At 68.2% G+C, this 55666-nt stretch carries 53 protein-coding genes and 1 riboswitch (2 of these 54 only partly in view); of the genes, 34 read left to right on the forward strand and 19 right to left on the reverse strand.

The window, feature by feature from the left end; all coding sequences use genetic code 11:
• From narH to HIR79_RS02220, 12 genes are all read left to right on the forward strand, one after another.
• A protein-coding gene (gene narH, locus HIR79_RS02165) for a nitrate reductase subunit beta (protein ID WP_169956469.1) crosses the window boundary here: on the forward strand, positions 1 to 845 show its 3' portion. Its footprint begins 736 nt before the window's first position; the window shows 845 of its 1581 coding nt (coding positions 737–1581); its start codon lies off the left edge, out of view; its stop codon occupies positions 843 to 845.
• Positions 838 to 1617 (forward strand): nitrate reductase molybdenum cofactor assembly chaperone, encoded by a 780-nt coding sequence (narJ, locus tag HIR79_RS02170; protein ID WP_119021288.1) that lies wholly within the window; start codon positions 838 to 840, stop codon positions 1615 to 1617. The genes narH and narJ overlap by 8 nt, the downstream gene beginning before the upstream one ends.
• Before the next feature lie 13 nt (positions 1618 to 1630).
• Positions 1631 to 2320 carry a respiratory nitrate reductase subunit gamma gene (gene narI / locus HIR79_RS02175; RefSeq protein WP_169956471.1) on the forward strand — a complete coding sequence of 230 codons (690 nt, stop codon included), beginning with the start codon at positions 1631 to 1633 and terminating at the stop codon, positions 2318 to 2320.
• A 197-nt stretch (positions 2321 to 2517) separates the two neighbouring features.
• A complete protein-coding gene (locus HIR79_RS02180) occupies positions 2518 to 3339 on the forward strand; it encodes a peptidylprolyl isomerase (RefSeq protein WP_169956473.1) in 822 nt (273 codons plus the stop codon).
• A gap of 80 nt (positions 3340 to 3419) precedes the next feature.
• On the forward strand, positions 3420 to 4022 hold the full coding sequence (moaB, locus tag HIR79_RS02185) for a molybdenum cofactor biosynthesis protein B (protein WP_169956475.1): 603 nt from the start codon (positions 3420 to 3422) through the stop codon (positions 4020 to 4022).
• Positions 4019 to 5269, forward strand: coding sequence for a molybdopterin molybdotransferase MoeA (locus HIR79_RS02190; RefSeq protein WP_169956477.1), 1251 nt, complete (start codon positions 4019 to 4021; stop codon positions 5267 to 5269). Before moaB ends, HIR79_RS02190 begins: the two co-directional genes overlap by 4 nt.
• A complete protein-coding gene (locus HIR79_RS02195) occupies positions 5229 to 5972 on the forward strand; it encodes a Crp/Fnr family transcriptional regulator (RefSeq protein WP_169956479.1) in 744 nt (247 codons plus the stop codon). The genes HIR79_RS02190 and HIR79_RS02195 overlap by 41 nt, the downstream gene beginning before the upstream one ends.
• A 44-nt stretch (positions 5973 to 6016) precedes the next feature.
• Entirely contained in the window at positions 6017 to 6427 is a 411-nt protein-coding gene (locus tag HIR79_RS02200) for a putative zinc-binding protein (RefSeq protein WP_169956481.1), read from the forward strand.
• Positions 6424 to 7413, forward strand: a complete 990-nt coding sequence (gene moaA / locus HIR79_RS02205; protein ID WP_169956483.1) for a GTP 3',8-cyclase MoaA — start codon at positions 6424 to 6426, stop codon at positions 7411 to 7413. The genes HIR79_RS02200 and moaA overlap by 4 nt, the downstream gene beginning before the upstream one ends.
• A 354-nt stretch (positions 7414 to 7767) precedes the next feature.
• Positions 7768 to 8976: a M24 family metallopeptidase gene (locus HIR79_RS02210; RefSeq protein WP_169956485.1), complete on the forward strand. Its 1209-nt coding sequence runs from the start codon at positions 7768 to 7770 to the stop codon at positions 8974 to 8976.
• Between the two features lie 155 nt (positions 8977 to 9131).
• A complete protein-coding gene (locus HIR79_RS02215; RefSeq protein ID WP_169956487.1) occupies positions 9132 to 9890 on the forward strand; it encodes a creatininase in 759 nt (252 codons plus the stop codon).
• A gap of 173 nt (positions 9891 to 10063) precedes the next feature.
• The gene (locus HIR79_RS02220) at positions 10064 to 11605 is read left to right on the forward strand and encodes a BCCT family transporter (RefSeq protein WP_502708670.1); all 1542 of its coding nucleotides are present in this window, start codon (positions 10064 to 10066) and stop codon (positions 11603 to 11605) included.
• A 194-nt stretch (positions 11606 to 11799) separates the two neighbouring features.
• On the opposite strand, the gene HIR79_RS02225 is transcribed toward HIR79_RS02220, so the two are convergent.
• Positions 11800 to 12663 carry a LysR family transcriptional regulator gene (locus HIR79_RS02225; RefSeq protein WP_162899923.1) on the reverse strand — a complete coding sequence of 288 codons (864 nt, stop codon included), beginning with the start codon at positions 12661 to 12663 and terminating at the stop codon, positions 11800 to 11802.
• A 268-nt stretch (positions 12664 to 12931) separates the two neighbouring features.
• Between HIR79_RS02225 and HIR79_RS02230 the strand changes: the two genes are divergently transcribed.
• The 20 genes from HIR79_RS02230 (at position 12932) to HIR79_RS02325 (ending at position 39055) form a co-directional block, all read left to right on the forward strand.
• Positions 12932 to 14383, forward strand: a complete 1452-nt coding sequence (locus HIR79_RS02230; RefSeq protein WP_169956491.1) for a sodium:solute symporter family protein — start codon at positions 12932 to 12934, stop codon at positions 14381 to 14383.
• 215 nt (positions 14384 to 14598) lie between these two features.
• Positions 14599 to 15903, forward strand: coding sequence for a serine hydroxymethyltransferase (gene glyA, locus HIR79_RS02235; RefSeq protein WP_169956493.1), 1305 nt, complete (start codon positions 14599 to 14601; stop codon positions 15901 to 15903).
• A 49-nt stretch (positions 15904 to 15952) separates the two neighbouring features.
• Positions 15953 to 17203 carry a sarcosine oxidase subunit beta family protein gene (locus HIR79_RS02240; RefSeq protein WP_169956495.1) on the forward strand — a complete coding sequence of 417 codons (1251 nt, stop codon included), beginning with the start codon at positions 15953 to 15955 and terminating at the stop codon, positions 17201 to 17203.
• A gap of 165 nt (positions 17204 to 17368) precedes the next feature.
• Positions 17369 to 17737 (forward strand): sarcosine oxidase subunit delta, encoded by a 369-nt coding sequence (locus tag HIR79_RS02245; protein WP_169956497.1) that lies wholly within the window; start codon positions 17369 to 17371, stop codon positions 17735 to 17737.
• A complete protein-coding gene (locus tag HIR79_RS02250) occupies positions 17734 to 20784 on the forward strand; it encodes a sarcosine oxidase subunit alpha family protein (RefSeq protein ID WP_169956499.1) in 3051 nt (1016 codons plus the stop codon). Before HIR79_RS02245 ends, HIR79_RS02250 begins: the two co-directional genes overlap by 4 nt.
• Positions 20777 to 21445, forward strand: coding sequence for a sarcosine oxidase subunit gamma (locus tag HIR79_RS02255; RefSeq protein WP_169956501.1), 669 nt, complete (start codon positions 20777 to 20779; stop codon positions 21443 to 21445). The genes HIR79_RS02250 and HIR79_RS02255 overlap by 8 nt, the downstream gene beginning before the upstream one ends.
• Positions 21446 to 21459: 14 nt before the next feature.
• Positions 21460 to 21804, forward strand: coding sequence for a cupin domain-containing protein (locus tag HIR79_RS02260; RefSeq protein WP_119021306.1), 345 nt, complete (start codon positions 21460 to 21462; stop codon positions 21802 to 21804).
• Positions 21805 to 21858: 54 nt separating this feature from the next.
• The gene (gene purU / locus HIR79_RS02265; RefSeq protein ID WP_169956503.1) at positions 21859 to 22725 is read left to right on the forward strand and encodes a formyltetrahydrofolate deformylase; all 867 of its coding nucleotides are present in this window, start codon (positions 21859 to 21861) and stop codon (positions 22723 to 22725) included.
• A 37-nt stretch (positions 22726 to 22762) separates the two neighbouring features.
• Positions 22763 to 24142 (forward strand): L-serine ammonia-lyase, encoded by a 1380-nt coding sequence (locus HIR79_RS02270; protein ID WP_169956505.1) that lies wholly within the window; start codon positions 22763 to 22765, stop codon positions 24140 to 24142.
• Positions 24143 to 24222: 80 nt separating this feature from the next.
• Positions 24223 to 24939, forward strand: coding sequence for a histidine utilization transcriptional repressor HutC (hutC, locus tag HIR79_RS02275; RefSeq protein WP_169956507.1), 717 nt, complete (start codon positions 24223 to 24225; stop codon positions 24937 to 24939).
• 320 nt (positions 24940 to 25259) lie between these two features.
• Positions 25260 to 26474, forward strand: coding sequence for an imidazolonepropionase (gene hutI / locus HIR79_RS02280; protein ID WP_169956509.1), 1215 nt, complete (start codon positions 25260 to 25262; stop codon positions 26472 to 26474).
• Positions 26464 to 27426 (forward strand): formimidoylglutamase, encoded by a 963-nt coding sequence (gene hutG, locus HIR79_RS02285; RefSeq protein WP_169956511.1) that lies wholly within the window; start codon positions 26464 to 26466, stop codon positions 27424 to 27426. Before hutI ends, hutG begins: the two co-directional genes overlap by 11 nt.
• A 53-nt stretch (positions 27427 to 27479) precedes the next feature.
• Positions 27480 to 29159 (forward strand): urocanate hydratase, encoded by a 1680-nt coding sequence (gene hutU / locus HIR79_RS02290; protein ID WP_169956513.1) that lies wholly within the window; start codon positions 27480 to 27482, stop codon positions 29157 to 29159.
• A gap of 14 nt (positions 29160 to 29173) precedes the next feature.
• Positions 29174 to 30709 (forward strand): histidine ammonia-lyase, encoded by a 1536-nt coding sequence (gene hutH / locus HIR79_RS02295; protein WP_169956515.1) that lies wholly within the window; start codon positions 29174 to 29176, stop codon positions 30707 to 30709.
• 97 nt (positions 30710 to 30806) lie between these two features.
• Positions 30807 to 32387 carry an ABC transporter substrate-binding protein gene (locus HIR79_RS02300; protein WP_169956517.1) on the forward strand — a complete coding sequence of 527 codons (1581 nt, stop codon included), beginning with the start codon at positions 30807 to 30809 and terminating at the stop codon, positions 32385 to 32387.
• A gap of 62 nt (positions 32388 to 32449) precedes the next feature.
• Positions 32450 to 33430, forward strand: coding sequence for an ABC transporter permease (locus HIR79_RS02305; protein WP_169956518.1), 981 nt, complete (start codon positions 32450 to 32452; stop codon positions 33428 to 33430).
• The gene (locus HIR79_RS02310; RefSeq protein ID WP_211620910.1) at positions 33427 to 34404 is read left to right on the forward strand and encodes an ABC transporter permease; all 978 of its coding nucleotides are present in this window, start codon (positions 33427 to 33429) and stop codon (positions 34402 to 34404) included. The genes HIR79_RS02305 and HIR79_RS02310 overlap by 4 nt, the downstream gene beginning before the upstream one ends.
• A complete protein-coding gene (locus HIR79_RS18430) occupies positions 34379 to 36544 on the forward strand; it encodes an ABC transporter ATP-binding protein (protein WP_249322227.1) in 2166 nt (721 codons plus the stop codon). Before HIR79_RS02310 ends, HIR79_RS18430 begins: the two co-directional genes overlap by 26 nt.
• Before the next feature lie 144 nt (positions 36545 to 36688).
• Positions 36689 to 38053 carry a D-alanyl-D-alanine carboxypeptidase gene (locus tag HIR79_RS02320; RefSeq protein ID WP_169956520.1) on the forward strand — a complete coding sequence of 455 codons (1365 nt, stop codon included), beginning with the start codon at positions 36689 to 36691 and terminating at the stop codon, positions 38051 to 38053.
• A 126-nt stretch (positions 38054 to 38179) separates the two neighbouring features.
• Positions 38180 to 39055, forward strand: coding sequence for a DMT family transporter (locus HIR79_RS02325; RefSeq protein WP_169956522.1), 876 nt, complete (start codon positions 38180 to 38182; stop codon positions 39053 to 39055).
• Here HIR79_RS02325 and HIR79_RS02330 read toward each other — a convergent pair.
• The 3 genes from HIR79_RS02330 to HIR79_RS02340 are packed head-to-tail and all read right to left on the reverse strand — an operon-like array spanning position 39050 to position 41622.
• Positions 39050 to 39928: a metal ABC transporter permease gene (locus HIR79_RS02330; protein WP_169959438.1), complete on the reverse strand. Its 879-nt coding sequence runs from the start codon at positions 39926 to 39928 to the stop codon at positions 39050 to 39052. The genes HIR79_RS02325 and HIR79_RS02330 overlap by 6 nt on opposite strands.
• A gap of 43 nt (positions 39929 to 39971) precedes the next feature.
• Complete coding sequence (locus HIR79_RS02335; RefSeq protein ID WP_169956524.1) at positions 39972 to 40772, reverse strand: metal ABC transporter ATP-binding protein; 801 nt, start codon at positions 40770 to 40772, stop codon at positions 39972 to 39974.
• Complete coding sequence (locus tag HIR79_RS02340; protein ID WP_249322229.1) at positions 40753 to 41622, reverse strand: metal ABC transporter solute-binding protein, Zn/Mn family; 870 nt, start codon at positions 41620 to 41622, stop codon at positions 40753 to 40755. The genes HIR79_RS02335 and HIR79_RS02340 overlap by 20 nt, the downstream gene beginning before the upstream one ends.
• A 215-nt stretch (positions 41623 to 41837) precedes the next feature.
• Between HIR79_RS02340 and mntR the strand changes: the two genes are divergently transcribed.
• Complete coding sequence (mntR, locus tag HIR79_RS02345) at positions 41838 to 42314, forward strand: manganese-binding transcriptional regulator MntR (protein ID WP_169959439.1); 477 nt, start codon at positions 41838 to 41840, stop codon at positions 42312 to 42314.
• 132 nt (positions 42315 to 42446) lie between these two features.
• On the opposite strand, the gene thiE is transcribed toward mntR, so the two are convergent.
• From thiE to HIR79_RS02365, 4 genes are all read right to left on the reverse strand, one after another.
• Positions 42447 to 43064 (reverse strand): thiamine phosphate synthase, encoded by a 618-nt coding sequence (thiE, locus tag HIR79_RS02350; RefSeq protein WP_169956528.1) that lies wholly within the window; start codon positions 43062 to 43064, stop codon positions 42447 to 42449.
• Positions 43054 to 43875: a hydroxyethylthiazole kinase gene (gene thiM / locus HIR79_RS02355; RefSeq protein WP_169956530.1), complete on the reverse strand. Its 822-nt coding sequence runs from the start codon at positions 43873 to 43875 to the stop codon at positions 43054 to 43056. Before thiM ends, thiE begins: the two co-directional genes overlap by 11 nt.
• A gap of 35 nt (positions 43876 to 43910) precedes the next feature.
• Positions 43911 to 44013: riboswitch (TPP riboswitch) on the reverse strand.
• Between the two features lie 62 nt (positions 44014 to 44075).
• Positions 44076 to 44570 (reverse strand): C40 family peptidase, encoded by a 495-nt coding sequence (locus HIR79_RS02360; protein ID WP_169956531.1) that lies wholly within the window; start codon positions 44568 to 44570, stop codon positions 44076 to 44078.
• A 64-nt stretch (positions 44571 to 44634) separates the two neighbouring features.
• On the reverse strand, positions 44635 to 44979 hold the full coding sequence (locus tag HIR79_RS02365; RefSeq protein WP_169956533.1) for a DUF6482 family protein: 345 nt from the start codon (positions 44977 to 44979) through the stop codon (positions 44635 to 44637).
• A 206-nt stretch (positions 44980 to 45185) separates the two neighbouring features.
• Between HIR79_RS02365 and gloA the strand changes: the two genes are divergently transcribed.
• Positions 45186 to 45719, forward strand: a complete 534-nt coding sequence (gloA, locus tag HIR79_RS02370; RefSeq protein WP_169956535.1) for a lactoylglutathione lyase — start codon at positions 45186 to 45188, stop codon at positions 45717 to 45719.
• Between the two features lie 75 nt (positions 45720 to 45794).
• On the opposite strand, the gene HIR79_RS02375 is transcribed toward gloA, so the two are convergent.
• The 11 genes from HIR79_RS02375 to HIR79_RS02425 form a co-directional block, all read right to left on the reverse strand.
• Positions 45795 to 46532, reverse strand: coding sequence for a dioxygenase family protein (locus HIR79_RS02375; protein WP_169956537.1), 738 nt, complete (start codon positions 46530 to 46532; stop codon positions 45795 to 45797).
• 98 nt (positions 46533 to 46630) lie between these two features.
• Complete coding sequence (locus HIR79_RS02380) at positions 46631 to 47797, reverse strand: lipocalin-like domain-containing protein (RefSeq protein WP_169956539.1); 1167 nt, start codon at positions 47795 to 47797, stop codon at positions 46631 to 46633.
• Positions 47797 to 50307 (reverse strand): FtsX-like permease family protein, encoded by a 2511-nt coding sequence (locus HIR79_RS02385; RefSeq protein ID WP_169956540.1) that lies wholly within the window; start codon positions 50305 to 50307, stop codon positions 47797 to 47799. The genes HIR79_RS02380 and HIR79_RS02385 overlap by 1 nt, the downstream gene beginning before the upstream one ends.
• The gene (locus tag HIR79_RS02390; RefSeq protein ID WP_169956541.1) at positions 50307 to 50975 is read right to left on the reverse strand and encodes an ABC transporter ATP-binding protein; all 669 of its coding nucleotides are present in this window, start codon (positions 50973 to 50975) and stop codon (positions 50307 to 50309) included. Before HIR79_RS02390 ends, HIR79_RS02385 begins: the two co-directional genes overlap by 1 nt.
• 50 nt (positions 50976 to 51025) lie before the next feature.
• Positions 51026 to 51553 carry a hypothetical protein gene (locus HIR79_RS02395; protein ID WP_169956542.1) on the reverse strand — a complete coding sequence of 176 codons (528 nt, stop codon included), beginning with the start codon at positions 51551 to 51553 and terminating at the stop codon, positions 51026 to 51028.
• Positions 51550 to 51858, reverse strand: coding sequence for a nucleotidyltransferase domain-containing protein (locus HIR79_RS02400; RefSeq protein ID WP_169956543.1), 309 nt, complete (start codon positions 51856 to 51858; stop codon positions 51550 to 51552). The genes HIR79_RS02395 and HIR79_RS02400 overlap by 4 nt, the downstream gene beginning before the upstream one ends.
• A 138-nt stretch (positions 51859 to 51996) precedes the next feature.
• Positions 51997 to 53109 carry a metal ABC transporter solute-binding protein, Zn/Mn family gene (locus HIR79_RS02405; protein WP_169956544.1) on the reverse strand — a complete coding sequence of 371 codons (1113 nt, stop codon included), beginning with the start codon at positions 53107 to 53109 and terminating at the stop codon, positions 51997 to 51999.
• Between the two features lie 38 nt (positions 53110 to 53147).
• Positions 53148 to 54038: a metal ABC transporter permease gene (locus HIR79_RS02410; RefSeq protein ID WP_169956545.1), complete on the reverse strand. Its 891-nt coding sequence runs from the start codon at positions 54036 to 54038 to the stop codon at positions 53148 to 53150.
• Positions 54022 to 54756: a metal ABC transporter ATP-binding protein gene (locus HIR79_RS02415; RefSeq protein WP_169956546.1), complete on the reverse strand. Its 735-nt coding sequence runs from the start codon at positions 54754 to 54756 to the stop codon at positions 54022 to 54024. Before HIR79_RS02415 ends, HIR79_RS02410 begins: the two co-directional genes overlap by 17 nt.
• On the reverse strand, positions 54756 to 54905 hold the full coding sequence (locus HIR79_RS02420; protein WP_169956547.1) for a hypothetical protein: 150 nt from the start codon (positions 54903 to 54905) through the stop codon (positions 54756 to 54758). The genes HIR79_RS02415 and HIR79_RS02420 overlap by 1 nt, the downstream gene beginning before the upstream one ends.
• A 94-nt stretch (positions 54906 to 54999) precedes the next feature.
• Positions 55000 to 55666 carry the 3' portion of a hypothetical protein gene (locus HIR79_RS02425; RefSeq protein ID WP_249322230.1) on the reverse strand. It continues 20 nt past the right edge of the window, so the window shows 667 of its 687 coding nt (coding positions 21–687); its start codon lies beyond the right edge, outside the window; its stop codon occupies positions 55000 to 55002.

Below are 55666 nucleotides of genomic sequence, written 5' to 3' on the forward strand. Positions count from 1 at the left end.
GCTACCCGCGCATCGAGGCCGGTCAGCCGACCATCTGCTCCGAGACCTGCGTGGGCCGCATTCGCTACCTCGGCGTGCTGCTGTATGACGCCGACCGCATCGAGGAAGTGGCCAGCTCCCCGGACGAGCGCGACCTCTACCATCGCCAGTGCGAGATCTTCCTGGATCCCAACGATCCGGCGGTGATCGCCCAGGCGAAGAAGGACGGCATCACCGACAACGTGATCAAGGCCGCCCAGGAGAGCCCGGTCTACAAGATGGCCATGGAGTGGGGCCTGGCGCTGCCGCTGCACCCGGAGTACCGCACCCTGCCCATGGTCTGGTACGTGCCGCCGCTCTCGCCGATCCAGTCCGCCGCCGAGGCCGGCAAGATCGAGTTCGACGGCGTGATGCCGAAGATCGAGTCGCTGCGTATCCCGGTGCGCTACCTGGCCAACATGCTCACCGCCGGTGAGGAGGCCCCCGTGGTGCTGGCGCTCAAGCGGCTGATGGCCATGCGCCTCTACATGCGTGGCAAGCACGTGGACGGCCAGGCCAACACCGCGGTGCTGGAGGATGTCGAGCTGACCGAGGCGCAGGTGGAGGAGATGTACCGCTACCTGGCCATCGCCAACTACGAGGATCGCTTCGTGATCCCCACCAGCCACCGCGAGATGGCCACCGAGGCCTTCCCGGAGCGCGGCGGCTGCGGCTTCACCTTCGGCGATGGCTGCCACGGCGAGAGCAAGCCGAGCCTGTTCAACGGCCGCTCCCAGACCACCACCCTGGTCAAGCCAGTGGAATCCTTCGACCCGCAGAGCGATGGGCGGCGCGACGAGAAAGCCGAGGAGGCCCGTCATGGCTGATGCTGCCCTGAAGATGGCCGCGCCGGCGGTTGGCATGCGCAGCCTGCGCGTGCTGGCCCGCCTGCTCGACTATCCCACCGAGGAGCTCCAGGCCGCGGCCGGCGAGCTCATCGAGATCATCGACCAGGAGCGCCGCCTGCCGGCGGCGCTGCGCACCGCCCTGATGGACTGGTGCCAGCGCATTGCCGACGGCGACCTGCTCGAGCTGCAGTCCGAGTACGTGGCCCGCTTCGACAAGGGGCGCGCCACCTCGCTGCTGCTCTTCGAGCATGTCCACGGCGAGTCCCGCGACCGCGGCCAGGCCATGGTCGACCTGATGGCGGAGTATCAGGCCGCCGGCTTCGAGCTGGATGCCCGGGAGCTGCCCGACTACCTGCCGATCTTCCTGGAGTACCTCTCCACCCGAGAGGAAGCCGAGATCGGCCGCTGGCTGGGCGAGATCCGCCACATCCTCGGCCTGATCACCGCGCGCCTCGAGGAGCGCGGTGCCGATCATGCCCTGGTGCCGCGCGCGCTGCTGGCGCTGATCGGCGCCGAAGCCGAGGCCGACGCCCACCGCGAGGAGGTCCAGGGCGAGTCCCGCGATGACACCCCCGAGGCGCTGGATGCGGTCTGGGAAGAGGAGGCGGTGCGTTTCTCCGCCGAGTCCGACCAGGACTGCGCCCTGCAGTCCGCCGAGGGCCGACGCCTGGCCGAGCGCAAGCAGGGCGTGCAGAGCGAGGCCGTTCGCATTCTCTCACCCGAGGCGATGCCTCCGGTGACGGGTCGTTAACAGGAGAATTACCATGTCCGCATTCGGCACCTATCTCGACCACCTGATCTACGGCTACTACCCCTACCTGGTGGGCACCGTGTTCCTGGTCGGCAGCCTGCTGCGCTATGACCACGGCCAGTTCACCTGGAAGACCGGCTCCAGCCAGATGCTGTCGTCGAAGAACATGCGCCTCGGCAGCAACCTCTTCCATATCGGCATCATCGTGATCTTCTTCGGCCACCTGTTCGGCATGCTGACGCCGCACTGGGTCTACTCGCCCTTCCTGCATGCCAGCACCAAGCAGCTGCTGGCCATCGTGGTAGGCGGCGTGGCCGGCCTGATGTGCCTGGTGGGCGGCGCCATGCTGCTGCATCGCCGCATCTTCAACCCGCGGGTGCGCGCCTCCTCCAGCACCATGGACACCCTGATCCTCGGGCTGATCGTCTTCCAGGCCTTCCTGGGCATGATCACCATCTTCTTCTCGCTGGGCCACATGGACGGCGAGATGATGCTGACCCTCTCCAGCTGGGCCCAGTCCATCGTCTTCTTCGGCGGCGGCGCGGCGGCCTACATGGAGAACGTCTCCTGGATCTACAAGCTGCACATCTTCCTGGGCCTGACCATCATCCTGCTCTTCCCCTTCTCGCGCCTGGTGCACGTGTGGAGCATTCCGCTCGGCTATATCACCCGTCGTTACCAGCTCGTGCGCAAGCGGGGTTGATCGGTCGAGCCATAGCGTTTCGGCAGGGGCGCCGGGGGCAGGCCGAAGAGGAGGTCCTATGCCAGGGATGGCATCGGTAGCGCCCAGGGATGGGTTCACAGCGCCTCCTCGTCGGTCCGGCGCTCCGGGGCCTGCCGCCGGATCAGCCCCTCTCGCCGGCGCTGGGGACATGAATTGAGCTGTAAGGATTTATCACCATGCAGAAGATCGATATCGAGATGATCCCGGGGGGCGCGAGCCCCCCTCCCATCCGGGTCGGCGAGGCCACCATCCCCGAGGCCGAGATCGCCCAGGAGATGCAGTACCACCCGGCGGACAGCGCCGGCAGCGCCCAGCTCAAGGCCGCCCGCGCCCTGGTGGTTCGCGAACTGCTGCACCAGCGCGCTGCCGCCCTGGGCCTGGCCGATGCCGACGGCACCGATCTCGACGAGAACGATGCCGCCATCGCTGCCCTGCTTGAGCAGGAGCTGGACGTGCCCGAGCCCTCCGAGGAGGACTGTCGGCGCTTCCATGCCACCCACGCCGAGCGCTTCAGCGAGCCCACCCTCCTGAGGGTGCGCCATATCCTGCTGGCCGCGGCACCGGACGACGCCGAGGCCCGTGATGCCGGTTACCGCCAGGGCGAGAAGCTGCTCAAGGAGCTCTCGGCCATTCCCGAGCGCTTCACCGAGTTCGCCATGCGCCATTCCGCCTGCCCCTCCAAGGAGCAGGGCGGCGAGCTGGGCTGGCTGGCGCCGGGGCAGACCGTCGCCGAGCTGGACCGCGCCCTGCAGCATCTCCCCGAGGGGCTGCACGACCGCCCGCTGGCCTCCCGCTACGGCTGGCACCTGGTCAGCATCGACGAGCGTCGCGAGGGCCGCGAGCTGCCCTTCGATCAGGTCGCCGAGCGCGTGCGCCACAGCCTGCGCGAGCAGTCTACCCGTCGCGCGCTGCGCCACTACCTGCTGGTGCTGGAGTCGGAGATCGGCGTCGAGGGGGTGGCCCTGGATGATGATGCCGCCGGCAGCCTGATGCAGTAAGCGGAGGGCCGAGCCCGGCCCTTCCTGTTCCCCCCATTTCCCATGCCGCCGCCCGCGTCGCGGGCGGTCAGGAGGACCCCATGGCCCACGTCCACGCCAACACCCCCTTCGCCCCGCTGGGCATCGCCGTGCTGACCGTCTCCGACACCCGCGGGTTCGACGAGGATGGCAGCGGCGACCTGCTCTCCGAACGGCTCACCGAGGCGGGCCACGCCCTGGTGGAGCGGCGCATCGTGCCCGATGACGTCTATCGCATCCGCGCGGTGGTCTCGAAGTGGGTGGTGCGTGGCGACATCCAGGTGGTGCTGGTCAATGGCGGGACGGGTTTCACCCCCCGCGATACCACCCCCGAGGCGCTCTCGCCGCTGTTCGACAAGGCCATTGATGGCTACGGCGAGCTGTTTCGCCAGCTGTCGCTCGAGAGCATCGGTACCTCCACCATCCAGTCCCGCGCGGTGGGCGGGCTGATCGACCGCACCCTGGTGTTCGCCATGCCCGGCTCGCCGAAGGCGTGCGCCACCGCCTGGGACGGCATTCTCGAGGCGCAGCTCGATGCCCGCACCCGGCCCTGCAACTTCGTGGCCATGGTGCTGCCGGAGACCAGGCGCTGCGGCAGCCGCCGGGCGGTCCCGGCGCCCCGCCAGGACGATGACGAGACCCGCCGCCAGGAGGCCAGCGCATGAACTGCGGATGCGCCGAGATCGCCACCCCGGGGCTGCTCGACCTCTTCGACGCCCGGGCGCGGATGATCGCCGCGGCCCGGCCCGTGGACGGAAGCGAGCGGGTCTCGCTGGCCCGGGCTGCCGGCCGGGTGCTGGCCGAGGATGTTCTCGCGACCCTGGACATGCCGGGGGTCGATAACAGCGCCATGGACGGCTACGCGCTGCGCCTGACCGAGCGCTCCCCAGAGGGCCTGCCGGTGGCCCTGCGGGTGCCCGCCGGGGCCGGCGTGATGCACCTGCCGGCGGGTGGCTGCGCGCGGATCTTCACCGGCGCGCCGGTGCCGCTGGGCGCCGACGCCGTGGTGCCCCAGGAGCGGGTGAGCCTGGATGCCGAGGGGCGCATTCACATCGAGGGCGAGCTCGCCGAGGGGGCCAATATCCGCCGCCGCGGCGAGGAGACCCGGGCGGGCGAGCTGCTGCTGCCCGCCGGGGCGCGCCTCGACGCGGCGGCCATCGCCCTGCTCGCCAGCCATGGCATCGCCGAGGTGGCGGTGGTGCGCCGCCTGACCGTCGCCCTGATCTCCACCGGTGACGAGCTGATCGAGCCCGGTGCCGTTCGGGTGCCCGGCCAGGTCTACGACAGCAACCGCGTCATGCTGGCGGCCCTGTTGGCCCAGGCCGGCTGTGAACTGCTTGATTTCGGCGTCATTCCGGACGCTCCCCTTGACCTGCATCACGCCTTTGCCGAGGCCCGTGATACGGCCGATCTGGTAATGTGTACTGGTGGTGTGTCGGTGGGAGAAGAGGACCATGTGCGACCGGTCATCGAGCAACTGGGCGGGATCGCCTTTCACGGCGTGGCCATGAAGCCCGGCAAGCCCTTCGCCCTCGGCTACCTGGGCGAGTCGCTCCAGGCCGGCACGCCGCTGATTGCCCTGCCGGGCAATCCGGTGGCCTCGCTGGTGGGCTGGCAGCTGCTGGCACTGCCCTTCGTGCAGGTCCGCCAGGGCCGCGAGGCGGCGCCGCTGCAGCGTTTCCCGGTGACTGCCGGCTTCTCCCGGGGCGGCCCCAGGGGGCGTCGCGAGCTGCTGCGCGTGGTGCTGGACTGGGCGGCGGGGACGCCGGTGGCGCGCCTGGCCGGCGGCCAGGGGTCGCACATGCTCAGCGCGGCAAGCCAGGCCCATGGCTACCTGGTGATCGATGCCAACAACGATGTGGAGAACGGCCATGCCTACGAATACTGTCCCGCCGCCCAGTTCCTCGACTGAGCTGCTGTTCAACCCGCGTCAGCTGCGCGAGCTGGTGCTGGGGGTGCCCTGGCTCGCCGGCCTGGAGGAGGCCGAGCTCGAGGCGCTGCTTCAGGCGTCCGATCTGCGCACCCTCAAGCCCCGCGAGTGGCTGTTCCGCCAGGAGACCCCGGCCCAGTGGTTGCACGTGGTGATCAGCGGCACCGTGCGCCTGGTGCGTGCCGCCGGTGACGGCCGCATGGCCACCATCCGCTGCGTGGAGCGCGGCGGCACCCTCGGCGAGCTGAGCATGGTCTCCAGCGCCGGGGTCTACCTCTACTCCTCGGAGGCGCTGCGCCGTACCCATGTGCTGTCGATACCCGCGGCCCGCTGCCGGGAGATCCTCGATCGCCAGCCGGCGTGTCGCGCCGAGTTCATGAGCCGCCTGGCCCTGGAGCTCACCGACCGGCTCGAGGACCTGGCGCTGCTGACCCAGGGGGATGCCATGTCGCGGCTGGTCAGCTACGTGCTGCGCCAGCTGCCCTCGGGGCGCAGCCGCAGCCCGCGGGTGATTCGCCTGACCATTCCCAAGCGCTGGCTGGCGGCCCAGCTCGCCATGACCCCCGAGACCCTGTCGCGGCTGCTGGCCAAGCTGCGCGACAGCGGCGCCATCAACATCGATCGCCAGCGGCTCACCGTGCTTGATGAGCAGAAGCTGCGCGACTTCATGATGACCGACGACTGAGCCCGCCCCTGGCAGGGCCGTCGTCCCGTCCCCCGGAGGCCGACATGTCCCGACCCGCGAGCAAGCCCCGCACCCTGGTCTACTCCTGCTCCGGCTGTTCCGACGTGGCCCAGCTGGCCAACGACGTGGCGCTGCGCCTGGATCACGGCGGCGTGGCCGAGATGTCCTGCATCGCCGGCGTCGGCGGCGGGGTGCCCGGCCTGGTGCGCACCGCCCGCTCGGGGCGCCCCATCGTGGCCATCGACGGCTGCCAGATGCACTGCGCCAGCCACTGCCTGGCCAATGCCGGCGTCACCCCCACCGAGCATGTGAGGCTCTACGAGCGCGGCCTGCGCAAGCGCCGCGGCCAGTTCTATGACGAGGCCACCGTCGCCGAGGTGGCAAGCGACGTGGGCGAGCTGATCGCCCGGCTGCCCATGGACGCCGAAGCCCGGGTATCGGAGCAGACGACATGAGCGCGCTCGTCGACGGCTTCGGCCGCACCGTCCGCTACCTGCGCCTCTCGGTCACCGACCGCTGCGACTTCCGCTGCGTCTACTGCATGGCCGAGGAGATGACCTTCCTGCCCCGCGCCCAGGTGCTCACCCTGGAGGAGATGGCGACCCTTTGCCGCGCCTTCGTGGAGCTGGGCGTGGAGAAGATCCGCCTCACCGGCGGCGAGCCGCTGGTCAAGCGCGGCATCGAGACCCTGGTGGAGGAGGTCGGCGCCCTGCCGGGGCTGCGCGATTTCGCCATGACCACCAACGGCGCCGGCCTCGCCAGGCACGCCCGGACCCTGCGCGACGGGGGGCTCAAGCGCCTCAATATCAGCCTCGACACCCTGGACCCGGCGCGTTTTCGCGCTCTGACCCGCACCGGTGACCTGGCGAAGGTGATCGACGGCATTCGCGCCGCCCGGGAGGCCGGTTTCGAACGCATCAAGCTCAACGCCGTGATCCTCAAGGGGCGCAACGACGACGAGGTGCTCGACCTGGTCGAGTTCGCCCGCGCCGAGGGCGTCGATATCAGCTTTATCGAGGAGATGCCGCTGGGCCTGGCGATCGGCCACGACCGCGCCACCACTTTCTGTTCGAGCGACGAGGTGCGCGGGATCATCGAGTCCCGCCACACCCTGGTGCCTACCACCGAGACGACGCTTGGCCCCTCGCGGTACTACCGCATGGCGGACTCCGAGAGCCGGATCGGCTTCATCTCGCCCCACAGCCACAACTTCTGCGACGCCTGCAACCGGGTGCGCGTCACCGCCGAGGGGCGCCTGCTGCTGTGTCTGGGCAACGAGCACTCGGTGGACCTGCGCGCCGTGCTGCGCCGCCATCCCGGCGACACCGAGCGCCTCAAGGCCGCCATCGTCGCCGCCATGGCGAGAAAGCCCGAGCGCCACCACTTCACCACCGACGGCGAGGTCCAGGTGGTGCGCTTCATGAACATGACCGGCGGCTAGCCGGTCGCACGGGCCCGACGCCTTCGTCGGGCCCCGTCACGCCTCTTTTCTCCACTCTTCTCCTCTCTCCCCCGATCGCGCTTCCGGCCTGCCGGGGCGCGGCGCGCCCTGCGTCTCCACCCTGGAAGGCATTGCGTAAGTAAGGCCAACGCATTGTTCAGGCTCGGTATTTCGTCCACCAATGCGGCCATTTGCACTTGTCATTGGTCGCGCGGAGAGCGCCTGGCCATAGTCGTTCTCACCAGCAGGACTCTGCGGGATATGACAAGCGAAGGGCACAGCGGCCGACGTCAAGAAGCCGGATACGCCCGGGCTGGTCAAGGCGATACCCTTGAACAATGAGGAGACAACAAGATGAAACTGCCGTCACTGATCGAGATCCCCAATGGCGACAAGGTGGTGCCGACCTTCTCGGATGCCGAGATGCAGGGGCGCCTCTCGCGCCTGCGCCAGACCATGGCCGCGCATGACATCGATGCCGTGGTGCTGACCTCCTACCACAACATCAACTACTTCAGCGATTTCGTTTACTGCAAGTTCGGGCGCGACTACGGCCTGGTGGTCACCCAGGATCGCTTCACCACGGTGACGGCCAACATCGACGGCGGCCAGCCCTATCGCCGCAATCGCCTCGGCGACAACATCGTCTACACCGACTGGCAGAAGGACAACTTCTTCAAGGCCGTGAAGCAGCTCTGCGAAGGCAAGCGGCGAGTGGGCGTCGAGTTCGACCACCTGACCCTGCAGAACCAGCAGAAGCTGATGGCTGCCCTGGGCGACGTGGAGCTGGTGGATATCGGCGTGCCCACCATGAAGCTGCGCATGGTCAAGTCCGCCGAGGAGATCGCGCTGATTCGCCAGGGCGCGCGTATCGCCGACGTGGGCGGTGTCGCCGTGCGCGATGCCATCCATGCCGGGGTGCCGGAGTATGAGGTGTCGCTGGCCGGCCAGGCGGCGATGGTGCGCGAGATCGCCAAGACCTACCCCAACAGCGAGCTGATGGATACCTGGGTCTGGTTCCAGTCCGGCATCAACACCGACGGCGCCCACAACCCGGTGACCAGCCGCCGCGTGCAGCCCGGTGACATCCTCAGCCTGAATACCTTCCCGATGATCTCGGGCTACTACACCGCCCTGGAGCGCACCCTGTTCCTCGGCCATGCCTCCGACGAGCACCTGCGCCTGTGGGAGGTGAACTGCGAGGTCCATCGCCGAGGACAGGAGCTGATCAAGCCCGGCGTGCGCTGCTGCGACATCGCCAACGAGCTCAACGAGATCTTCGCCAAGCACGACCTGCTGCAGTACCGCACCTTCGGCTACGGCCACTCCTTCGGCACCCTGAGCCACTACTACGGCCGCGAGGCGGGCCTCGAGCTGCGCGAGGACATCGAGACGGTGCTCGAACCCAACATGGTCGTCTCCATGGAGCCGATGATCATGGTGCCGGAAGGCCGCCCGGGAGCCGGTGGCTACCGCGAGCACGACATCCTGGTGGTCAACGAGCACGGGGCCGAGAACATCACCGGCTTCCCGTACGGTCCGGAGCATAATATCATCAAGTAATTTCCATCCAGGGGGGGCTCATGCTCCCCCTTTTTTGGTGTACCGGACCTCGCTTCTTGCTGCCATATTTCATGATTTATTTATGCGCTTATGTTCTATGGCGGCGCGAAGATATCGAGATTGGCTAAGGCAGTACGGCGGTGGCAGGAGTCGAAATGAAGAGCGTAAAGATCGAAAACCTGGACTGGGTGACCTACAAGGAGCTGACCGAGAGCGGAAAAAGCAGGATCATTCTTCCGATCGGGGCCATCGAACAGCATGGCCCTCATATGTCGCTGAATCCCGATGTGCTGATTCCCAGCCATATCGGCGAGCAGGTGGCGGCGCGCGGCGACAACATGCTGGTGGCACCGCCGATCAGCTACGGCTACAAGTCACAGATCAAGTCCGGTGGCGGCAACTTCTTCCCGGGAACGACCTGCGTTTCCGCCAGCTCCCTGGAACACTATGTCTTCGATGTGCTCCAGGCCTATGTGAATCATGGCAATCGGGAATTCATCCTGATCAATGGGCATTTCGAGAACTCCATGTGCCTGTGTGAGGCGGCCGACAAGCTGGTGAATAAGTGCAAATCCGAGGGTATCGGCGTCAAGGTCTACCTGCTCTCCTACTGGGATTTCATCAGCGAAGCGACGATTGCGAAGGTCTTCCCCGATGGCTTTACCGGCTGGGCGGTCGAGCATGGCGGGGTGCTGGAAACCTCGATCATGCTGAAGATTCATCCGGAGCTGGTCGACATGTCCAAGGCCGTCGATGTGGAACCAGCGACCTTCCCCCCCTACGATGTCTTCCCGCCCGATCCCTCCTGGGTGGCGCCCTCCGGCACCCTCTCGTCACCGCTGAAAGCCACGGCGGAAAAGGGGGAATTGATCCTGGATGAGTGCATATCGGGAATCCTGTCGCACTTGAACTGATTCACTGGCCATATGCCTCGAGCACTCCTCGGGGCCTTGATGTCAGGGACGATGCCCAATACAAGAATAGTGAGGTATCAAGATGCCCAAGAAAGAACCGGTAACGATCCCGCGATTCACGGGACGCGACCTGCCCCCCCATCGGCAGGCTGGTCATTCAATTCACTCCTCCCATCGCCATCATTGCGCTCATCGTGATGGTGCTGAGCAAGCCGGACGGCGTCGCCTCGGTCATCTTCGACATGCGAACGTATGTCACTGGCGGCTTCACCTGGCTGTTCATCCTCTATTCGCTGTTTGCCGTGGCGGTATGTGCCTGGCTGGCGTTCAGCAAGCTCGGCAGGCAGGTCAGGCTTGGCGGTCCCGGTGCGAAGCCGGAGTACAGCAACTTCGCCTGGTACTCCATGCTGTTCGCCTGCGGGCAGGGCATCGGCCTGATCTTCTGGTCCGTGGCCCAGCCGATCATGCTGCGCGACGCAAGTCCGGTCATCCAGTCGATGGAGGGTAACGTGGCGGGGGGCGGCCTGGTCTGGGCCTACTTCCACTGGGGCTTCACCGCCTGGGCCATGTATTGCGTCGTGGCGGTATGCCTGGCCTACTCCCATCACAACTTGGGCAAGACCCTGACGTTCCGCGAGGCGACCGTCGACCTCCTGCCGCGCTGGGCCCGGGGCGGTGCCGGCGTGGTTATCGAGCTGCTGGCGATCATGGCCACCATCCTCGGCCTCTCCACCTCCTTCGCCTTTGCGGCGATGCAGTTCACCGCGGGGCTGACGTCCTTCACCGGCCTGGCTTCCAGTCCCTCCATCTGGCTGTTCGTCATCGTGGGGCTGGGGACCGCCGCCGCCATCTCGGCCTTCTTCGGCATCAGTCGAGGGATGCGCCTGATCAGCGAAACGAACTCGATCCTGAGTGTCGTGCTGGTGGTGGCCGCCTTCATCTTCGGGCCGACGCTGTTCATCATCTCCAATATCACGCAGACCTTCGGCTCCTATTTCGCCAACTTCGTTCCGATGAGCTTCTGGACCGATGCACCGAGCACGGCGGAGCCGCTGACCTCCTGGCAGCAGAGCTGGAATGGCTGGTGGACCGTGTTCATCTGGTGCTGGGTGATCGCCTTCTCGCCCTTCGTTGCCGGCTTCATCGCGCGTATCTCCCGGGGGCGCACGCTGCGTGAATTCGTGATCGGTGTGACCGTGATCCCCTCCCTGATCGTCATGGTATGGATCGGCGTGCTGGGGTCTGCGGCCATCTACTACGATGATCGCTCTGGCCGTGGAATATCGGCGGCGGTGAACGAGAACGTCGCCAGCGGACTGTTCGCAATGCTGGAGTCGATTCCGGTTGTCGGCAGCCTGCTGCTGGTGGTCGCGACGGTGCTGGTGGCGACCTACTACGTGACCTCCCTGGATGCCGGTACCTACGCGCTCGCCGACTTTGTCTCGGCCCCGAAGCGCGCGGGCGCCTGGTTCCGGGTCGTCCTGGTGCTCAGCATCGGCGCGGTGGCGACGGTCTTGCTGACCCTGGGCGGCAGCGGCGTCGTCGACACGGTGCAGACCGGCACTATCATCGGCGCCTTCCCCTTCTCGATCGTGATCCTGCTGATGATCATCAACACGATTCGGCGGCTGCTCAACCGAGACCGCTCGACCAAGGAGCTGGAGAAGGCGGTGAACAACCCCGACCCCAACCTGGTGCTGAAGGTCGATGACTAAGGCGAGATGCAGACCGTGAGCGACGGCGGCCTGCAGCCGAGTGGGGCCGGCTTGCGATAGCGCTTCGGCCCGATGGATAGCGGCGTCGCGCGAGAAGGAGGCGGCGCCTCCTGAAGAGGGGCCCGGCAGCCGACAAGGCTGCCGGGCCCCTTGCGTGATGGCGCCTGGGGGCTCAGCGAGCCGGTGCGGCCGGGCTAGATATTGGCCAGCCCCGAACGCAGGAAGTCGAGCACATGGCGAGAGGCGACGTTGAGCTCGCGCTCCTTGTAGTAGAGGCCGATGCAGACCCGCTCGAGTTCCGGCAGGTCCCGGGTGCTGCTGGCGTGCTTCAGGTTCTCGGGAATCACCGACCGGGCCATCGCCGTGATCCCCAGGCCCTCCTCGACGGCGGAGAAGATCCCCAGCAGGCTGGTGCTCGTGTACATGAAGCGGAAGGGGTGCTTCTGCCCCTGCAGGGCCTCCTCCATGATGGAGCGATAGACGCACCCCTGGGGGTAGGCGATCAACGGGATGGGGTCATCATCGCCATTGACGAGCCGGCTGTCCTTGTAGACCCACTCCAGGCTTTCCAGCCGATAGTCGCGCGCATCCCTGTCCTCATTCGGCTTGGCGCGCTCCATTGCCAGGGCGATATCATAGTGCCCCTTCTGGTAGCGCTGCAGTATCACCTTGCTGATCTCGCAGTCGACCTCGATGATGATATTGGGGTAGACCCGCGACAGATTTCTCAGCGCCTTGGGCAAGAAGGCCAGCTCGAAATCGTTGGGAATTCCGAGCCTGACTTTCCCCGAAACATGGTCGCCACGGACCTTGGCGATGATCTGGTCATTGATCTCCAGGATCTGGCGTGCGGCCTCGTAGAGATACTCCCCATCTTCGGTGAGTTCGAGGCTGGAACCCCGCAGGAATATCTTGGTGTTGAGAATCTCTTCGAGCTTCTTGATCTGCAGGCTGATGGCCGGCTGTGAGCGGCCGAGAAGCTCGCCCGCGCTGGTAAAGCCGCCCAGATCCTTGATGGTGACGAAGGTTCTCAGCAGGTCGGTGGGGATATTTGTCATGGTTATGCCATTTTGATCTTTTATGAGGCCATTGAGCATACAAATTGGCGGGTTATCAGGGCGTAAAATACCTTGATGATGCCGCAAGCGGCAACCCACTAGCCCCGCATCGAGGGCCGGATCAAGAACAAGAGGGTGTGCAGATGAATTCCTGGGTATTGAGCACTTTTCTGGTGCTTACCTGCTATATGTTGATCCATGCTGGTGCAGCCTACCTCCGCAGGGAGCTGAAGCGTAAATCCGCTGAAAGCTCATTGAGGAGGTGATCATGGATGCCTACAAGCTGTTCAACTGGGGGCTGTTGATCCTCACCTTCGGTCTGCTGATCTATCTCGGCTTCCTCTCGTCGAAATACATGAACAAGAGTGACGAGGGTGGCTTCCTGGTGGCCGGACGATCGCTGGGGGCCTTCGTGGCGGCCGGCACCATCGTGGCCACCGGCTTCAGCGGCTGGGGCTTCATGGGCTCGCCCGGCGTCACCTACCAGTTCGGTGCCATCGAGGTGCTGGGCAACTTCTTCTTCGCCCCCGCCATGATGATCGCCGTGCTCTATTTCGCCCGCTTCCTGCAGCGTCGGGCCCTCGAGATGGGCAGCAACACCATTCCCGAGTATATCGCCCAGAGCCATGGCGGCGGTGCCATGGGGCGGGTGCTCCAGGGTGTGGCCGGGTTCATCACCATCCTGCTGCTGATGGTGTTCCTGACCAGCCAGATAAAGGCGGTGGGGCTGCTCGGTGCCAGCTGGCTGGGAATCGAGCTCAACCAGAGCGCCTTCCTGATGGTCTCGGTCATCATCATCTACACCATGCTCGGTGGCCTGGCCGCCGTCGCCTGGACCGATACGGTCATGGTTTGCGGCATGGCCCTGGCCGCGATCATCATTGTGGTACAGATGCTCACCTCGATGGATTTGGGAACCTGGGAGTCGTCGTTGAATGCCATCGATCCGGAATTACTCAATCCCACGACTGGCGCCCACTATGGAGACTCCATCGGTACCGTCTTTCTGGTACTGCCCTACGCTTTCCTGTTCGCCGCTGTGCTGCCCTACATGGCGGTACGATTTCTGGCGATGAAGCCGGACGTCAAGCTGCACAAGGTGGGCATCTATGTGGCCATCCTCGGTGCACTGCTCAGCCTTGTACCGCTTGTTGGCCTTTATGTCAGAGTGCATGTGCCGGATCTGGCCGATCCTGATATGGCGATGCCGGTCTACCTTGAGCAGTTCATGCACCCGGCGATCCAGGGGGTGATTACGCTGTTCATCATCTTCGCCATGAAGTCCACCGCCAACTCGCTGCTGCATACGGTGGCCTCGGCGACCTCCCATGACCTGCGCCTGTCGCTGTTCGGTACGGTCTCCAGCGAACGCCTGGCGTTGACGATCAACCGGGCGGCGGTGGTGGTACTGGGCCTGGTCGCCTTGTTGATGATGCTCTATGCCCCGCCCTTCATGCTCTCCTGGCTGGGAATCCTCGGCTCCGGCACCCTGCTGGCCAGCATGATCGGCCCGGTGTTCATCTCCACCTTCTGGCAGGGCAGCGCCTGGGGGGCACTCAGTGCCATGCTGGTGGGCTTCTTCACCAGCGGCTACATGATGCTGTTCGCCGATGTGGGCTGGCTGATCGGTCCGCTGACCGGATGTGCCGTCTCCTCGGCCTGCTATGTGGGCATCTCCCTGCTGACCAGGCGACCCGGCTATCACCGGCAAGTCGCGTGAGATAGCTGCGAGGTTGATCGGAGGCATGGCCACGCCCGCACGCTGCTGCGGGCGTGGCCTTGTTGTGTCTGGCGCTGGGTTTCCCTTGGACTGAGGAGGGGAGAATCTCCCCCCTTATCCCGACATTTGCCCTTCAAATTGGTTCTTGGACGCCTTGGAAAATAGATTGCTGGCATGGGGCATTTACCGTGATCCAACAATTAAAGGAGTCCTCCATGAACCACGCCACGCTTTCCGCCTTCGATTCCCAGGTCGCCGCCGCCATCGCCGATGAGGTGGTGCGCCAGGAGGCGCACGTCGAGCTGATCGCTTCCGAGAACTACGCCAGCCGGGCGGTGATGGAGGCCCAGGGCACCCAGCTGACCAACAAGTACGCCGAGGGCTACCCGGGCAAGCGCTACTACGGCGGCTGCGAGCACGTCGACGTGGTCGAGCAGCTGGCCATCGATCGCGCCTGCGACCTGTTCGGCGCCGACTACGCCAACGTCCAGCCCCACTCCGGTGCCCAGGCCAACGCCGCGGCCTTCATGGCCCTGGTCAAGCCGGGCGACACCATCCTCGGCATGAGCCTGGCCCATGGCGGCCACCTGACCCACGGCGCGGCGCCGAACTTCTCCGGCAAGCACTACCACGCGGTGCAGTACGGCCTGAACCCCGAGACCGGCGAGATCGACTACGAAGAGGTCGAGCGCCTGGCGCGCAGCCACAAGCCCAAGCTGATCATCGCCGGTTTCTCCGCCTATGCGCGGGTGGTGGACTGGCGGCGCTTCCGCGCCATCGCCGACGAGGTGGGCGCCTGGTTCATGGTCGACATGGCCCACGTGGCGGGCCTGGTCGCTGCCGGCCTCTACCCGAGCCCGCTGCCCCACGCCCACGTGGTCACCACCACCACCCACAAGACCCTGCGCGGCCCCCGCGGCGGCCTGATCCTCTCCGCCCACGGCGATGCGGACCTCTACAAGAAGCTCAATGGCGCGGTCTTCCCGGGCCAGCAGGGCGGTCCGCTGATGCACGTCATCGCCGCCAAGGCGGTGGCCTTCAAGGAGGCCATGAGCCAGGCGTTCGTGCAGTACCAGCAGCGGGTGATCGACAACGCCCGGGCCATGGCCGGGGTGTTCGTGGAGCGCGGCTATGACGTCGTCTCCGGCGGCACCGACGACCACCTCTTCCTGGTTTCGCTGATCAAGCAGGGTGTGACCGGCAAGGACGCCGACGCGGCGCTGGGCCGCGCCCATATCACCGTCAACAAGAACGCCGTGCCCAACGACCCCCAGAGCCCCTTCGTCACCTCCGGCCTGCGCATCGGCACCCCGGCGGTGACCACCCGCGGCTTCGACGCGGCCGAGTGCACCGAGCTGGCCGGCTGGATCTGCGACATCCTCGATGTGCTGGCCGAGCAGCGCAACAGCGATGCCGTGGAGGCCGAGGTGCGCGAGAAGGTAGCCGCGCTCTGCGAGCGCCATCCAGTCTACGCCGCCGCCTCCAGCGCCGCCCCGGAACGCGAAACCGCCACCGCCTGAACCCCGTGGAATCGGCCCCGTTCGGCGGGGCCGGTCGAGGAGAGACGAGATGCAACGCTATTCAGGATTCGGGCTGGCCAAGCACGCGCTCAGCCACCATGAGAACTGGGAGCGCCAGTGGCGCAATCCCACGCCGAAGAAGCAGTACGACGTGATCATCGTCGGCGGCGGCGGCCACGGCCTGGCCACCGCCTACTACCTGGCCAAGGAGCACGGCATCACCAACGTGGCGGTGGTCGAGAAGGGCTGGCTGGGCGGCGGCAACACCGCCCGCAATACCACCATCGTGCGCTCGAACTACCTGTGGGACGAGTCGGCGGCCCTCTACGAGCACGCCATGAAGCTGTGGGAGGGGCTCTCCCAGGACCTCAACTACAACGTCATGTTCTCCCAGCGCGGCGTGATGAACCTGGGCCACACCCTGCAGGACATGCGTGACATCCAGCGCCGGGTCAACGCCAACCGCCTGAACGGCATCGACGGCGAGGTGCTCACCCCGGCGCAGATCCAGGAGATCGTGCCGATCATGGACTGCTCGAAGAATGCCCGCTACCCGATCCTCGGCGCCTCCTGGCAGCCGCGGGCCGGCGTGGCGCGCCACGACGCCGTGGCCTGGGGCTATGCCCGGGCCGCCGACGCCCTCGGCGTCGACCTGCTGCAGAACACCGAGGTCACCGGCTTCAAGATCCGCGACGGCCGCGTCTACGGGGTGCACACCAACCGCGGCGACATCGAGGCGAAGACCGTGGGCTGCGTGGCGGCGGGCAACTCCGGCGTGCTCGCCGGGATGGCCGGCTTCCGACTGCCGCTCGAGTCCCACCCGCTGCAGGCTCTGGTCTCCGAGCCGCTCAAGCCGATTCTCGATACGGTGGTGATGTCCAACCACGTGCACGGCTACATCAGCCAGACCGACAAGGGCGACCTGGTGATCGGCGCCGGCATCGACGGCTACAACGGCTACGGCCAGCGCGGCAGCTACCCCACCGTGGAACACACCCTGCAGGCCATCGTCGAGATGTTCCCGATCTTCTCCCGGGTGCGCATGAACCGCCAGTGGGGCGGCATCGTCGACACCTGCCCGGACGCCTGCCCGATCCTCTCCGCCACGCCGGTGAAGGGGCTCTTCTTCAACTGCGGCTGGGGCACCGGCGGCTTCAAGGCCACCCCCGGCTCCGGCCACGTGTTCGCCTGGACCCTGGCCAAGAACCAGGCTCATCCCCTCGCGGCGCCGTTCTCCATCGACCGTTTCCACACCGGTGCCTTGGTCGACGAGCACGGCGCAGCCGGCGTGGCCCACTAACTTCTGCGAGCTGCGCCACGCGATGGCAGCGTTGTTCGACTCATCGGAGTCCTCATGTACCCACCCCGTACACTGCGGCTCCTCTTTCGTCGAACGCCTTGCCCTCACGCGGCTCGCTGACGCAGAAGCTCACAGCTTCTATCCCGATTACGGGGGGAATAAAAAATGTTTCTCATCTACTGCCCCTACTGCGAAGAGCACCGCGAGGAAGAGGAGTTTCGTCCCAAGGGCCAGGCGCACATCGCGCGCCCCGCGGAGCCCGAGGCCTGCTCCGACAAGGAGTGGGGTGACTACCTCTTCTTCCGTGACAATCCGCGCGGCATTCACCACGAGCTGTGGGTGCACGCCGTCGGCTGTCGCAAGTTCTTCAACATCACGCGTAATACCGTGAGCTACGAGATCCTCGAGAGCTACAAGGTCGGCGAGCGGCCGCGCTTCACCGCCGAGCATCCCGATGGCCGGCCGACCGAGGCCGCCGAGAGCGTCGCCCCCAGGGCGGAAGTGGTCGAGCGCAAGGAAGGAGTCAAGGCATGAGCCAGTCGTCCAATCAGCCGAATCGCCTCAACGAGGGCGGGCGCATCGATCGCTCCCGCCGGCTTACCTTCACCTTCAACGGCAAGCGCTATCAGGGCTATGCCGGTGACACCCTGGCCTCGGCGCTGCTTGCCAACGGGGTAGATATCGTCAACCGCAGCTTCAAGTATTCACGCGCCCGGGGCATCGTCGCCGCCGGCGCCGAGGAGCCCAATGCGCTGGTCCAGCTGGGCAGCAGCGAGGCGGCCCAGGTGCCCAACGTGCGCGCCACCCAGCAGGCGCTGTTCGACGGCCTGGTGGCGCGCAGCACCAACGGCTGGCCCAACGTCCAGCGCGACGCCATGAGCCTGGTGGGCAAGCTGGGCGGTCGCTTCATGCCGCCGGGCTTCTACTACAAGACCTTCATGGCCCCGGCCTCCATGTGGATGACCTATGAGAAGTTCATCCGCAAGGGCGCGGGCCTGGGCCGCAGCCCCATGGAGTCCGACCCGGATACCTATGACCACCTCAACCAGCACTGCGACCTGCTGGTGATCGGCGCCGGCCCCGCTGGCCTTGCCGCGGCGCTGACCGCCGCGCGCGGCGGCGCCCTGGTGATCCTCTGTGACGAACAGGAGGAGCTGGGCGGCTCGCTGCTGGACAGCCGCGAGCTGCTCGACCATCAGCCCGCCGCCCAGTGGGTGCAGCGCGTGGTAGAGGAGCTCGCCGGGCTCGACAACGTCACCCTGCTGCCGCGCACCACCGCCAACGGCTACCACGACCATCATTTTGTGACCCTGCACGAGCGGCGCACCGAGCACCTCGGCGAGACCGCGCCGCTGGTCGACGGCGTCCGGCCCTCTCGGTCGCGGATGCATCGCGTGCGCGCCGGCCAGGTGCTGCTGGCCACCGGTGCCCACGAGCGGCCGCTGGTCTACGCCGGCAACGACGTGCCGGGCAACCTGCTGGCCGGCGCCGTCTCCACCTATATCCGCCGCTACGGCGTGGTGCCGGGCAACAAGCTGGTGCTCTCCACCAGCAACGATCATGCCTATCGCGCCGCCCTGGACTGGGATGACGCCGGCCGCGAGGTGGTGGCCATCGTCGACGCCCGACAGGCACCGGACGGCGAGCTGGTGGAGCAGGCCCGCGCCCGCGGCATTCGCATCATCGAAGGCGCCGCGGTGATCGAGGCCAAGGGTGGCAGCCGCGTCAGCGGTGCCCGGGTGGCCACCATCGATGCCCAGGCCTTCAAGGTCACCGGCCAGGCCGAGACCCTGGCCTGCGACACCATCGCCAGCTCCGGCGGCTACAGCCCGGTGATCCACCTGGCCTCCCACACCGGTGCCCGGCCGACCTGGAACGACGAGATCCTCGGCTTCGTGCCCAGCCTGGTGAAGGGCGTGCACGCCGCCGGCAGCGCCCGGGGGATCCACGACCTGGCCGAGGGGCTGGCCGACGGCGTGGCCAGGGCGTGCGAGGCGCTGGCCGCGCTGGGCCGCACGGCCCAGGCCATCGCGCTGCCCCAGGTCGACGCCCGCCGCGAGGGCAAGGCCTGTGCGCTCTACCAGGTGCCCCACGAGAAGCCCACCCTGCGTGCGCCCAAGCAGTTCGTCGACCTGCAGAACGATGTCACCGCGGCGGCCATCGAACTGGCCACCCGCGAGGGCTTCGAGTCCATCGAGCACGTCAAGCGCTACACCGCCATGGGCTTCGGCACCGACCAGGGCAAGCTCGGCAACATCAACGGCATGGCCATCGCCGCGCGCTGCCTGAACAGGTCGATCCCCGAGGTGGGCACCACGGTGTTCCGGCCCAACTACACCCCGGTGACCTTCGGCGCCATCGCCGGCCGCCACTGCCGTGACCTCTTCGACCCCGAGCGCTACACCGCCCTGCACCAGTGGCACGTGGAGAACGGCGCCGAGTTCGAGGACGTGGGCCAGTGGAAGCGCCCCTGGTACTTCCCGAAGAGCGTGAACGGCAAGCAGGAGACCATGCATGAGGCGGTGGCCCGCGAGTGCCTGGCAGTACGCGAGAAGGTCGGCATCCTCGACGCCTCGACGCTTGGCAAGATCGACATCCAGGGGCCGGACGCCCGCGAGTTCCTGAGCCGCATCTATACCAACAAGTGGGAGAAGCTGGCCGTCGGCAAGTGCCGCTACGGGCTGATGTGTCGCGACGACGGCATGCTGATGGACGACGGCACCACCAGCTGCCTGGGCGAGAACCACTTCCTGATGACCACCACCACCGGCGGCGCCGCGGGCGTGATGGAGTGGCTGGAGCTGTGGCACCAGACCGAGTGGCCCGAGCTTGACGTCACCTTCACCTCGGTGACCGACCACTGGGCGACCATGACGGTGACCGGGCCCGAGGCGCGCAAGCTCCTTGCCGAGATCACCGACATCGATCTCGATCGCGACAGCTTCAAGTTCATGGACTGGCGCGAGGGCAGGGTGGCCGACGTGCCGGCGCGGGTCTTCCGCATCTCCTTCACCGGCGAGCTCGCCTACGAGATCAACGTTCAGGCCAACTACGCCCTGCACGTCTGGAAGACGCTGTTCAAGCACGGCGAGAAGTACGGCCTGACCCCCTATGGCACCGAGACCATGCATGTCCTGCGCGCCGAAAAGGGCTTCATCATCGCCGGCCAGGAGAGCGACGGCTCGGTGACCCCGGAGGATCTCGGCATGCAGTGGGCCGTCGGCTACGACAAGCCCTATTCCTGGGTGGGCAAGCGGGCGCTGTCGCGCTCGGATACCCGGCGAGCCGACCGCAAGCAGCTGGTGGGCCTCAAGCCGAAGGACCCGGCGGTGGTGCTGGAGGAGGGCGCCCAGATCGTCTTCGACCCGGATCACGCCATCCCCATGCCCATGGTGGGCCACGTGACCTCGAGCTACTACAGCCCGACCCTGAAGAGCGGCTTTGCACTGGCCGTGGTCAAGGGCGGCCACTCGCGGATGGGCGAGACCGTCTACCTGCCCATGGCCGACGGCAAGACCCACGCCGCCGAAATCGTCAGCCCGATCTTTGTCGATCCCAAGGGAGAGCGCCAGCATGTCTGAGCAAACTGCCACCTGGTTCAACCTCTACGACGCGCGCCCCGAGACCGAGGTGCCGGCGGAGTCCCCGCTGGCCTGGTCCTACCACAGGACCGGCCGCCCGGCGGTCAGCCAGAAGAGCCGCGTGGTGCTGCGCGAGCGCGCCATGCTGGGTCACCTGATCCTGCGCGGCGGGGCCATCGTCATCGACGAGGCCGTCCGCCAGGTGCTCGGCTTCGGCCTGCCGGGGCGCCCCAATACCCTGGCCCATGACGACGGCGGCGAGCGCTCGATCCAGTGGCTCTCCCCCGACGAGTGGCTCCTGATCGTGCCCGGCGGCGAGGAGTTTGCTCTGGAGGGAAGGCTGCGCGAGGCCCTGGGCGACGCCCGCGATACCTCTGTCAAAAACTACGCCATCGTCAACGTCAGCGGCGGCCAGACCCTGCTCGAGCTCGAGGGCGAGATGGCCCGGGAGCTTCTGATGAAGTCGACGCCCTACGACGTCCACCCGGATGCCTTCCCGGTGGGTAAGGGCGTCACCACGGTGTTCGCCAAGGCCAACCTGATCCTGCGCCGCCCCAGCGAGGAACGCTGGGAGCTGGTGCTGCGGCGCAGCTTCGCCGACTACTGCTACCGCTGGATCCTGGATGCGGGCAGCGAATACGCCATCGGCGTTGAACGTTGAGAAGAGGAAGGATGATGACCAACAAGATCAAGCTGCTGCGTGACGCCCAGCCGGATGTGCTGCTGGACGCCAGCTCCTGGGAGAAGCTCTCCGGCGACCCCCACACCGTCAACCTCAATGCCTATGCGTCCGAAGACGGCACCAAGACGATGGGCACCTGGATCTGCACGCCGGGTAGGTGGGCGGTCAACTATACCAAGTGGGAGTACTGCGACTTTCGCGAGGGGTACTGCGTGCTCACGCCGGAGGGTGGCGAGCCGATTCACCTGAAGGCCGGTGACATCTTCATCGTCGAGCCCGGCTTCAAGGGCACCTGGGAAGTCGTCGAGACCGTTCGCAAGTATTTCGTGTTCGCCTGAGCCAGTGTCGCGCCGAGCCAGACGCTCGGCGCGACAAACAGAGGAGAGAGGATGATGGGGCCCAAGGAAAGCAACTGGATTCTGGTGGCTCAATGTCCGAGCCGACTCGGCACCGTGGACGTGGTGACCCGCTTCCTCAAGGAGAGCCGCTGCTACATCACCGAGCAGCACTCCTTCGATGACCGCCTGAGCGGCGGCTTCTTCATCCGCACCGAGTTCCGTCCCGAGGCGGAAGGGTTCGATCAGGCGGCCTTCGAGGCCGGCTTCGCCGAGCGCGCCGCCGAGTTCGAGATGCACTTCGAGCTGACCGCCCCGGGCACGCGAATGCCGGTGGTGATCATGGTCTCCAGGGCCGATCACTGCCTGAACGACCTGCTCTATCGCTACCGCATCGGCCAGCTGCCGATCGACATTCGCGCCATCGTCTCCAACCACCCGGACCTGGCTCCCCTGGCGGAGTGGCACGGCCTGGCCTACCACCACTTCCCGATCACCGCCGAGACCAAGGCCGAGCAGGAGGCGAAGGTGTGGGCGGTGGTCGAGGAGACCGGCGCCGAGCTGGTGATCCTCGCCCGCTACATGCAGGTACTCTCCAGCGAGATGTGCGAGAGGCTCAGCGGCCGCGCGATCAATATCCACCACTCGCTGCTGCCGGGCTTCAAGGGCGCCAAGCCCTACCACCAGGCCTACGACAAGGGCGTGAAGCTGGTCGGCGCCACCGCCCACTACATCAACGACGACCTCGACGAGGGGCCGATCATCACCCAGGGGGTCGAGCCGGTCAGCCACACCGACTACCCGGAGGACCTGGTGGCCAAGGGGCGCGACATCGAGTGCCTCACCCTGGCCCGGGCGGTGGCCCTGCACGTGGAGCGGCGGGTCTTCCTGCACGCCGGTCGCACCGTGGTCTTCGACCGCTGATCCTGACAACAACAACCGTTTTCGAGAGTGACAAGCCATGCCAATCAGCGTCTTCGATCTGTTCAAGATCGGTGTCGGGCCGTCGAGCTCGCATACCGTGGGGCCCATGCGGGCGGCCCATGATTTCGTCGGCGAACTCAGGGAGCGTGAGCTGCTCGAGCGCGTCTGTCGCCTCGAGGTCCAGCTGTTCGGCTCGCTCTCCGCCACCGGCATCGGCCACGCCACCGACCGGGCGGTGATCATGGGGCTGATGGGCGAGCGGCCCGACCGCATCGACCCCGCCATCATCGCCCCCTGCATCGAGGAGCTGCAGGAGTGTGGCGCCCTGCGACTGGACGGGCGCCACAGCGTGCCCTTCCTGTGGGCCCGCGACATGCAGCTCCATCCCGACAGCCTGCCGCATCACCCCAACGCCATGCGCCTGATCGCCCACGGCCACGCCGGCGAGCTCTATCAGAACACCTACTACTCGGTGGGCGGCGGCTTCGTCATCGACGAGGCCCAGGCCGAGCGGGGCGAGCTCGACAGCGACGCCACGGCGCTGCCCTACAACTTCCAGACCGCCGACGACCTGATGCGCATGTGCCGGGAGAGTGGCCTGCGCATCAGCGAGCTGATGCTGGAGAACGAGAAGGTTTGGCGCAGCGAGGCCGAGGTGCGCGCCGAGCTGTGTCGGATCTGGCAGGCCATGAAGGCCTGCGTGGCCAGGGGGCTGGAGGCCGAGGGGGTGCTGCCCGGCGGCCTCAACGTGCGCCGGCGCGCCCGTTCGCTGCACCAGCGGCTGCTGGCGGCCGAGGAGAGCCCCTCGCTGATCGCCTCGACGCTGTCGGCCATGGACTGGGTCAACCTCTATGCCCTGGCGGTCAACGAGGAGAACGCCGCCGGCGGGCGCATGGTCACCGCCCCCACCAATGGCGCGGCGGGCATCATTCCCGCGGTGCTGCACTACTACATGCAGTTCCAGCCGGATGCCTCCGAACGCGACGTGGTGGACTTCCTGCTCGCCGCCGGCGCGGTGGGGATCCTGTGCAAGAAGAACGCCTCGATCTCCGGCGCCGAGGTGGGCTGCCAGGGCGAGGTGGGCTCCGCCTGCGCCATGGCCGCCGCCGGCCTCGCCGAGGTGATGGGGGGCAGCGTGGGCCAGGTGGAAAACGCCGCCGAGATCGGCCTGGAGCACAACCTGGGGCTGACCTGCGACCCGGTGGGGGGGCTCGTTCAAGTGCCCTGCATCGAGCGCAACGCCATCGCCTCGGTGAAGGCGATCAATGCCGCCCAGATGGCGCTGCGCGGTGACGGCGAGCACTTCATCTCCCTGGACAAGGTGATCCGTACCATGCGCGACACCGGGGCCGACATGCAGGCAAAGTACAAGGAGACCTCGATGGGGGGGCTGGCGGTCAACGCCATCGAGTGTTGAGGGCGGGGCGGGGTGTGTCGTGAGGCAACAGCGGGTAGACTGTTTTTGTATAGACATTAGTCCTGACCCAAGGATGCCTCATGGCCAGCACCCCGCCCCTCTATCAGCAGATCCAGCAGCACCTGCTGGACAAGATCCACAGCGGCGAATGGCAATCGAACCATCAGATCCCCCCGGAAGAGCAGCTGGCTCGTGATTTCGGGGTCAGTCGCATGACCGCCAACAAGGCGATCCGCGACCTGGTGCAGAAGGGCTACCTGACGCGCCAGCCCGGCCTGGGCACCTTCGTGACCGACCGCAAGGCCGAGTCATCGCTGGTCGAGGTGTACAACATCGCCGAGGAGGTGCGCTCACGTGGCCATCGCCACAGCAGTGAGGTGTTGATTCGTGAGGCGATCGAGGCCGATGACGAGGTGGCGCTGCGCCTGGGCGTCCGGCTCGGCAGCCGGGTCTTCCATACCCTGATCATTCATCTCGAGAACGAGGTGCCGATCCAGCTCGAGAGTCGGTTCGTCAATCCGCGCTGGGTGCCGGACTACCTCGAGACCGACTTCACGCGCCACACGCCCAACGAGGTGCTGGTGGCCGCCTGCCCCATCACCGATGTGGAACACATCGTGGAAGCGGTGCTGCCGGACGCCCAGGCGGCGGAGTGGTTGGCCATCGATACGGAAAGTCCCTGCCTGAGCATGATACGGCGGACCTGGTCCGGTGAGCAGCTGATCAGCTACGCGCGCCTTCTCCATCCAGGGAGCCGTTACAAGCTGCGCTCCTCCCTGCACCTCCAGGCCTCCTGAGCTGCGCCTCCAGGCCTCCTGAGCTGCGCCTCCAGGCCTCCTGAGCTCCCCTCCGGTCTTTTGTATATACATATGGACGCCCTCAGCGGGCTCCTCCGCTCCCGGCTGCGTAAGACTTTGGTCGCGATTTCGGGTGCGGGGCGATGACTTTCATGACCGCGCATTAATCATAGCCTTCTGTTTTTTAATGGTTATCAGGAAGGCTGCGCAGGATGCTTCCTGTCGGCAGAGTCAGTGGAGCCGGAGGCCGGGGTGACGAGGGGGCTTTTCGAGGCTAGCCTATCTGTATATACATTGGGTGCCGAGCTCGAGGAGGGCCCATGTCAAACGCGGAAAGGCGACGCCTGTGGCGCGATATCGGTGTCTTCGATGGCCTGTGCACCCTGCCGGAGCCCATGGCCGTCATCATCGAGGGAGACCGCGTGGCCTCCCTGGTGGCGATGCGTGACTTCGATGAGGCCAGCGCCCAGGGCTGCCAGGAGATGGGCCGAGGCGGCGTGATGACGCCCGGGCTGGTGGATTGCCACACCCATCTGGTGTTCGGCGGTTCACGTGCCGATGAGTTCGAGGCGCGCCTGGAGGGTGTCAGCTACGAGGAGATCGCCCGCCGCGGCGGCGGCATCCTCAGCACCGTGACCGCCACCCGTGAGGCCAGCGAGGAGGCGCTTTTCGCCGCCGCCCGGCCGCGCCTCGAGGCGCTGATCGCCGACGGCGTCACCACCGTCGAGATCAAGTCCGGCTACGGCCTGACGGTCGAGGACGAGCTGAAGATGCTGCGGGTGGCGCGCCGCCTGGGCGAGGCACTGCCGGTGCGGGTGGTCACCACCCTGCTGGGCGCCCATGCGCTGCCACCGGAGTACCGGGACGACAGCGACGGCTACATTCGCCTGGTGTGCGAGGAGATGATCCCGGCGGCCGCCGCCGAGGGGCTGGCCGATGCCGTCGATGTGTTCTGCGAGAAGATCGCCTTCTCGGTGGCGCAGTGCCAACGGGTCTTCGAGGCCGCCATGGCGCATGGTCTGCCGATCAAGGCCCACGCCGAACAGCTCTCCAACCTGGGCGGCACTGCCATGGCGGCGCGTCACGGGGCGCTCTCCGCCGACCACATCGAGTACCTCGACGAGGCGGGCATCGCCGCCCTGCGCGAGGCCGGTAGCGTCGCGGTGATCCTGCCGGGGGCCTTCCACATTCTGCGCGAGACGCAGCTACCGCCCATCGCCGCGCTGCGCGAGGCTGGCGTGTCCATGGCGGTGGCCACCGACGCCAACCCGGGCAGCTCGCCGCTGTACATGCCCACCCTGATGCTCAACCTGGCCTGCACCCTGTTCCGCCTGACGCCGCAGGAAGCATTGGCGGGCATGACGGCTCACGGTGCAGCTGCGCTCGGGTTCAAGGGGGAGGGGCGCATCCGGGAAGGCGCGACCGCCGATCTGTGCGTCTGGGATGTCGATACGCCGGCGGCACTGGCCTATGCGGTCCAGCCCGGGCGGCTGCGTCAGCGCCTGTTCCAGGGGGAGCTGACCCATGTCGTCTGATCGCTCAGTTCATCAGGACTTCGACAGCACCCTGTGGCAGGGACGCACCGATCCCGAGCCCGACAGCGAGCGCTGGCACCAGAAGATCCAGCCGCTGACCGAAAACGCCACTCCTGGCTGTGCGCTCATCGGCTTTGCCTGCGATGCCGGTGTGGCGCGTAACCAGGGGCGTGTGGGCGCTGCCGAAGGACCTGCTGCGCTGCGCCGTGCCCTGGCACCGCTGGCCTGGCACCGCCAGGCGCCCGCCTATGACGCCGGCGACGTGTGCTGTGAAGGCGACGCCATGGAAGAGGCCCAGCAGGCCCTGGCCGACCGCCTTGCCTCGCTGCTGGCTGCCAGGCACTTCCCCGTCGTGCTGGGAGGGGGCCACGAAGTGGCCTACGCCAGCTGGTCGGGGCTTGCCCGGCACCTGGTGGCCCGCGGGGAGTCAGCACCGCGAATCGGCATCATCAACCTGGATGCCCATTTCGACCTGCGCGATCCCCGGCATGTGCGCTCCTCGGGGACGCCCTTCGCCCAGATCGCCGACGAGTGCCGGGCCCGCGGCTGGCCCTTCCGCTACGCCTGCCTGGGCGTGAGCCGGGCCGCCAATACCCGGGCGCTGTTCAACCGCGCCGACGAGCTTGGGGTGATGGTGCGTGAGGATCGCGACTTCCAGCCGGCCCGCCTCGATGAGATCCAGCGTGACCTGGAGCGCTTCCTGGTGAGCTGCGACCACCTCTACCTGACCATCGATCTGGACGTGCTGCCGGCCGCCGAGGCCCCCGGGGTGAGTGCCCCGGCCGCCCGTGGCGTATCGCTCGCCCTGATCGAGCCGCTGATCGAGGCCATTCGATACAGCGGCAAGCTGCGCCTGGCCGACCTGGCGGAGCTCAACCCCGGCCGCGATATCGACGGCCGCACCGGCAGGGCGGCAGCTCGCCTGGTGCATCTGCTGACCCTGAATGACTGAGAGCCGATGGCTCCGACCACGACAATCCACCGAGACTCCAGAGGCATTTCGACATGACCCAGCGCGACCCCCGCCACGACCCCTCCCGCAAGATCGTCGCGCCCACCGGTACTGAGCGCAGCTGCAAGAGCTGGCTCACCGAGGCCCCGCTGCGCATGCTGATGAACAACCTGCACCCCGACGTGGCCGAGCGCTCCGAGGACCTGGTGGTGTATGGCGGCATCGGCCGTGCCGCTCGTGACTGGGAGTGCTACGACAAGATCGTCGAGACCCTGCAGCGCCTGGAGGATACCCAGACCCTGCTGGTGCAGTCCGGCAAGCCGGTGGGCGTCTTCGAGACCCACAAGGACGCGCCGCGTGTGCTGATCGCCAACTCCAATCTAGTACCGGCCTGGGCCAACTGGGAGCACTTCAACGAGCTGGATCGCAAGGGCCTGATGATGTACGGCCAGATGACCGCCGGCTCGTGGATCTACATCGGCTCTCAAGGCATCGTGCAGGGCACCTACGAGACCTTCGTCGAGGCGGGTCGCCAGCACTACGACGGCGAGCTCAAGGGACGCTGGATCCTGACCGCCGGTCTCGGTGGCATGGGCGGTGCACAGCCGCTTGCTGCCACCTTGGCCGGTGCCTGTTCACTCAACATCGAATGCCAGCAGTCGAGCCTCGATTTCCGCCTGCGCACTCGCTACCTGGACGAGCAGGCCGAGGACCTGGATGACGCACTCAAACGTATCGAGCGCTACACCGCCGAGGGCAAGGCGATCTCCATCGGCCTGTGCGCCAACGCGGCCGACGTGCTACCCGAGCTGGTCAAGCGTGGCGTCAAGCCGGACATGGTCACCGACCAGACCAGCGCCCACGACCCCCTGCACGGCTACCTGCCCCAGGGCTGGACCTGGGAGGAGTACGTGGCCCGCGGCAAGTCGCAGCCCGAGGCCACCGTCAAGGCCGCGAAGCAGTCCATGGCGGTGCACGTCCAGGCCATGCTCGACTTCCAGAAGATGGGCGTGCCCACCTTCGATTACGGCAACAACATCCGCCAGATGGCGAAGGAAGAGGGTGTCGAGAATGCCTTCGACTTCCCCGGCTTCGTGCCGGCCTACATCCGTCCGCTGTTCTGCCAGGGCATCGGCCCCTTCCGCTGGGCGGCGCTCTCCGGTGATCCGGAGGACATCTACAAGACCGACCAGAAGGTCAAGGAACTGATCCCGGACGATCCGCACCTGCACAACTGGCTCGACATGGCCCGCGAGCGGATCTCGTTCCAGGGCCTGCCGGCGCGCATCTGCTGGGTGGGCCTCAAGGACCGCGCCCGTCTGGGCCAGGCCTTCAACGAGATGGTTGCCAGCGGCGAGCTCAAGGCGCCCGTGGTGATCGGCCGCGATCACCTGGACTCCGGCTCGGTGGCGAGCCCCAACCGCGAGACCGAGGCGATGCAGGATGGCTCCGATGCCGTCTCCGACTGGCCGCTGCTCAACGCCCTGCTCAATACCGCCGGCGGTGCCACCTGGGTCTCGCTGCACCACGGCGGCGGCGTGGGCATGGGCTACTCCCAGCATTCCGGCGTGGTGATCGTCGCCGACGGCAGCGACGACGCCCATGCCCGCCTGGGCCGCGTACTGCGCAACGACCCGGGCACCGGGGTGATGCGCCACGCCGATGCCGGCTACGAGATCGCCAAGGAGTGCGCCCGTGAAAACGGCCTCGATCTTCCGATGCTGAACAACTGACAGGAGACTTCCCCATGCCCCATCTCGAGATTCAGCCCGGCAAGATGACCCTGGCGCAGGCGCGCCAGGTTCTCCAGGAGCCCGTCAGCGTAGGCTTGCCGAACAGTGCCGATGCCGACATCGGCAAGTCCGTGGAGTGCGTCAATCGCGTTATCGCCGAGAACCGCACCGTCTACGGCATCAACACCGGCTTCGGCCTGCTGGCCCAGACCCGCATCGCCAACGAGGACCTGGAGGCGCTGCAGCGCTCCCTGGTGCTGTCGCATGCCACCGGCGTCGGCGCGGCCCTGGACGACGACCTGGTGCGCCTGATCATGGTGCTCAAGGTCAACAGCCTGGCGCGCGGTTTCTCCGGCATCCGCCGCGAGGTGCTCGATGCCCTGATCGCGCTGGTCAACGCCGAGGTCTACCCTCACATTCCGCTCAAGGGATCCGTCGGGGCCTCGGGAGATCTCGCCCCCCTGGCCCACATGAGCGTGGTGCTGCTGGGCGAGGGCAAGGCACGCCACCAAGGCGAGTGGGTCCCGGCCCAGCGAGCGCTGGAGCTCGCCGGGCTCGCGCCGATGGAGCTGGCGCCCAAGGAGGGGCTGGCGCTGCTCAACGGCACCCAGGTCTCCACCGCCTATGCCCTGCGTGGGCTCTTCGCGGCGGAGGACCTCTTCGCCGCGGCCACGGTGTGCGGGGCGCTCACCGTGGAGGCCGCCCTGGGCTCCCGCACCCCCTTCGATGCCCGCATCCACGCGGCGCGCGGCCAGCGGGGCCAGATCAATGCCGCGGCCGCCTATCGGCACCTGCTGGGGGAGGGCAGCGCCATCGGTGACTCCCACGCCGACTGCGACAAGGTGCAGGACCCCTACTCGCTGCGCTGCCAGCCCCAGGTGATGGGTGCCGTGCTGACCCAGATCCGCCAGGCGGCCGAGGTGCTGGCGGTGGAGGTCAATGCGGTGTCGGACAACCCGCTGGTGTTTGCCGAGGACGACGACATCATCTCCGGCGGCAACTTCCACGCCGAACCGGTGGCCATGGCCGCCGACAACCTGGCGCTGGCCATCGCCGAGACAGGCTCGCTCGCCGAGCGACGCATCTCGCTGATGATGGACAAGCACATGTCCCAGCTGCCGCCCTTCCTGGTGGAGAACGGCGGCGTCAACTCGGGCTTCATGATCGCTCAGGTCACCGCGGCGGCGCTGGCCAGCGAGAACAAGGCGCTGGCTCATCCTCACAGCGTCGACAGCCTGCCCACCTCGGCCAACCAGGAGGATCACGTCTCCATGGCGCCGGCCGCCGGCAAGCGCCTGTGGGAAATGGCCGACAACGTGCGCGGCATTCTGGCCATCGAGTGGCTGGGTGCCTGCCAGGGGCTCGACATGCGCCACGGTCTGAAGAGCACCGACACGCTGGAGCAGGCCAGGCAGCTGCTGCGCGACCGGGTCAGCCACTACGAGCAGGACCGCTTCTTTGCTCCGGATATCGAGGCCGCCAGCGACTTGCTCGCGGCCAGGGCGCTGAGCCCCCTGGCTCGCCCCGGCACACTGCCCAGCCAGCGCTGAAAGCGTTGACGGCCGGTGCCTTCCTTTCTCGTCTACGTTATGGGAGAAACCCTGTCAGGGCCGATGCCCATCAAACGCTTGAACGAGGAACAACAAGATGTTCAGGAAGACACTGCTCGTTTCCGCCATGGCGGCCGCCATGGTCGCCTCCGCTGCCCATGCCGATACCCTGCGCTGGACCCGCTCCGCCGACGGCCTGACCCTCGATCCCCACTCCCAGAACGAGGGGCCGACCCACGCGCTGAACCATCAGATCTTCGACGTGCTGATCTATCAGGACATGGACGTGGAGTACCAGCCGGGCCTGGCCACCGAGTGGCACGTGCACGAGGACGACCCCCACGTCTGGGTCTTCAAGATCCGCGAGGGGGTCACCTTCCACGAGGGCCAGGCGCTGAGCGCCGATGACGTGGTCTTCTCGCTGAACCGGGCGCGTCACGAGAACGCCGACATGCGCGGCCTGCTCACCTCCATCAAGGAGGTGCGCGCCGAGGATGACTACACGGTGCACGTGGAGACCCACGACCCCAACCCGCTGCTGCCCAACAACCTCACCAACCTCTTCATCATGAGCCGCGAGTGGGCCGAGGAACACGGCGTCGAGGAGCCGCAGAACTACGCCGCGGGCGAGGAGACCCATGCGGTGCGCAATGCCAACGGCACCGGCCCCTTCCGGGTGGTGAGCCGCGAGCCCGACGTGCGCACCGTGCTTGCGCGCAACGACGACTACTGGGGCATCGATCACTACCCCATGGAGATCTCCGAGCTGATCTTCACCCCCATCGAGTCGGCGGCCACCCGAGTGGCGGCGCTGCTCTCCGGCGAGGTCGACCTGCTCCAGGAGACCCCGGTGCAGGACATCGAGCGACTGGCCAACGCCCCGGGCCTCAAGAACGAGCAGGGGGCGGAGAACCGCACCATCTTCCTGGGCATGGACCTGGGCTCCGCCGAGCTGCGCACCGCCGACACCGACGACAACCCCTTCGCCGATCGCCGCGTACGCGAGGCGATCGATCTCGCCGTGGACCAGACCACCATCCAGCGGGCGGTGATGCGCGGCAACTCCCAGCCCGCCGGCATGATCGCGCCCCCCTTCGTCAACGGCTACTCCGAGGCGCTCGACGTGGTGGTGCCCGCCGACCTCGACCGGGCCAACGAGCTGATGGCGGAGGCGGGCTACGGCGACGGCTTCCGCGTCACCCTGCAGTGCCCCAACGACCGCTACGTCAACGACGAGCAGATCTGCCAGGCGGTGGTCAGCATGCTGGCGCGCATCGGCATCACCGTGGACCTGGTGGCCCAGACCCGCTCGCTGCACTTCGCCGAGCTGGCCCGGGAGGAGTACGACTTCTACATGCTCGGCTGGGGCGTGCCGACCATGGACTCCGAGTACGTCTTCAACTACCTCTACCACACCAAGGAGGGCGACCGCGGCAGCTGGAACTTCACCGGCTACTCCGACGAGCGGGTCGATGAGCTGACCGTGGCCATGGGCCAGGAGACCGACATCGAGGCGCGCAACGCCATGATCGAGGAGGCGTGGCAGATCGTGCACGACGAGATCGTCTATATCCCGATCCACCACCAGATGCTCACCTGGTCGATGCGTGACGATATCGACTTCAAGGTGCAGAGCGAGAATACCCCGCACTTCAAGTACCTGAAGTTCAACCGCTGATCGTGACTGTGCCCGCTCCCCGGCTGCCATCCGCGGCCGGGGGGCGGTGACGTGGAGACCCCATGCTAGCCTTCCTGATCCAGCGCGTGCTGCAGGCCATCTTCGTGATGTTCGTGGTCGCGCTCATCTCCTTCTCGCTGTTCCACTACGTCGGCGACCCGGTGCTCAACATGCTCGGCCAGGAGGCCACCGAGGCCGACCGCGCCGCGTTGCGTGCCCAGCTCGGGCTCGACCAGCCGGTGGTGGTGCAGTTCTGGCAGTTCATCGTCAATGCCGCCCAGTTCGAGTTCGGCATCTCCTATCGTTCGGCGAGGCCGGTCACCGACCTGATCATGGAGCGCCTGCCGGCGACCCTGGAGCTCGCCATCATCTCGGCGATCTTCGCCGTGGTGATGGGCATCGTGCTCGGCATCTACACCGCCATCCAGCGCGGCAGCTGGCTGTCGAAGTTCATCATGACCGCCTCGCTGATCGGGGTGTCGCTGCCCACCTTCCTGATCGGCATCCTGCTGATCTACGTCTTCGCCGTGGAGCTGGGCTGGCTGCCCGCCTTCGGTCGCGGCCAGACGGTACGCCTGGGCGACTGGTGGACCACCGGCCTACTCACGGCCAGCGGCTTACGCTCGCTGATCCTGCCGGCGATCACCCTCGGGCTCTTCCAGCTGACGCTGATCATGCGCCTGGTGCGCGCCGAGATGCTCGAGGTGCTGCGCACCGACTACATCAAGTTCGCCCGGGCCCGGGGGCTGTCGAAGCGGGTGGTCAACCTGCGCCATGCGCTGAAGAACACCCTGATTCCGGTGATCACCATTATCGGCCTGCAGCTCGGCACCATCATCGCCTTCGCCATCATCACCGAGACGGTGTTCCAGTGGCCCGGCGTGGGGGCGCTGTTCATCACCGCGGTGCGCTTCGTGGACATCCCGGTGATGGCCGCCTACCTGATGATGATTGCCCTGGTGTTCGTGGTCATCAATCTGATCGTCGACCTGCTCTACTACGCCGTCGACCCGCGCCTGCGCGTGCAGGGAGGTGCCAAATGAGCCAGGACATGAAGCCCCGCGAGAGCGCGGCCGTCGCGGCGCCCATCGCGCCCAGGCCGCCGGGCCGACTCAGGACCTTCCTCGATAGCGACATCGTCTACTCCTGGCAGCGCCAGCCGGTGGTGATTCTCGCCACCCTGGTCACCCTGGTGATGTTCGCCGGCGCCCTGTTCGCCCCCTGGATCGCGCCCCAGAACCCCTTCGACCCGCGCCAGCTGGAGCTGATCGACGCCTTCACGCCGCCGCTGACCACCTCGGACTTCACCGGCAACTTCTACCTGCTGGGCAGCGACAGCCAGGGCCGCGACGTCTTCTCGGCGATCCTCTACGGCTCGCGCATCTCGCTGCTGGTGGGGTTCGCCGCCGTGCTCTTCGCCCTGGCGCTGGGCACGGCGCTGGGCCTGCTGGCCGGCTTCCGCGGCGGCTGGCGCGACGCCCTGATCATGCGCATCGCCGACGTCCAGCTCACCTTCCCGTCGATCCTGATGGCGCTCTTGATCTTCGGGGTGATCCGCGGCTTCCTGCCGCGCTCCATGCACGCGGAGGTGGCGATCATCGTGCTGATCATCGCCATCGGCCTCTCCGACTGGGTGCAGTACGCCCGGGCGGTGCGCGGGGCGACCATGGTGGAGAAGGGCAAGGAGTACGTGCAGGCGGCGCGGGTGATCGGCCTGCCGGATCGCCGCATCCTCTTCCAGCACATCCTGCCCAACGTGCTGCGCCCGGTGCTGGTGATCGGCACCATTGGCCTCGCGCTCGCCATCATCGCCGAGGCGACGCTCTCCTTCCTGGGGGTCGGCATGCCGGCCACCCAGCCAAGCCTGGGGACCCTGATCCGGGTCGGCCAGGACTACATGTTCTCGGGAGAGTGGTGGATCCTGCTCTTCCCCGGGGTGGCGCTGCTGCTGCTGGCGCTCTCCGTCAACCTGCTGGGAGACTGGTTGCGTGATGTCCTCAACCCCAAGCTCCGTTGAGCCAAGCACCGTCGAGCCAAGCGCCGCCGAGCAAGTGCCGGGCGACCGCAACGCCGCCGCGATGGGCCGCAAGCCCGACGGCGAGCGGGAGCCGGTGCTCTCCGTGCGCCACCTGCGGGTGGAGTTCCCCACCCGCCACGCCACCCTGGTGGCGCTGGACGACGTCTCCTTCGATATCGCCCCGGGCGAAGTGCTCGGGGTGGTGGGGGAGTCCGGCGCCGGCAAGTCGATGACCGGCAACGCCGTGATCCAGCTGCTCGAGCCGCCGGGCCATATCGCCGGCGGCGAGATCCACCTGGCGGGGCGACGCATCGACGACCTCCCGGAGGAAGACTTCGTGCCCCTGCGCGGGCGCCATATCGGCATGATCTTCCAGGATCCGCTCACCAGCCTGAACCCGCTCTTCTCCATCGGCGACCAGCTGGTGGAGACCATCCGCGCCCACCTGCCGATGAACGAGAAGCAGGCCCGGGCCCGGGCTGTGTCGCTGCTCACCGAGGTGGGCATTCCCGCCCCGGAGACCCGCCTGGACAGCTACCCCCACCAGTTCTCGGGGGGCATGCGCCAGCGGGTGGTGATCGCCCTGGCGCTGGCCGCAGAGCCCGAGCTGATCATCGCCGACGAGCCCACCACGGCGCTGGACGTCTCGGTGCAGGCGCAGATCCTCGCCCTGCTCAAGCGGGTCTGCGCCGAGCGCGGCGCGGCGGTGATGCTGGTCACCCACGACATGGGGGTGATCGCCGAGACCGCGGATCGCGTCGCCGTGATGTATGCCGGGCGGCTGATCGAGATCGGCCCGGTGAACGAGGTGATTCGCCGCCCGCAGCACCCTTACAGCGAGGGGCTGATGGCCTCCATCCCGGGCCTGGCCGAGCGCCGCGAGCGGCTCTACCAGATCGAGGGGGCCATGCCACGCCTGGCGGCGATCCCCACGGGCTGCGCCTTCAACCCGCGCTGCCCCCACGCCGTCGAACGCTGCCGCATCGAGCGCCCGGAGCTGCTGCCCGCCGGCGCCGGTCAGGCGGCCTGCTGGCTACACGACCCGGAGAACCCCGTGGCGCGCCGTGACGCCCCCCCGCGACACCCAGGAGGTGACCCGATGAGCCAGACGCAACCTGTTCCGAGTGCCGAGGGCGGCGAGGTGCTGCTGGAGGCCACCGATCTGGCGCGCCACTTCGATGTCTCCAAGCCTTGGCTCAACCGGGTGCTGGAGCGCGCCGAGAAGCTGACACTCAAGGCCGTGGACGGGGTGAGCTTCACCATCCGCCGCGGCGAGACCCTCGCCCTGGTGGGCGAGTCCGGCTGCGGCAAGTCCACGGTGGCGCGGCTGATCGTCGGGCTCTACGGGCTGACCCGCGGTCGGCTGGTCTTCGACGGCCAGGAGATCAGTGACCTGGCCCGGCGCTCCGGCCGCCAGTCGGCGGCGATCCGCCAGCGCTTCCAGATGATCTTCCAGGACCCCTACGCCAGCCTCAATCCGCTGTGGCGGGTGGGCACCATCATCGGTGAGCCGCTGCGCTTCTTCCGCCCCGAGATGAGCAGCGTCGACCGCCGCCGCCGGGTGGGCGAGCTGCTCGAGCAGGTGGGCATGTCGGCGGCGGACGCCAACCGTTACCCCCACGAGTTCTCCGGCGGCCAGCGCCAGCGCATCTCCATCGCCCGTGCCTTGGCCAACGAGCCGGAGTTCATGGTCTGCGACGAGCCCACCTCGGCGCTGGATGTCTCGGTGCAGGCGCAGATCCTCAACCTGATGAAGGACCTGCAGGCGCAGTACGGGCTCACCTACCTGTTCATCAGCCACGACATGGCGGTGGTCAAGCACATGGCCGACCGCATCGCGGTGATGTACCTGGGGCGCATCGCCGAGATCGCCCCGTCGGATCAGCTGTTCGCCAGCCCGCACCATCCCTACTCGCGGATGCTGCTGGCAGCGGTACCGTCGCTGGAAGGGGAGGGGCGCGAGCGCACCGTGATCGAGGGGGAGGTGCCCAACCCTGTGCATCCGCCCTCGGGCTGCGCCTTCCACCCGCGCTGCCCTCACGCCGAGGCGCGCTGCCGGGCCGAGGTGCCGGCGCTGATCGCCAGAAGCGACGGCAGCGAGGTGGCCTGCCACGCCGTGGAGGAGGGGCGCATCGACTGAACTCGGGGCAGGAGAAATGTGAAAGCGCGAAATAGCGGCGTTTTTCCTGCCCTGGCGCCCTGTACAGCCGAGCATTCCCGTTCATAATGCTTGATGAGGCAGTGCCGTTTTTGACAGCACGCAGGGAACCCAGAGGGAATGCAGATGGTGACCGCAACCATAACCAGAATCCGGCGCCATGGCATCGCCGTGATCGCGCTGCTGGCGTGTCTGGCCATATCCATCACCGCCACGGCCCAGGCCAATCCGCGCTACGCCGCCATCGTGGTGGACGTCGAGAGCGGCGAGGTGCTGCACGCGGCGAATGCCGATGCCACGCGCTATCCGGCCTCGCTGACCAAGATGATGACGCTCTACCTGCTCTTCGAGGAGCTGGAGAAGGGCACCATGCGGCTCAACCAGCCGCTGCCGGTCTCGGCCCAGGCCGAGGCGATGCCGGCCTCCAAGCTGTGGCTCAAGCGGGGCTCCACCATCACCGTGGAGGAGGCGATCCTGGCGCTGGTCGTGCGCTCGGCCAATGACGTGGCCGTGGTGGTGGCCGAGGCGCTGGGCGGCAGCGAGCGCCAGTTCGGTCAGATGATGACCGCCAGGGCGCGGGAGCTCGGGATGCCCAACACCGTGTTCCGCAACGCCTCGGGCCTGCCCGACAACGGCCAGACCACCACGGCCCGGGACATGGCGACCCTCTCCATCCGCCTGATGCAGGACTTCCCGCAGTACTACCACTACTTCTCGCGGCAGAGCTTCACCTACCGTGGCACCACCCACAACAGCCACAACCGCCTGGTGCGCAACTACGCGGGGGCCGACGGCCTGAAGACCGGCTTCATCCGCGCCTCCGGCTTCAACGTGGCCACCTCGGCGGTGCGCGACAACCGCCGCCTGGTCTCGGTGGTGATGGGCGGCTTCACCGCGGCCTCCCGGGATACCCACATGGCCGACCTGCTCGATCGCGGCTTCGTGCGTGCCTCGCTCTTCGGGCGCGGCGACTGGGTGGCCCAGGCGGACTTTTCCGGCGACCGGATGAGTGGCGATGGCCTGCCGGCGGCCGCTCCGGTGACGCCGGCCGGCCCCTCGCCGGAGCTCGAGCGCCAGCTGGCCAGCCTGCAGGCGCCGGAGCCGCTGCCCACGGTCCAGCCCTCGCTGCCGCAGACCGCCCAGGGCTCGGCCAACGACCCCATTCGCGACCTGATCGCCCGCAGCGAGGCGCCCGAGGCGCCGCGCGCCGAGACCCTGCACCGGCTCGAGCCGGTGGGCGCAAGCGCCAGCTGGGGGGTACAGGTCGGGGCCTTCTCCAATCCCGACAACGCCCGCCAGCACGCCAGCCGCGCCGCCGACCGCCTGAGCCAGGAGCTCTTCAATGCCCGGGTGGATATCGACGAGGTGAGCGGCTCCCAGGCCATCTTCCGCGCCCGGCTGGTCAACCTCGACGAGAACCAGGCCTATCGCGCCTGCCGCAACCTGGCGCGCGAGGGCATCGACTGCATGGTGATCAACGCCGGCCTCTGACCCGACCCCGCACGGCCTTGCCGCCTGCCGGCAGAGTCGCTAGCCTCACGGGACCACCACCCCGCCGCCCTCTGGTCGGCGGGGTGGTCGCTTTGGGTCCGCGGTTGCGTCGCGCAGGGAGGGAGCATGTCATCGTCATTCAAGGGAATCGGCTTCATGTGCCTGGGCGTGCTCTGCCTGGCCATCGGTGACGCCATCGCCAAGTGGCTCGGCGAGGTGCACTCGCCGCTGCAGATCATCTTCTTTCGTACCCTGGTCTCGCTGCCCCTGATCGCGCTGCTGGCCCACTTCGGTGGCGGCCTGATCAAGCTGCGCACGCGCCGGCCCAGGGTGCACCTGCTGCGCGGGCTGATCTACACCGGCACCATGGTCTGCTTCGTGCTGGGGCTGACCCTGCTGCCGCTGGCCGAGGCCACCGCCATCGCTTTCGTGGCGCCGCTGTTCGTCACCCTGCTCTCGGTGCCGCTGCTCGGCGAGCGCATCGAGGGGCCGGTACTGGTCGCCTCTCTGGTGGGCTTCGTGGGGGTGCTGATCGTGGTGCGCCCGGGGGGCGGGGCCTTCCATCCCGGCTCGCTGGTGCTGATCGGGGCGGCGCTCTTCTATGCGCTGATGATGATCACCGCGCGCCGCTGGGGTGGGCGCGAGCACCTCTGGGCCATGGTCTTCTACATGACCCTGGTGCCCTTCGTGATCACCGGCCTGGCGCTGCCCTGGGTGTGGCAGACGCCCCATCCCTGGCACTGGCTTGCCTTCCTGGGGTCGGGGCTGTTCGGGGTGGGGGCCACCGCCTTCATCACCCTGGCCTTCCGCCATGCGCCGGCGGCCATCGCCGCGCCCTTCGACTACAGCGCCATGCTCTGGGCGGTGCTGCTGGGGTGGTGGTTCTGGGGCGAGATGCCGGACCTCTGGGTCTTCGTCGGCAGCGCCCTGATCATCGGCAGCGGCCTGGCCATCGCCTACCGCGAGGGACGCACGACCCTCAAGCGGCGTCCGACCTCATGAGGTCGGGCGGTTGAAGCGCCATCGCCGCCAGCGGCGGGCGATCAGCCCGTGACGGGGCGCGGCGAGCAGGGCCACCAGGAAGAGCCCCGAGGCCACCAGCACGATGGCCCCCCCTGAGGCCACGTCTAGCCGCACCGACAGCACCAGGCCGGCGACCGCCGACACGATGCCGACGCCGACGGAGATCGCCAGCATGGTACCGAAGCGGTCGGTCAGAAGGTGGGCCGTGGCGCCTGGGGTGACCAGCATGGCCACCACCAGGATGATGCCCACGGTCTCCAGGCTGGCCACGATGGTCAGGGTCAGCAGCATGATCAGGCCGTAGTGGATGGCGCTGACGTTGAAGCCCAGTGCCTGGGCCTGCTGTGGGTCGAAGGTGTAGAGCAGCAGCGGCCGATAGGCCAGCCAGATCGTCAGCACGGCCACCAGGCTGGCCAGCAGGGTCAGCATCAACGCCTGGGCCTGCACGCCCAGCACGTTGCCGAAGAGGATGTGCATGAGATGCGTGCTGGTGGTGATCTTGCTGATGATCACGATGCCCAGGGCGAAGGCGGCGGTGAACATCAGGCCCATGGCAGCATCCGACTTGATGCGGGTGTGGCGCTCGATGGCGCCGATGCCAAGCGACGTCAGAGCGCCGGTCACGAAGGCGCCGACGAAGAAGGGCCAGCCCAGCAGATAGGCGATCGCGACGCCCGGCAGTACCGCATGGGAAATGGCATCCCCCAGCAGCGACCAGCGCTTGAGCACCACGAAGCAGGAGAGCAGCCCGCAGGTGGCTCCCACCAGCACCGAGGTGAGCAGGGCCCGCTGCATGAAGCGGTACTCGAAGGGGGCGGCCAGGCTGTCGGGCAGCAGGCCCACCGCCAGCATCAGTGCCGCCGTGAGGGCTTCGATAAGGCTCGTGGCGAGGTCGTCAAGCGGCAACGGGGGCCTCTCCGGCAGGCATGCGGGTGGCACCGACCGCCAGCCGGGCGAGCATGCTGTCCTTGAGCATCTCCTCCGGTGCTCCCATGCCTACCACGGTGCGGTTGATCAGCAGCACCTGATCGGCATGGCGACGAGCGCCTGCCAGGTCATGCGTCACCATGATGATGGTGGTGCCGGCGCGGCGCTGGCGCTGGAGGGCGGCCATGATCAGCGCCTCGCTGGGCGGGTCGATCCCGGCCAGGGGCTCATCCAGCAGCAGAATGGGCGCTCGCTGGGCCAGGGCGCGGGCCAGCATCACGCGTTTCTTTTGCCCACCCGACAGTGCGCCGATGGGCCGAGCGGACAGCTCGGTCATGTCGACGGCCTCCAGGGCCTCCTCGACGGCCAGCCGATGCTCGGGATTGGCCCAGTGCCTGGGCAGCAGGCGCCGCCATAGCGGGTCTTGACGCATCAGCCCGAAGCGGCCGGTCATCACGGTGTCGCGCACCGAGATGGGAAAGTCCCACTCCATGCGCTCCTGCTGGGCCATGTAGGCAATGCAGCCGGCCTGGCGCTGGGCCAGCGAGGGTTGGCCCAGGATCCTGAGCTCGCCGCGCAAGGGCGAGAGGCTGCCTACTACCACGCTTAGCAGGCTGGACTTGCCCCCGCCGTTGGGCCCCACGATGGCGGTCCACTGGCCCCGGGGCAGCGACAGCGAGATATTCTCGAGCACCGGCTCCTGGCCGTAGGCGGCGTAGAGCCCCTTGATCTCGAGGGCAGGGATGCCATCAGTGGCCGGACTCACCATTGGACTCTCCCAGCGTTTCGGTAAGCAGGCGGGCGTTGTGGCGCAGCATGCTGGCATAGTCGGGCGCCTCGCCGTCCGGCTCGCTGAGCGAGTCGACGAACAAGGGGCCGGCGATGTCGACCTCGGTCTCGCCGGCCACACTGCGTACATGGCGATCGGATATGGTGCTCTCCCAGAAGATGGCCGCAGGGCGACGTTCCTCGATGAGGTCCACGATACGCATGATCTGACTGGGCGTGCCCTCATCCTCGGAGTTGGTGCCCCAGATGCCGTCGTGCTCGAAGCCAAACGCTTCGGCGAAATAGATGAAGGCGGCCTCGCTGGTGATCAGCAGGCGCCGGTCATCGGGGATGGCCGCCATGCTCTCGAGCAGCTCGGCGTGCAGCTCATGCAGCGACTGGCTCAGGGCATCGCCGCGTGCACTGAAGTCCTCTGCCGCCTCGGGGCGTGCCTCGGCAAGCGTCTCGGCAATGACGCGCACGTATTCGGCGGCGGCGCGCGGGTCCATCCACAGGTGGGGATCGGCGTCGCCGGCATAATCGCCGGTCACGATGGGCCGGGTGGCATAGCCGCTCTCCTCGGCCAGGGCGACGACCGGTACGTCGCTCCCAACCGTGGCACGCACCTGGCCAATCCACTGCTCCAGGCTGTAGCCATTGAAGAACACCAGGTCGGCCTCCTCCAGGGCGATGAAGTTGCTGGGGATCAGTTCCCACTCGTGCACCTCCGCCCCCACGGGGGTCAGAGTGTCTACCCGGGCGTCGCCCCCGGCCACCTGCTGTACCAGGTCGCCGAGGATGGAAAAGGTGGTGACCACCCTGAGCGGGGACTCGTCGGCTTGCGTCGTCATCGAAAGGCTGAGGGCACAGGCTGCGATGAGCATCGGGCGCGGGCGAATCGGCATCGTCTTGGTCTCCGAATCAGGGTGATGTCCCGCTGCTGGTCGGGGCGTTTCAGCGGCGAGCGTAACACCCATATCTTAGCCAAGGCTAACTTGTAGGGTAATTGGAAATTCCTATCGGCGCTCAGTTGCTGCGCCAGGTAGACATTGGCTATATTGGCGCGATGAACGATACCCCAGCCGATGTGATGCCGGATCGCCTGAGCAAGGCGGATGCCCTGCCGCCTTGCGAAGAGCACGCGCGGCAGTATGCGGCCGTACGCAACGCCCACGAAACCGAGCTTCTCGAGGATTATGTGGAGCTCATCGGCGATCTGCTGAAGCATCAGGGGGAGGCCCGCGCCACGGATATCGCGGCGCGCATGGGTGTCAGTCAGGCCACGGTTTCCAAGATGGTGACGCGCCTCAAGGCCCACGGACTGGTCTCTAGCCAGCCCTACCGTTCCCTTTTTCTGACCGAGAGCGGCGAGGCAATGGCGGAAATGTCGCGTCGCCGGCATGCCATCCTGCTGCGCTTTCTACGAGCGCTGGGGGTCAGTGATCAAACGGCGCGGATCGACGCAGAGGGCATGGAGCACCACGTCAGCCAGGAGACTCTGGACATCATGCAGCGCTTTACCGAGGCGCACCGCGACGCCTGATCCGGACGTTTCGCCTGTCCCCTCGTTACGGCCGTCCCCGCTCCCTTCCGGCCGCCCCCCCCCCGCTCCCTTCCGACCGCCCCGGCGCCTCGGCCTCGAGTGCCCTGGGTTACCCCGGCACCGCGCCTGTGGTTATCGGCCGCCGCGGATTGCTCGCGCCGCGGCCTCCGGGTCGGGGCGGCCGCAGATCGCCGAGATCACCGCCAGGCCCTGGGCGCCGGCCTGGCGGACCGCCGCGGCGTGTTCGGCCTTGAGCCCGCCGATGGCCACCGCCGGCAGGGGGCTTGCCGTTGCCAGCCGGGCAAGCCCGTCGAAGCCCAGCGGCTCGGCGTGGTCGTGTTTGCTCGGGGTCGCGAAAACAGGCCCCAGCCCCAGGTAGTCAAGCCGCTCGGCGTCCACCCGTGCCATCTGCTCCAGCGTCTGCACCGAGAGGCCGAGCAGCGCCCGCTCGCCCAGCGCCGCGCGGGCGGCCGCCACCTCGCCGTCGCCCTGGCCGATATGCAGTCCGTCGGCGCCGCTCTCCACGGCCACCGCCAGGCGGTCGTTGATGATCAGCGGCACGCCGCTGCCGGCCAGGGCCGCCTTCAGCCGGCGTGCCTGGTCGATCATCTCGCCGTCGCTGGCGTGCTTGTCGCGCAGCTGGACCACGGTCACGCCGCCGCGCACCGCGGCCACCACGGTCTCCACCAGGCCGCGCTCGGCGCACAGGCCGGGATCGGTGACGAGGTACAGGGATAGGTCAAGTTTCATCGGTCATCTCCAGTCGCAGTCGGTCCCTCAGGGTCTCGCCATCCAGGGCGTGCAGGGCGTCTAGGAAGGCTACGGCGAAGCTGCCCGGCCCCCGGGCACTCTCGCCGGCGAGCTCCCCGGCCGCGGCGTAGCAGGCCAGCGCCGCCACGCTGGCCTCGAAGGGATGCTCGGCGCCGACCAGGAAGGCGGCCACCACCCCGGTGAGCGAGCAGCCCAGGGTGGTGACCCTCGGCATCAGCGGGTGGCCGCCACGCACCCGGGCCAGGCGGCGGCCGTCGGTGACAAGATCCACCTCGCCTGTCACCGCCACCACGCAGCCGATGCGCCGAGCCAGCCGCACGGCGGCCTGTTCGGCGGCCTCGGCCGGGTCGCTGCTGTCCACGCCGCGCCCGCCAGCCCCGCGGGCCTCCAGGGCGATGATCTCCGAGGCGTTGCCGCGGATCACCGTGGGCAGGCGCTCCAGCAGGCGCGCGCCGGTCTCGCGCCGGTAGGCGGTGGCACCCACCGCTACCGGGTCCAGCACCCAGGGCCTGCCGGTCAGACGAGCCGCTTCCGCGGCCTCGTCCATGGCGTCCACCCAGTGGGGCGAGAGGGTGCCGATATTGACCGTCAGGGCGTCGGCGAGGGCGGTGAACTCCGCGGCCTCCTCCCGGGCGTGGACCATGGCCGGCGAGGCGCCGATGGCCAGCAGCACGTTGGCCATGGTGTTCATGGCCACCAGGTTGGTGATGTTGTGGATCAGCGGGGCGCGCTCGCGCACCCTGGCCAGGTGGGCCGCAATATCCAGCGAGGAGGAAAGGGGGGTGCGCATGGGGCCTCCCGGGCGCGGGAGGTGCAGGCAGGCGAGCGCTGGGCTGCACGACTCCCTACGCCGGCATGATCCGGTTCAGGTTCCAAGGGTGCCTCTCAGCCGCGCAGCTGCTGCTGCGCGGCGCCCCTGTCGTGGTGATGATGCTGGTGTTCGATCATACGCGGCTGGAGGGGCCAGGCAAGGGGGCTGAGGTGAGGGGCTCAGGGCGCCACGGCGGCGGCGCCCAGGAAGCGCTCCTGCCAGTAGGCGATCTCCACCGGCGCCGTCTCCACCTGGCGGCCTCGGCCCGGGGCGTGGATCATCTGGCCGTCGCCGCGGTAGATCCCCACGTGGCTCGCCTTGCCGCGCCCGGCGATATCGAAGAAAAGCAGGTCCCCGGGGCGTGCCCTGGGGGCGGCGGGCAGGGCGCGGAACTGGTCGTCGGCGGTGCGCGGCACCGGGATGCCGGCGGCGCGGTAGGCCAGCTCCACCAGCCCCGAGCAGTCGAGCCCCGCGGGGGAGTTGCCGCCGAAGCGATAGGGGGTGCCCAAGGCGTTCTGGGCGGCGGCCAGGATCAGCGCCCGCTCGATGGAGAGCCCCTCTGCGGGAGCCGGGTCATGCACGGCCAGCTCCCGGCCGGCGCAGCCGGCCAGCAGCAGGAGCAGCGCAAGGGTCGCGGAGAGTCGCCAGGCGGCCGGACGGGGCAGGGTGGGCATGCGGGGAGCTCCGCAGAGACGGACATGCCTCTACATTAGCGCCTGCCGCCCGGCTCGGAAAGCTTCAGCGAAAGGCGATGCGGGTACCGTTGGCGAGCATCTCGTCCGGCGTCATCGCATGGCCCGGCACGCCGATCATCTCGTCGCCGCACTGGTCGGACCAGGTCAGTACGCCGTGGGTCAGGCCGAGCTCGCCGAGCTTGTCGCGAATCTCGCCGGTGCCCAGGAAGGTCAGGGTACGCCCGCTGGCATCCGAGAGCTCCGAGACGCCGGTGCCATGGTGAAGGCGCACCGTGTAGATGCCGTCCATGGACTCCACCTCGACGATGGGCGAGAAGCCTTGGGAGAGGGCGCGGGCCAGCTCCTTGAGGGTGATATGGTCACTCAGCTGATAGGCATGGGCAGACATGGGAATCTCCAGGGGTTGCCGGTTGCGGTCTTGTATAATCAATGTAGAGTTATTTGGGGGCTTTTGCTGCGATTGTTTCGCCATCACGGCTTCGTGTTTTAGTAAAGAAAGGTGTTGTACAAGATTGTCGCCGCCGGGGCTGGAAATTTTCTGCTGCTGTCCCCATGCTCAGAGGACGGTTTCCCCATGGCAGACAGGAGTCGCCCATGAGCTTCAAGGGTGAGCAACACCCCGGCGTCCAGACCCCCACCGCCGATAGCGCAGGCTTTCGCCTCAATCACACCATGCTGCGGGTGAAGGATCCCGAGAAGGCACTGGCCTTCTACACTCGGGTGTTCGGCATGCGGGTGCTGCGCCGCCTCGACTTCGAGGAGATGCAGTTCTCGCTCTACTTCCTGGCCCGGCTGGAGGAGGACGAGGCGGTGCCCGAGGCGACCGGCGAACGCACCGTCTGGACCTTCAGCCAGCAGGGGCTGCTGGAGCTGACCCACAACTGGGGCACCGAGAACCAGGCCGACTTCGCCTACCATGACGGCAATGCCGAGCCCCAGGGCTTCGGCCATATCTGCTTCAGCGTGCCGGATCTCGAGGCCGCCGAGGCCTGGTTCGACGCCAACGCCGTGGAGTTCGTGAAGCGCGCAGACCAGGGCAAGATGAAGAACGTGGTGTTCGTGAAGGACGTAGACGGCTACTGGATCGAGGTGGTCCAGGCCGACCGGCTGGCCGCCCTGGGCGACTGACCCGGGCACTGCCTGATGCGAAGGCGCCCCCCCTCAGGGGCGGCGCCTTCGTGCGTTTCAGGGCCGGCGCTTGCCTCAGCCGAAGGCGTAGACGTCCATGGCCAGCACGCCGTGCTCGACGCTGTGGTGCAGGCGCTCGGCCTGGCCCCCGGCGCCCATGGCCACCAGCAGGGGCTGGAAGTGCTCCGGCGTGGGGTGGTTCTCGCGGGCCTTCGGGGCGGACTCCCAGGCCAGCAGGGCCTCGCGATCGTCCTCGGCGAGCCGCGCCTCGACCCAGTCGGCGAACTCGCCCACCCAGGCCGGCATGGCGGCGTCGCGGGCCTGCATCTCGTAAAGGTTGTGGGTCAGGCTGCCGGAGCCGATCACCAGGATGTTCTCGTTCCGCAGCGCGGCGAGCCGCTCGCCCAGGGCCGCCAGCTCGGCGTTGGACCACTGCACCGGCAGCGACAGCGACACCACCGGCACCTCCGCCTGCGGGAACATCAGCGACAGCGGCACCCAGGCGCCGTGGTCAAGGCCGCGCTCGGTGGGGACGGCGTTGAGCTCCCGGGCCAGGCGCAGCGCCAGCTCGGGCTCGCCGGGGGCAGGGTACTGGCACTCGAAGAGCTCCCGGGGGAAGCCGCCGAAGTCGTGGATCGTCTCGGGGTGGGCGCTGGTGCTTACCAGCAGCTGGCGGCTGGCCCAGTGGGCCGAGACCACCACCACCGCCTTCGGCTGCAGCCGCTGGCCGAGCCCGCGCAGGAAGTCATGGGCTGGCGTCCGGGTCAGGGCCAGCATGGGGGAGCCGTGGGAGATGAAGAGGCTGGGCAGCATGGGGCGCTCCAGGAGAGGGATGCCTTCAGGATAGCGGCTCGGGTCGGAAGTATCGATAGCAGGCTTATGAAAGAATCGCCTGTCAATAGCCCGTCATCTCAATAGCCCGTCATCTCGAGGTAGCCGAGGCCGAGAGGCGCCCCCGTGGCATGGTCGCGGGCGACGACCTCTCCCTCCCAGTAGGGCACCGTGGTGGCCATCCAGCGCTCGGCGTGGGGCGCCTCGACGATCAGGTCGAGCCCCGCTGCGGGCACCTCGAGTCGCCAGCGAGTGGGCACCTCGCGGCCGGCCACCGACGAGGTGGCCAGCGGCGTGAGGGCGAGCTCCTCCGGCGCCAGTGCCCGGGGCTCCCCCGCCGGGGTGATCCAGGTGCCGGAGCGGTAGTCGCCGCCGGCCTCGCCGCCGCCGCGCAGCTGGAAGGCCATCAGCCGGTGACCGTCCTCCAGGTGCAGCGAGAACCAGTCCCAGCCCGCCTGCTCGGGGCCCAGCAGCTGGCTGCTCCACTCCCGATCGAGCCAGCCCTGGCCGCTCACCGCATGGGTCTCTCCTGCCAGTACCACCTCGCCTTCCACGCGCCAGAAGGGCTGGCTGACGTACATCGAGCCCTGGCCGTCGGCGGACTTCTGGCTGAAGCCGGCGTCGCCGTGCAGCACCAGCGGGCCCTCGGCGGTGAGCTCGAGGCGGTAGCCGACGCGCTCCTGCCCCTCGCCGTCGAAGGCGGTCAGGGTGAGGCGCTCGAAGGTGTCGGCGTCCGGGTCCTCCACCCGGGTTGCCAGCGTCCAGTCGTCGAGCCAGGCGCGGAAGGGCTGGGCCACGGCGCCGGCCTGGCCGGCGTTGCCCTCGCCCGGGTCGGCGGAGTGGCTGCGGGCGAAGCGCTCGGCCACGGCGTGCCGCTCGCCCCGGGAGACCGCCAGGTGCGCCATCCACAGCTGGTCGGCCACCCACTCCTCCGGCGCCGGGCGCGCCTGCGGCGGGACGAGCGCCTGGCGGAACAGGGTCCACTGCAGGCCCAGCGGCTCGCCGGCCTGGTCCTCGAGGTTGGCGGTGAGGTACCACCACTCGATGCGGTAGTCCGGGTGGGCGCCGTGGTCCTCCGGAAAGCGCAGCGGCGTGCCGGGGCGCGCCTGGGCGTAGCCCTCGGCGCTCTCGCCCAGGCCGGCGAACCCCGCGCCCGAGCCCGTGGGTGGCGCCTCGCCGCAGCCGGCCAGGGCCAGAATGGGGGCCAGCAGCAGGGCGGCGAGGCGCGAGCGCAGGAAAGGGCGCATCAGGCAGCCTCCTCGGCCAGCAGGTCCCGCGGCGGCGTGCGCCACAGGCGCAGCACCGGCAGGGCCGCGGCGAGAAGCGCCACCCCCACCGCCGTGGCCAGGGTCAGCAGGATCTCGCCTGGAAAGAGGTGCAGCGGCAGGCGCCAGCCGAAGGCCGCCACGTTGATCACCGCCACCAGTCCCCAGGCGATGGCGATGCCCAGCGGAATCGCTGCCAGGCCCACCACCAGCGCCGTGCCACCTAGCTGGGCGAGCTGGAGCTGGCCCAGCCGCGCTCGAGGCACGCCCAGTGCCCAGAGCGGCGCCAGCCGGCGGCGGCGTTCACCGGCCTGGGCGAGCAGGCTGGCCAGCAGCGCCAGGGCCGCCACGCCCAAGGTCAGGGCGTTGAGCGCCCTGGTGATGGTGAAGGTGCGCTCGAAGATGCCGGTGGCGATGCGCTTCACCTCGCGCTGGTCCTGCACGCTGTCGCGGCCCAGGCCGAAGGCGTCGGCGAGTGCCTCGGCCAGCGCCGCGCCGTCGGCGCCCTCGCCCAGCACGATGCCCAGCGAGCCCGGCGGTGCCCCGAAACGCTCGACCAGGTGGGGCACCGCCAGCAGCACCTCGCCGCGGGGATTGCCGTAGTCCGGGTAGATCGCCGCCACCTCGAGCTGGACCTCGCCGCCGGGTGCCTCCAGGCGAAGGCGGTCCCCCGGGGCGATGCCCTCGGCCACCGCCAGCTGCTCGTTGACGAAGGCCTCGCCATCGCGAAAGGCCGCCCAAGCCGCCTCGCGGCCGTCCCGGGTGGCGACCAGCGGCCAGCTCGGGCTCAGGGTGGCACCGGGGGTGATGCCGTAGACGGATACCGGGGGCTGCCGCGCCTGAGGGGCATCCGACCCCGCGCCGCCGGGCTCGATGGCCAGCAGGCGTGACTCGCTGCGCCGGGTGGCCAGGCGCTCGACCACCTCCGGACGTTCGGCCAGCCAGGCGTCGATCGCCGCGAACTGCTCCGCCGGCGGGCGCAGGTAGAGGTCGGCCACCAGGCGCTGGTCCAGCCACTCCAGGAAGGTGAGGCGAAAGCCCCCCACCATGCTGCTCACCCCCAGGTTGGCGGAGAGCGCGACCAGCAGCGCCATCATGGCGAGCGACAGCCGCGGCAGCTGCAGCTGCAGGTCGGCCAGGGCCCACTGGGCCAGGGGGCGACGCCTCGCCAGGTGGGTGAGGCCGGCCAGGGCGGCGCCCAGCAGCGGGGGCAGCCACAGGGCGCAGGCCAGCAGCAGGGCACCCACCAGGCCGAAGCCGGCCACCAGCCCCTCGCCCGGCGGCAGGCGCGAGAGCCAGGCCGCCAGCGCCAGGCCAACGAGGGCCGTTACTCCGCCGGCGGCGCCCATCAGCGCCAGCTGGCGGCGGAACCCCGAGCGCCAGGCCTGGGCCTGCCCCAGCCCCAGCACGCTGAGCCGCGCCGCCCGCCACAGCACCCCGCTGCCGGCCAGCAGCAGGCCGCCGAGGGTGACCGCCACGCCGCCGACCCAGTAGTGCCAGGGCAGGCGCAGCTCGGCGCCCACCCCGGCGCCATAGAGGCTGCCCAGAGTGGCGGCCACGTCGGGCAGCAGCGCCCGGGCCAGCCAGACCCCGCCGGCGATGCCGGCCAGGGCGCCAACGATGCCGAGCAGCACCAGCTCCAGGGCCAGTGCCGCCACCAGGGCGCGACCGGAGACCCCCAGGGCGCGCAGGGTGCGCAGCATCCCCAGGCGCTGCTCCAGGGCCAGGCCGAGCGCCGCCTGGACGATGAAGAGCCCCACCACCAGCGCCAGCAGGGCCAGGGCGGTGAGGTTGAGGTGGAAGCTCTCGGTGAGCTGGCCCGGCGAGACCAGCACGTCGGCGCGCGTCAGGGCCAGCCCCGCTGGCGCCTCGCCAAGCGCACCCGGGGCGGCCACCAGCCGGGTGAGGCGCGCGCCGCTCTCCAGCAGGGCCGCGGCGGCGGCGATATCCATCACCAGGGTGTCCGGCGGCAGCGAGGGGGCCAGGGTCAGCGGCGGCAGCGTCCGGCCGTCGGCGAGCCGCGGGGTGGCGCCTTCGGCCTCGGCCCGGGCCAGGCCGAAGGCGGCCAGGAGATCCGGCGCCAGTCGGGTCTGCCAGAGGGGCGAGAGGAAGCCGGTAAGCTCCCCGGTGCTGCCGGCGGTGGCGAACTCGCTGTCGCCGGGCAGGGTGAGCGGGTCGATACCGATCACCGTCAGGCGGGTGCCGTCCGGCGCCGCCAGGGTGCCCTCCAGCAGCGGCGAGACCGGCAGCCCCGCCAGCCGCAGGGCCAGGTAGTCGTCCCGGGTCAGCGCCTCGCCGTCGCGGCGCTCCAGGCGGTCCAGGCCGGTGGAGAAGAGCGCCTCGGCCCGGGCGTAGCTGTCCCGGGCCGAGGCGTTGATCGCCTGCACGCCGCTCCACAGGGCGCTGGCCACCCACAGGCCCAGCAGCAGCATCACCAGCTGGCCGGGGTGGCGTCGGTAGTGGGAGAGGAGGGTAGCGAGAACCGTCGTCATCAGCGGGTCGCCGGCGGATGAAGCTGGCCACGGGAGAGCACCAGGCAACGGTCCAGGGGGGCGGCCACCTGGGGGCTGTGGGTCACCATCAGCAGGGCGCAGCCGGCCTGGCGCACCAGCTCAAGCAGCAGTTCGAGCACCTCGCCGGCGCTGGCCTCGTCCAGGTTGCCGGTGGGTTCATCGGCCAGCAGCAGGGCGGGGCGGGGCGCCAGGGCGCGGCCGATGGCCAGGCGCTGCTGCTGGCCGCCGGAGAGCTGCTCCGGGTAGCGCCGCTCGAGGCCCGCGAGGCCCAATCGGCGGATCAGCTCCGCCGACCAGTCCGGGTCCTCCACGCCAGCCAGCCGCGCCTGCAGTCGCAGGTTGTCGAGCACCGAGAGGCTCGGCACCAGATGGAACTGCTGGAACACTAGCCCCACCGCCTCGCGGCGCAGCCGGGCCCGCTCGGGCTCCCTGAGCGACGAGATCGCGCTCCCGCCCAGGCGTACCTCGCCGGCATCGGGCAGGTCGAGCCCCGCGGCCAGATGCAGCAGGGTCGATTTGCCGCTGCCCGATTCGCCCATCAGTGCCAGGCTCTCGCCGGGGGCCAGCGCCAGGTCGACCCCGGTGAGCACCTCGAGCGGCCCCTGGGGCGTGGTGTAGGCCCGGTGGACCTGGCGAAATTCCAGCATGGCGGGTTTCCTGAGGTTCGACAGCCAACGATGGTGGCACTGCCGCAGACTCAGGGGAAGATGCGTTCGAACTCGGTCGAGAAGTCCCGGCTGGCAGGCGCGATGCCGAGCTGTTCGGCACTCCAGATGATCAGCCGCCGGGAGGCGTGCAAGAGCACCCGGGAGAGTTCATTCAGCAGGTTGAAGTGTTCCGCTATCTCCGAGTAATTGGTGGAGTAGTCATGGGCGGCCATGTTGCGAACGGCGCGGCAGCGCTGCCAGTCACTGACTGATTCGATCACGCCCTGCTTCTCGAAGAAGGCAAGCACCTTGAGGAAGCTGTCGGAGGACTCTGCAGCCAGCAGGACGCTGTGGCGCATGGCAGATGCCAGGGTATCCTGGAGCTTGGCGAAGCGCTCATTGATGGCGGCGAGCGTTTCGAAAAGGTCGACATCCTTCCTGTGCTCAGATAGCCATTCGGCATCGATCGGCCAATCGATCTTGGCCTCCGACTGGTGAAGAAACCAGGCACAGCGTTGGATGGCCTCCAGTAGCTGTGCCAGATGTCGTCGCTGTTCAGCGAGAATGTCATGGGTCATGCGGCATCCTCGATAGTGAGCGGCCGGGACCGATGCAGGGCAATGGCCTGGAAGGGGGTTGGCTCTTCGCCCTGTGTGTAACTCACGATATCCACAGGCAATTGCAGTCTCGCCTCGAGTGCCTGCTTGAGTTCAGCGCGGATGAGCAGCGAGATGGGGGCGTTCGAGACCAGCAGCAGATCAAGGTCGCCGCCGCGGCGGGAATCATCGAGGCGCGAGCCGAACACACGCACCTCGATGGCCTTGCCGGCAAGCTCGTGAACGCTGGTGAGCACGATCTCGCGCTGTGCAGGGGTGAGTCGCATGGGGAGGCCTCCTTGCTTGCCAGGACTTCAAGGGCGAAGACAACAAGAGTCTAGCATCAACCCAAGTCGGCACGGTCGGCGGTAACGCACAGGGGGCGCCCGAAGGCGCCCCCTGTGCGTTACCGCCGAGCCTTGCGCTCAGTGGCGATGGCCGTGGCCATGATCGTCGTGGCTGTGGTCGTCGTGGCTGTGGTCGTCGTGGCTGTGGTCGTCGTGGCTGTGGTCGTCGTGGCCGTGGTCATCGTGGCCATGGTCGCCATGGCCGGGCTGGGCCAGGGCGTCGTGCAGAGTCTGGGCGTTGTGGCGCATCATGCCCAGGTAGGTGCTGGCCTCGCCCTCCGCGGCCAGGGCATCGGCGTAGAGGGTGCCGGCGATGGGCAGGCCGGTCTCCTCGGCGAGTTGGTTGATGATCGCCGGGCTGGTCATGTTCTCGTGGAACAGCGCCTGGACGTTCTGCTCGCGGATCACGTCGATCAGCCGGGCCATGTTGGCCGCGCTCGGCTCCGCCTCGGTGGAGAGTCCCACCGGCGACAGGAAACGCAGGCCGTAGGCGTTGGCGAAGTAGCCGAAGGAGTCGTGGCCGGTGATCACGCTGGTGGAGGCGGGAATCTCGCCGAGCAGGCGACGCATCTCCTCGTCCATGGCCTGGATCTCGGCGATGTAGCGCTCCGCGTTCTCGCGATAGGCCGCCTCGTTGTCCGGGTCGGCCTCGATCAGGCCGTCGCGGATATTGGTGACGTAGATCTGGCCCATGGCCAGGTCCTGCCAGCCGTGGGGATCCTGGTCGCCATGATCATGGTCGTCGTGGCCGTGGTCGTCATGGCCGTGGTCGTCATGGCCGTGGTCGTCGTGGCCGTGGTCGTCGTGGCCGTGGTCGTCATGGCCGTGATCGTCGTGGCCGTGATACGCCAGCTTGCGGATCCCCTCGGTGGTGGTCACCAGCGGGCCGGCGTAGTCGCTCGCGTCGATCAGGCGCTCCATCCAGCCCTCGAACTGCAGGCCGTTGAAGACCACCAGGTCGGCCTCGGCCAGGGCGCGGGCGTCGGTGGGGCGCGGCGAGTAGACGTGGGCGTCGCTGTCGGGGCCGACCAGAGAGGTCACCTCGACGTGCTCGCCGCCGACGTTCTCGACCATGTCGGCGAGGATGCTGAAGCTGGTGACGACCTGCACGCGCTCGGCAGCGAAGGCGGCGGGCAGGGCGAGCAGGGTGGAGACGCCGATCAGGGCGGCGGAAGCGTGGGCGAGTCGCATGGGTCAGGAGTCCTCGAGTCGTGGAGAGCAGGATCGGGTCAGTGGGATTCGGGGGCACCCAGCGGTGCGGCGCGGCGCTGCAGGCGCTCGCGCAGGCTGTGGTGGCGGCCGAGCAGGGCCGAGAGCAGGTAGGCCGCGCCGGCCAGCAGGATGATCGCGGGGCCTGACGGCAGGCTCAGGTGGTAGGAGAGCAGCAGCCCGCCGGTGCTGGCGACCAGGGCGATGGCAACGGCGATGCCGATCAGCCCTTCCAGGCGCTTGCTCCAGAAGCGTGCCGTGGTGGCCGGCAGCATCATCAGGCCAACGGCCATCAGGGTGCCCAGGGTCTGGAAGCCGGCGGTGAGGTTGAGCACCACCAGGCCGAGGAAGGCGCCGTGCACCAGTCCGCCACGGACGCCCTGGCCGCCCAGAAACAGCGGGTCCAGGCACTCCACTACCAGGGCGCGGAAGATCACCGCCAGAATGATCACGATCAGGCTGCTGATGGTGGCGATCAGCACCAGGGCAGTGGTGTTCACGGCGAGGATCGAGCCGAAGAGCACGTGGGTGAGGTCCACGCTGCTGCCGCCCAGCGACACCAGCATCACCCCCGCTGCCAGCGAGATCAGGAAGAAGCTGGCCATGGCGGAATCCTCGCGATGGCCGGTCATCTGCGACACGCTGCCGGCGAGCACTGCCACCAGCAGCCCGGAGAGGATGCCGCCCAGGCTCATCATCGGCAGCGAGAAGCCGGCGAACAGGAAGCCCAGCGCCACGCCGGGCAGGATGGCATGGGCCATGGCGTCGCCGATCAGGCTCATGCCGCGCAGCATCAGGAACACGCCCAGCGGCGGGGCGGCCAGGGAGAGCGCCAGGCCGGCCACGAAGGCGCGCTTCATGAAGCCGTAATCGAAGGGGGCGAACAGCCAGGCGTCAAGCAGTTCCAGCATCGAGGGCATCCGGGAAGGTCAGGGGCAGGCGCGGCGCCCGGGGCGGCTGGCCGGCGTAGCGGTCGAGCAATGATTCGGGGCTGACCCAGCGGCCGTGGCCGCCGGCCAGGAAGAGCACGTCGTCGGCCAGGCGCGAGAGCTGCTCCATGTCGTGGAGCACCACGACGATGGTGGCGCCCTGTCGGGCCATGTCGCGCAGCACGTCCATCAGCACGTCCACCGTCTCGATGTCGACGTTGGCGAACGGTTCGTCGAGCAGCAGCAACTCGGCCTCCTGCATCAGGGTGCGGCCGAGCAGGGCGCGCTGGCGCTGGCCGCCGGAGAGCTCGCCGAGCTGGCGGTGGGCCAGGTGGGAGATGCCCAGCCGCGCCATGATCTCGCGCCCGCGGCGGTAGTGGGCCGCACAGTAGCCCTTCAGCGCCCCGTGGCTGGGCCAGGTGCCGGTCATGATCAGCTCTTCCACGCTCATCGGGAAGGTGAGGTCCAGGGCCAGCTGCTGGGGCAGCCAGGCGCGCCGTTCCCTGGGCACCTGGCACTCCACGCTGCCGGCCACCGGGGCCAGCATGCCCATGATCGCCGAGATCAGGGTGCTCTTGCCGGCGCCGTTGGCACCGATCAGCGCGGTGATGGCGCCGTCCATGAAGCGGCCGTCCAGGTGCTCCAGGATCGTCCGGCCGCCGCGGGCCAGCTGCAGGTCGTGCAGTTGCAGGCGCGACATCAGGACCACCACCCGGCGGCCCAGGAGACCGCGAGCCACAGGCCCGCCAGCGGCGCGGCCACCAGCAGCAGGCGGCGGGCAGCGGAGAGCGACATCAGCGAGAAGTGGCAGGGCCCTTCCGGGCGGTGCCGGTGTGCACGGTGTGCCATGGGGAAACCTCCGTCGGAATGGCGAAGGTTATAACATAACAATAGCGGCGCTGGCCACCGTCAAGCGGATGCTCCGGCGAGGGGCGTGCAGGCGTCAGTAGCGCAGCGCCACGCCCAGCTGGTTAGGCCCCACCAGCAGGGCATACTCCCCCTCGAGATGCAGGTCGCCGAGGCTCACCCGGGCAGGCTGGAAGCGGTTGATGGCCGCCGTGGCCTGGCGCGGCTGGGTCTGCAGCTGCAGCTCGTTGATCAGCATGCCGGTGGCGAAGTTGATGGCGCCGTCGCGCTCGCGGCCGTCGCCCACGGCGATCAGAAGCCCCGCCGCGGTGTTCACCGCCAGCGAGCCGAGCCGCGCCTCCAGGCTGCGGCGCCGCTGCTCCTCGGCGGCGACGGACTCCAGCAGCGCACGGGCGCCTGAGACATCGCCCGGCTCGCCGGCCGAAAGCTCGCGGGCAGCGGCGGGGTGGGGCTGGCGGTCGAGGAACATGCCGCCCAGCGCCAGGGCCGACTTCACCACGCCGACGCGGGCGTCATAGCGGTCGTCCCGGTCGCTCGCCTCGCTGGCCTGCCAGGCGTTGAGCGCCAGGCTGCCCGCGTAGATCGTCGTCCAGCTCGCCTGCCAGAGGTTGGCGTGGCGGGCGCCTTCATTCAGGGCGGTCTGGTAGGCCTGCCATTCGCCGTCCGGCGCCTGGGCCAGGGCGGGCAGAGGCAGCAGCAGGGCGAGCAGACAGCCGAGGAGGGGAAGGCGAGTGAGTCTAGTG

It is taken from the genome of Halomonas sp. PGE1 (assembly GCF_013000985.1).
Classification (GTDB): domain Bacteria; phylum Pseudomonadota; class Gammaproteobacteria; order Pseudomonadales; family Halomonadaceae; genus Halomonas; species Halomonas alkalicola.

What these genes read in the sequence shown, in the direction of transcription:
- narJ (WP_119021288.1), top strand. Translation starts at nt 838, where the DNA reads ATGGCTGATGCTGCCCTGAAGATGGCCGCGCCGGCGGTTGGCATGCGC.
- narI (WP_169956471.1), top strand. Translation starts at nt 1,631, where the DNA reads ATGTCCGCATTCGGCACCTATCTCGACCACCTGATCTACGGCTACTAC.
- HIR79_RS02180 (WP_169956473.1), top strand. Translation starts at nt 2,518, where the DNA reads ATGCAGAAGATCGATATCGAGATGATCCCGGGGGGCGCGAGCCCCCCT.
- moaB (WP_169956475.1), top strand. Translation starts at nt 3,420, where the DNA reads ATGGCCCACGTCCACGCCAACACCCCCTTCGCCCCGCTGGGCATCGCC.
- HIR79_RS02190 (WP_169956477.1), top strand. Translation starts at nt 4,019, where the DNA reads ATGAACTGCGGATGCGCCGAGATCGCCACCCCGGGGCTGCTCGACCTC.
- HIR79_RS02195 (WP_169956479.1), top strand. Translation starts at nt 5,229, where the DNA reads ATGCCTACGAATACTGTCCCGCCGCCCAGTTCCTCGACTGAGCTGCTG.
- HIR79_RS02200 (WP_169956481.1), top strand. Translation starts at nt 6,017, where the DNA reads ATGTCCCGACCCGCGAGCAAGCCCCGCACCCTGGTCTACTCCTGCTCC.
- moaA (WP_169956483.1), top strand. Translation starts at nt 6,424, where the DNA reads ATGAGCGCGCTCGTCGACGGCTTCGGCCGCACCGTCCGCTACCTGCGC.
- HIR79_RS02210 (WP_169956485.1), top strand. Translation starts at nt 7,768, where the DNA reads ATGAAACTGCCGTCACTGATCGAGATCCCCAATGGCGACAAGGTGGTG.
- HIR79_RS02215 (WP_169956487.1), top strand. Translation starts at nt 9,132, where the DNA reads ATGAAGAGCGTAAAGATCGAAAACCTGGACTGGGTGACCTACAAGGAG.
- HIR79_RS02225 (WP_162899923.1), bottom strand. Translation starts at nt 12,663, where the DNA reads ATGACAAATATCCCCACCGACCTGCTGAGAACCTTCGTCACCATCAAG.
- HIR79_RS02230 (WP_169956491.1), top strand. Translation starts at nt 12,932, where the DNA reads ATGGATGCCTACAAGCTGTTCAACTGGGGGCTGTTGATCCTCACCTTC.
- glyA (WP_169956493.1), top strand. Translation starts at nt 14,599, where the DNA reads ATGAACCACGCCACGCTTTCCGCCTTCGATTCCCAGGTCGCCGCCGCC.
- HIR79_RS02240 (WP_169956495.1), top strand. Translation starts at nt 15,953, where the DNA reads ATGCAACGCTATTCAGGATTCGGGCTGGCCAAGCACGCGCTCAGCCAC.
- HIR79_RS02245 (WP_169956497.1), top strand. Translation starts at nt 17,369, where the DNA reads ATGTTTCTCATCTACTGCCCCTACTGCGAAGAGCACCGCGAGGAAGAG.
- HIR79_RS02250 (WP_169956499.1), top strand. Translation starts at nt 17,734, where the DNA reads ATGAGCCAGTCGTCCAATCAGCCGAATCGCCTCAACGAGGGCGGGCGC.
- HIR79_RS02255 (WP_169956501.1), top strand. Translation starts at nt 20,777, where the DNA reads ATGTCTGAGCAAACTGCCACCTGGTTCAACCTCTACGACGCGCGCCCC.
- HIR79_RS02260 (WP_119021306.1), top strand. Translation starts at nt 21,460, where the DNA reads ATGACCAACAAGATCAAGCTGCTGCGTGACGCCCAGCCGGATGTGCTG.
- purU (WP_169956503.1), top strand. Translation starts at nt 21,859, where the DNA reads ATGGGGCCCAAGGAAAGCAACTGGATTCTGGTGGCTCAATGTCCGAGC.
- HIR79_RS02270 (WP_169956505.1), top strand. Translation starts at nt 22,763, where the DNA reads ATGCCAATCAGCGTCTTCGATCTGTTCAAGATCGGTGTCGGGCCGTCG.
- hutC (WP_169956507.1), top strand. Translation starts at nt 24,223, where the DNA reads ATGGCCAGCACCCCGCCCCTCTATCAGCAGATCCAGCAGCACCTGCTG.
- hutI (WP_169956509.1), top strand. Translation starts at nt 25,260, where the DNA reads ATGTCAAACGCGGAAAGGCGACGCCTGTGGCGCGATATCGGTGTCTTC.
- hutG (WP_169956511.1), top strand. Translation starts at nt 26,464, where the DNA reads ATGTCGTCTGATCGCTCAGTTCATCAGGACTTCGACAGCACCCTGTGG.
- hutU (WP_169956513.1), top strand. Translation starts at nt 27,480, where the DNA reads ATGACCCAGCGCGACCCCCGCCACGACCCCTCCCGCAAGATCGTCGCG.
- hutH (WP_169956515.1), top strand. Translation starts at nt 29,174, where the DNA reads ATGCCCCATCTCGAGATTCAGCCCGGCAAGATGACCCTGGCGCAGGCG.
- HIR79_RS02300 (WP_169956517.1), top strand. Translation starts at nt 30,807, where the DNA reads ATGTTCAGGAAGACACTGCTCGTTTCCGCCATGGCGGCCGCCATGGTC.
- HIR79_RS02305 (WP_169956518.1), top strand. Translation starts at nt 32,450, where the DNA reads ATGCTAGCCTTCCTGATCCAGCGCGTGCTGCAGGCCATCTTCGTGATG.
- HIR79_RS02310 (WP_211620910.1), top strand. Translation starts at nt 33,427, where the DNA reads ATGAGCCAGGACATGAAGCCCCGCGAGAGCGCGGCCGTCGCGGCGCCC.
- HIR79_RS18430 (WP_249322227.1), top strand. Translation starts at nt 34,379, where the DNA reads ATGTCCTCAACCCCAAGCTCCGTTGAGCCAAGCACCGTCGAGCCAAGC.
- HIR79_RS02320 (WP_169956520.1), top strand. Translation starts at nt 36,689, where the DNA reads ATGGTGACCGCAACCATAACCAGAATCCGGCGCCATGGCATCGCCGTG.
- HIR79_RS02325 (WP_169956522.1), top strand. Translation starts at nt 38,180, where the DNA reads ATGTCATCGTCATTCAAGGGAATCGGCTTCATGTGCCTGGGCGTGCTC.
- HIR79_RS02330 (WP_169959438.1), bottom strand. Translation starts at nt 39,928, where the DNA reads ATGCTGGCGGTGGGCCTGCTGCCCGACAGCCTGGCCGCCCCCTTCGAG.
- HIR79_RS02335 (WP_169956524.1), bottom strand. Translation starts at nt 40,772, where the DNA reads ATGGTGAGTCCGGCCACTGATGGCATCCCTGCCCTCGAGATCAAGGGG.
- HIR79_RS02340 (WP_249322229.1), bottom strand. Translation starts at nt 41,622, where the DNA reads ATGACGACGCAAGCCGACGAGTCCCCGCTCAGGGTGGTCACCACCTTT.
- mntR (WP_169959439.1), top strand. Translation starts at nt 41,838, where the DNA reads ATGAACGATACCCCAGCCGATGTGATGCCGGATCGCCTGAGCAAGGCG.
- thiE (WP_169956528.1), bottom strand. Translation starts at nt 43,064, where the DNA reads ATGAAACTTGACCTATCCCTGTACCTCGTCACCGATCCCGGCCTGTGC.
- thiM (WP_169956530.1), bottom strand. Translation starts at nt 43,875, where the DNA reads ATGCGCACCCCCCTTTCCTCCTCGCTGGATATTGCGGCCCACCTGGCC.
- HIR79_RS02360 (WP_169956531.1), bottom strand. Translation starts at nt 44,570, where the DNA reads ATGCCCACCCTGCCCCGTCCGGCCGCCTGGCGACTCTCCGCGACCCTT.
- HIR79_RS02365 (WP_169956533.1), bottom strand. Translation starts at nt 44,979, where the DNA reads ATGTCTGCCCATGCCTATCAGCTGAGTGACCATATCACCCTCAAGGAG.
- gloA (WP_169956535.1), top strand. Translation starts at nt 45,186, where the DNA reads ATGAGCTTCAAGGGTGAGCAACACCCCGGCGTCCAGACCCCCACCGCC.
- HIR79_RS02375 (WP_169956537.1), bottom strand. Translation starts at nt 46,532, where the DNA reads ATGCTGCCCAGCCTCTTCATCTCCCACGGCTCCCCCATGCTGGCCCTG.
- HIR79_RS02380 (WP_169956539.1), bottom strand. Translation starts at nt 47,797, where the DNA reads ATGCGCCCTTTCCTGCGCTCGCGCCTCGCCGCCCTGCTGCTGGCCCCC.
- HIR79_RS02385 (WP_169956540.1), bottom strand. Translation starts at nt 50,307, where the DNA reads ATGACGACGGTTCTCGCTACCCTCCTCTCCCACTACCGACGCCACCCC.
- HIR79_RS02390 (WP_169956541.1), bottom strand. Translation starts at nt 50,975, where the DNA reads ATGCTGGAATTTCGCCAGGTCCACCGGGCCTACACCACGCCCCAGGGG.
- HIR79_RS02395 (WP_169956542.1), bottom strand. Translation starts at nt 51,553, where the DNA reads ATGACCCATGACATTCTCGCTGAACAGCGACGACATCTGGCACAGCTA.
- HIR79_RS02400 (WP_169956543.1), bottom strand. Translation starts at nt 51,858, where the DNA reads ATGCGACTCACCCCTGCACAGCGCGAGATCGTGCTCACCAGCGTTCAC.
- HIR79_RS02405 (WP_169956544.1), bottom strand. Translation starts at nt 53,109, where the DNA reads ATGCGACTCGCCCACGCTTCCGCCGCCCTGATCGGCGTCTCCACCCTG.
- HIR79_RS02410 (WP_169956545.1), bottom strand. Translation starts at nt 54,038, where the DNA reads ATGCTGGAACTGCTTGACGCCTGGCTGTTCGCCCCCTTCGATTACGGC.
- HIR79_RS02415 (WP_169956546.1), bottom strand. Translation starts at nt 54,756, where the DNA reads ATGTCGCGCCTGCAACTGCACGACCTGCAGCTGGCCCGCGGCGGCCGG.
- HIR79_RS02420 (WP_169956547.1), bottom strand. Translation starts at nt 54,905, where the DNA reads ATGGCACACCGTGCACACCGGCACCGCCCGGAAGGGCCCTGCCACTTC.